At 73.0% G+C, this 57,671-nt stretch carries 44 protein-coding genes and 3 tRNA genes (2 of these 47 only partly in view); 26 read left to right on the forward strand and 21 right to left on the reverse strand.

All coding sequences use genetic code 11. The features are described 5' to 3' along the window. Positions 1–3,000 carry the 3' portion of an SAV_2336 N-terminal domain-related protein gene (locus AB0946_RS01560; RefSeq protein WP_366758629.1) on the forward strand. It extends 909 nt beyond the left edge of the window, so the window shows 3,000 of its 3,909 coding nt (coding positions 910–3,909); its start codon lies beyond the left edge, outside the window; it ends in the stop codon at positions 2,998–3,000. A 157-nt stretch (positions 3,001–3,157) separates the two neighbouring features. Next, complete coding sequence (locus AB0946_RS01565) at positions 3,158–4,195, forward strand: rod shape-determining protein (RefSeq protein ID WP_366758630.1); 1,038 nt, start codon at positions 3,158–3,160, stop codon at positions 4,193–4,195. A 19-nt stretch (positions 4,196–4,214) separates the two neighbouring features. Here AB0946_RS01565 and AB0946_RS01570 read toward each other — a convergent pair whose 3' ends face one another. From AB0946_RS01570 to AB0946_RS01580, 3 genes are all read right to left on the reverse strand, one after another. Then, on the reverse strand, positions 4,215–5,168 hold the full coding sequence (locus tag AB0946_RS01570; RefSeq protein ID WP_366758631.1) for an anti-sigma factor RsbA family regulatory protein: 954 nt from the start codon (positions 5,166–5,168) through the stop codon (positions 4,215–4,217). Beyond that, on the reverse strand, positions 5,165–5,461 hold the full coding sequence (locus AB0946_RS01575) for an STAS domain-containing protein (protein WP_366759120.1): 297 nt from the start codon (positions 5,459–5,461) through the stop codon (positions 5,165–5,167). The genes AB0946_RS01570 and AB0946_RS01575 overlap by 4 nt, the downstream gene beginning before the upstream one ends. Positions 5,462–5,990: 529 nt before the next feature. Beyond that, the gene (locus tag AB0946_RS01580) at positions 5,991–6,317 is read right to left on the reverse strand and encodes a hypothetical protein (protein ID WP_366758632.1); all 327 of its coding nucleotides are present in this window, start codon (positions 6,315–6,317) and stop codon (positions 5,991–5,993) included. A gap of 469 nt (positions 6,318–6,786) precedes the next feature. On the opposite strand from AB0946_RS01580, the gene AB0946_RS01585 reads away from it, so the two are divergent. From AB0946_RS01585 to AB0946_RS01595, 3 genes are all read left to right on the forward strand, one after another. Next, positions 6,787–9,204: a helicase C-terminal domain-containing protein gene (locus AB0946_RS01585; RefSeq protein WP_366758633.1), complete on the forward strand. Its 2,418-nt coding sequence runs from the start codon at positions 6,787–6,789 to the stop codon at positions 9,202–9,204. A 142-nt stretch (positions 9,205–9,346) separates the two neighbouring features. Continuing rightward, a complete protein-coding gene (locus AB0946_RS01590; protein ID WP_097222963.1) occupies positions 9,347–9,589 on the forward strand; it encodes a type II toxin-antitoxin system Phd/YefM family antitoxin in 243 nt (80 codons plus the stop codon). Then, complete coding sequence (locus AB0946_RS01595; protein WP_366758634.1) at positions 9,586–10,032, forward strand: PIN domain-containing protein; 447 nt, start codon at positions 9,586–9,588, stop codon at positions 10,030–10,032. The genes AB0946_RS01590 and AB0946_RS01595 overlap by 4 nt, the downstream gene beginning before the upstream one ends. 644 nt (positions 10,033–10,676) lie before the next feature. Here AB0946_RS01595 and AB0946_RS01600 read toward each other — a convergent pair. The 3 genes from AB0946_RS01600 to AB0946_RS01610 all read right to left on the reverse strand — a co-directional run bounded on the left by AB0946_RS01600 (position 10,677) and on the right by AB0946_RS01610 (position 11,080). Beyond that, positions 10,677–10,753: transfer RNA gene (locus AB0946_RS01600), tRNA-Ile, on the reverse strand. Between the two features lie 175 nt (positions 10,754–10,928). After that, positions 10,929–11,001 (reverse strand) — tRNA-Asn (locus AB0946_RS01605). A 6-nt stretch (positions 11,002–11,007) separates the two neighbouring features. Then, positions 11,008–11,080, reverse strand: a tRNA-Asn gene (locus AB0946_RS01610). Between the two features lie 158 nt (positions 11,081–11,238). Between AB0946_RS01610 and AB0946_RS01615 the strand changes: the two genes are divergently transcribed. The 4 genes from AB0946_RS01615 to AB0946_RS01630 all read left to right on the forward strand — a co-directional run bounded on the left by AB0946_RS01615 (position 11,239) and on the right by AB0946_RS01630 (position 16,785). After that, positions 11,239–11,544 carry a YtxH domain-containing protein gene (locus AB0946_RS01615; protein WP_366758635.1) on the forward strand — a complete coding sequence of 102 codons (306 nt, stop codon included), beginning with the start codon at positions 11,239–11,241 and terminating at the stop codon, positions 11,542–11,544. 34 nt (positions 11,545–11,578) lie between these two features. Beyond that, positions 11,579–13,018: an FGGY family carbohydrate kinase gene (locus AB0946_RS01620; RefSeq protein ID WP_366758636.1), complete on the forward strand. Its 1,440-nt coding sequence runs from the start codon at positions 11,579–11,581 to the stop codon at positions 13,016–13,018. A gap of 105 nt (positions 13,019–13,123) precedes the next feature. After that, a complete protein-coding gene (locus AB0946_RS01625; RefSeq protein WP_366758637.1) occupies positions 13,124–14,857 on the forward strand; it encodes an ABC transporter ATP-binding protein in 1,734 nt (577 codons plus the stop codon). Continuing rightward, entirely contained in the window at positions 14,857–16,785 is a 1,929-nt protein-coding gene (locus AB0946_RS01630) for an ABC transporter ATP-binding protein (RefSeq protein ID WP_366758638.1), read from the forward strand. The genes AB0946_RS01625 and AB0946_RS01630 overlap by 1 nt, the downstream gene beginning before the upstream one ends. An 83-nt stretch (positions 16,786–16,868) precedes the next feature. Here AB0946_RS01630 and AB0946_RS01635 read toward each other — a convergent pair whose 3' ends face one another. The 5 genes from AB0946_RS01635 to AB0946_RS01655 all read right to left on the reverse strand — a co-directional run bounded on the left by AB0946_RS01635 (position 16,869) and on the right by AB0946_RS01655 (position 23,695). Next, complete coding sequence (locus tag AB0946_RS01635) at positions 16,869–18,083, reverse strand: RNA polymerase sigma factor (protein WP_366758639.1); 1,215 nt, start codon at positions 18,081–18,083, stop codon at positions 16,869–16,871. Between the two features lie 160 nt (positions 18,084–18,243). Then, on the reverse strand, positions 18,244–20,148 hold the full coding sequence (dnaG, locus tag AB0946_RS01640; RefSeq protein ID WP_366758640.1) for a DNA primase: 1,905 nt from the start codon (positions 20,146–20,148) through the stop codon (positions 18,244–18,246). Positions 20,149–20,195: 47 nt separating this feature from the next. Next, positions 20,196–21,461 carry an FAD-dependent oxidoreductase gene (locus AB0946_RS01645; RefSeq protein ID WP_366758641.1) on the reverse strand — a complete coding sequence of 422 codons (1,266 nt, stop codon included), beginning with the start codon at positions 21,459–21,461 and terminating at the stop codon, positions 20,196–20,198. Between the two features lie 104 nt (positions 21,462–21,565). Then, positions 21,566–22,840: a deoxyguanosinetriphosphate triphosphohydrolase gene (locus tag AB0946_RS01650; protein WP_366758642.1), complete on the reverse strand. Its 1,275-nt coding sequence runs from the start codon at positions 22,838–22,840 to the stop codon at positions 21,566–21,568. Positions 22,841–22,909: 69 nt separating this feature from the next. Continuing rightward, the gene (locus AB0946_RS01655; protein WP_366758643.1) at positions 22,910–23,695 is read right to left on the reverse strand and encodes a CbiX/SirB N-terminal domain-containing protein; all 786 of its coding nucleotides are present in this window, start codon (positions 23,693–23,695) and stop codon (positions 22,910–22,912) included. 153 nt (positions 23,696–23,848) lie between these two features. Between AB0946_RS01655 and AB0946_RS01660 the strand changes: the two genes are divergently transcribed. The 3 genes from AB0946_RS01660 (at position 23,849) to AB0946_RS01670 (ending at position 27,793) form a co-directional block, all read left to right on the forward strand. Then, positions 23,849–24,529, forward strand: coding sequence for an ElyC/SanA/YdcF family protein (locus AB0946_RS01660; protein WP_366758644.1), 681 nt, complete (start codon positions 23,849–23,851; stop codon positions 24,527–24,529). A 103-nt stretch (positions 24,530–24,632) separates the two neighbouring features. Further along, positions 24,633–26,879: a molybdopterin oxidoreductase family protein gene (locus AB0946_RS01665; RefSeq protein WP_366758645.1), complete on the forward strand. Its 2,247-nt coding sequence runs from the start codon at positions 24,633–24,635 to the stop codon at positions 26,877–26,879. Positions 26,880–26,932: 53 nt separating this feature from the next. Continuing rightward, entirely contained in the window at positions 26,933–27,793 is an 861-nt protein-coding gene (locus AB0946_RS01670; RefSeq protein ID WP_366758646.1) for an arylamine N-acetyltransferase, read from the forward strand. 1 nt (position 27,794) lies between these two features. Here AB0946_RS01670 and AB0946_RS01675 read toward each other — a convergent pair whose 3' ends face one another. Further along, on the reverse strand, positions 27,795–28,223 hold the full coding sequence (locus tag AB0946_RS01675; RefSeq protein ID WP_366758648.1) for a gamma-glutamylcyclotransferase family protein: 429 nt from the start codon (positions 28,221–28,223) through the stop codon (positions 27,795–27,797). Positions 28,224–28,373: 150 nt separating this feature from the next. Here AB0946_RS01675 and AB0946_RS01680 point away from each other — a divergent pair, with 150 nt between their 5' ends. The 3 genes from AB0946_RS01680 to AB0946_RS01690 all read left to right on the forward strand — a co-directional run bounded on the left by AB0946_RS01680 (position 28,374) and on the right by AB0946_RS01690 (position 31,558). Then, positions 28,374–30,023: a M4 family metallopeptidase gene (locus AB0946_RS01680; RefSeq protein ID WP_366758649.1), complete on the forward strand. Its 1,650-nt coding sequence runs from the start codon at positions 28,374–28,376 to the stop codon at positions 30,021–30,023. Between the two features lie 236 nt (positions 30,024–30,259). Next, positions 30,260–30,769 (forward strand): hypothetical protein, encoded by a 510-nt coding sequence (locus AB0946_RS01685; protein WP_366758650.1) that lies wholly within the window; start codon positions 30,260–30,262, stop codon positions 30,767–30,769. Positions 30,770–30,892: 123 nt separating this feature from the next. Continuing rightward, positions 30,893–31,558: a class F sortase gene (locus tag AB0946_RS01690; protein ID WP_366758651.1), complete on the forward strand. Its 666-nt coding sequence runs from the start codon at positions 30,893–30,895 to the stop codon at positions 31,556–31,558. An 87-nt stretch (positions 31,559–31,645) separates the two neighbouring features. Here the strand turns inward: AB0946_RS01690 and AB0946_RS01695 are convergent, their stop codons facing one another. Continuing rightward, complete coding sequence (locus tag AB0946_RS01695; RefSeq protein WP_366758652.1) at positions 31,646–31,993, reverse strand: helix-turn-helix domain-containing protein; 348 nt, start codon at positions 31,991–31,993, stop codon at positions 31,646–31,648. A gap of 98 nt (positions 31,994–32,091) precedes the next feature. Here AB0946_RS01695 and AB0946_RS01700 point away from each other — a divergent pair, with 98 nt between their 5' ends. The 4 genes from AB0946_RS01700 (at position 32,092) to nirD (ending at position 37,326) form a co-directional block, all read left to right on the forward strand. Further along, positions 32,092–32,979, forward strand: coding sequence for an NAD(P)-binding domain-containing protein (locus AB0946_RS01700; RefSeq protein WP_366758653.1), 888 nt, complete (start codon positions 32,092–32,094; stop codon positions 32,977–32,979). A gap of 175 nt (positions 32,980–33,154) precedes the next feature. Next, positions 33,155–34,369: an FAD-dependent oxidoreductase gene (locus AB0946_RS01705; protein WP_366758654.1), complete on the forward strand. Its 1,215-nt coding sequence runs from the start codon at positions 33,155–33,157 to the stop codon at positions 34,367–34,369. Beyond that, complete coding sequence (nirB, locus tag AB0946_RS01710) at positions 34,370–36,979, forward strand: nitrite reductase large subunit NirB (RefSeq protein ID WP_366758655.1); 2,610 nt, start codon at positions 34,370–34,372, stop codon at positions 36,977–36,979. It begins immediately after the preceding gene. After that, entirely contained in the window at positions 36,976–37,326 is a 351-nt protein-coding gene (gene nirD / locus AB0946_RS01715; protein WP_366758656.1) for a nitrite reductase small subunit NirD, read from the forward strand. The genes nirB and nirD overlap by 4 nt, the downstream gene beginning before the upstream one ends. Positions 37,327–37,730: 404 nt before the next feature. On the opposite strand, the gene AB0946_RS01720 is transcribed toward nirD, so the two are convergent. Then, positions 37,731–38,714 carry an NADPH:quinone reductase gene (locus AB0946_RS01720; RefSeq protein WP_366758657.1) on the reverse strand — a complete coding sequence of 328 codons (984 nt, stop codon included), beginning with the start codon at positions 38,712–38,714 and terminating at the stop codon, positions 37,731–37,733. Between the two features lie 110 nt (positions 38,715–38,824). Here AB0946_RS01720 and AB0946_RS01725 point away from each other — a divergent pair, with 110 nt between their 5' ends. Together AB0946_RS01725 and AB0946_RS01730 are read left to right on the forward strand one after the other, a co-directional pair. Next, on the forward strand, positions 38,825–39,412 hold the full coding sequence (locus AB0946_RS01725) for a helix-turn-helix domain-containing protein (protein WP_366758658.1): 588 nt from the start codon (positions 38,825–38,827) through the stop codon (positions 39,410–39,412). Between the two features lie 113 nt (positions 39,413–39,525). Beyond that, entirely contained in the window at positions 39,526–40,293 is a 768-nt protein-coding gene (locus tag AB0946_RS01730; RefSeq protein ID WP_366758659.1) for a glucose 1-dehydrogenase, read from the forward strand. A gap of 12 nt (positions 40,294–40,305) precedes the next feature. Here AB0946_RS01730 and AB0946_RS01735 read toward each other — a convergent pair whose 3' ends face one another. The 5 genes from AB0946_RS01735 to AB0946_RS01755 all read right to left on the reverse strand — a co-directional run bounded on the left by AB0946_RS01735 (position 40,306) and on the right by AB0946_RS01755 (position 47,890). Then, entirely contained in the window at positions 40,306–41,139 is an 834-nt protein-coding gene (locus tag AB0946_RS01735; RefSeq protein ID WP_366758660.1) for a carbohydrate ABC transporter permease, read from the reverse strand. Further along, positions 41,132–42,034: a sugar ABC transporter permease gene (locus AB0946_RS01740; protein ID WP_366758661.1), complete on the reverse strand. Its 903-nt coding sequence runs from the start codon at positions 42,032–42,034 to the stop codon at positions 41,132–41,134. Before AB0946_RS01740 ends, AB0946_RS01735 begins: the two co-directional genes overlap by 8 nt. Beyond that, positions 42,031–43,278, reverse strand: coding sequence for a sugar ABC transporter substrate-binding protein (locus AB0946_RS01745; protein WP_366759121.1), 1,248 nt, complete (start codon positions 43,276–43,278; stop codon positions 42,031–42,033). Before AB0946_RS01745 ends, AB0946_RS01740 begins: the two co-directional genes overlap by 4 nt. A gap of 251 nt (positions 43,279–43,529) precedes the next feature. After that, positions 43,530–46,250 carry a pyruvate, phosphate dikinase gene (gene ppdK / locus AB0946_RS01750; RefSeq protein ID WP_366758662.1) on the reverse strand — a complete coding sequence of 907 codons (2,721 nt, stop codon included), beginning with the start codon at positions 46,248–46,250 and terminating at the stop codon, positions 43,530–43,532. Positions 46,251–46,669: 419 nt separating this feature from the next. Next, positions 46,670–47,890, reverse strand: a complete 1,221-nt coding sequence (locus AB0946_RS01755) for an ROK family protein (protein ID WP_366758663.1) — start codon at positions 47,888–47,890, stop codon at positions 46,670–46,672. A gap of 120 nt (positions 47,891–48,010) precedes the next feature. On the opposite strand from AB0946_RS01755, the gene AB0946_RS01760 reads away from it, so the two are divergent. From AB0946_RS01760 to AB0946_RS01775, 4 genes are all read left to right on the forward strand, one after another. Further along, positions 48,011–49,573: a hypothetical protein gene (locus AB0946_RS01760; protein ID WP_366758664.1), complete on the forward strand. Its 1,563-nt coding sequence runs from the start codon at positions 48,011–48,013 to the stop codon at positions 49,571–49,573. Continuing rightward, positions 49,570–51,507, forward strand: coding sequence for a glycogen debranching N-terminal domain-containing protein (locus AB0946_RS01765; RefSeq protein WP_366758665.1), 1,938 nt, complete (start codon positions 49,570–49,572; stop codon positions 51,505–51,507). The genes AB0946_RS01760 and AB0946_RS01765 overlap by 4 nt, the downstream gene beginning before the upstream one ends. 148 nt (positions 51,508–51,655) lie before the next feature. Beyond that, complete coding sequence (locus AB0946_RS01770) at positions 51,656–52,300, forward strand: dihydrofolate reductase family protein (RefSeq protein WP_366758666.1); 645 nt, start codon at positions 51,656–51,658, stop codon at positions 52,298–52,300. A 112-nt stretch (positions 52,301–52,412) separates the two neighbouring features. Beyond that, on the forward strand, positions 52,413–54,203 hold the full coding sequence (locus AB0946_RS01775) for a CDP-alcohol phosphatidyltransferase (RefSeq protein ID WP_366758667.1): 1,791 nt from the start codon (positions 52,413–52,415) through the stop codon (positions 54,201–54,203). 37 nt (positions 54,204–54,240) lie between these two features. Here AB0946_RS01775 and dusB read toward each other — a convergent pair whose 3' ends face one another. Beyond that, on the reverse strand, positions 54,241–55,371 hold the full coding sequence (gene dusB / locus AB0946_RS01780; RefSeq protein ID WP_366758668.1) for a tRNA dihydrouridine synthase DusB: 1,131 nt from the start codon (positions 55,369–55,371) through the stop codon (positions 54,241–54,243). 174 nt (positions 55,372–55,545) lie between these two features. Between dusB and AB0946_RS01785 the strand changes: the two genes are divergently transcribed. After that, positions 55,546–56,997: an MFS transporter gene (locus AB0946_RS01785; RefSeq protein WP_366758669.1), complete on the forward strand. Its 1,452-nt coding sequence runs from the start codon at positions 55,546–55,548 to the stop codon at positions 56,995–56,997. A gap of 45 nt (positions 56,998–57,042) precedes the next feature. On the opposite strand, the gene AB0946_RS01790 is transcribed toward AB0946_RS01785, so the two are convergent. Beyond that, positions 57,043–57,671 carry the 3' portion of a helix-turn-helix transcriptional regulator gene (locus tag AB0946_RS01790; protein ID WP_366758670.1) on the reverse strand. The gene runs 241 nt beyond the window's last position, so the window shows 629 of its 870 coding nt (coding positions 242–870); the start codon falls outside the window, past its right edge; the stop codon is at positions 57,043–57,045.

Consider the following 57,671-nt stretch of genomic DNA (forward strand, 5'->3'; position numbering starts at 1 on the left):
CCCGCCGCCCCCACGGCGACGCTCGCGTTCACCCCGTACGGGCCGCCCGAGCCCGCCGTGTCCGGCGGCGCGGTCCCGCTCCCCGTGCTGGAGCCGGAGCCACGATGGCTCGCGCACTGGGCCGGGCTGCTCGCGTCCCCGGGCGGCGGGGGATTCCCGGGCGCCGCCGCCCGGTTGGGGCGCCCGCTGCCGGCGGACGCCGAGGACCGTACGGACGTCGGGCTGCTGTCCGCCGAGGAACTGGTCCTGCGGTTCCGGGCGACCGCCTCCCCGGAGGCGGTCCGGCTGGCCGGCCATCTCGCGGTGGGCCGCCCCGACCTGCCGGTGATGCGCCTGGTCCAGGCCGCCGTCGAACCCGATCCGCGCCCCCGGCACCTGGCCGAGGTGATCGTCAGCGGGATGCTCACCACCGCCCCGGACGGCCCGCCCGGCTCCTACGCCTTCCGGGACGGCGTACGCGAGCTGCTGCTGCTCGGCCTGCCCCGCACCGACCGCCACCGCACCACCGGACTCCTCCGGAGCGTGGGCGAGTTCATCGACCGCAGGGCGGGCCGGGCACCGGGCGAGTTCCGGGCGTCGGTCCCGGCCGCGGGGGGTGCGGGGACGGCCGCGGAGGGCGATCCCTTCGCCACGGTCAGCGAGGACAGCGTCCGGCGGCTGACCGCGGACGGCGCCGGGAGGCTGTTCGCGGGGCGGTACCGGCTGCTGCGGCAGGCCGAGGACACGGGCGGCACGGGCTGGTTGGCGCGGGACACCCGGGACGGTGACACGCTCGTCGTGCTGCGCCGGTATCCGCCGGGACCCTCCCCCGCCGCCTTCCTGGACCTCGGCCGGCGCCTCGGCGAGGTGCGCCACCCCGGGATCGCACCGGTGCGGGACCACGGCGTCGCCGACGGATCCCCGTACCTGGTCCGGGAGTCCGTCGCCGGCCCGACCCTGCGCCGGCGCCTCCGGGACGCCCCGGACGGCCTGCCCGCCGAGGAGGTCCGCGCACTGCTCCCGCCGCTGGCCGAGGCGGTCCTCGCCCTGCACGAGCAGGACGGGCCGCGCGGCGTGCTGACCACGCGCTCGGTCGTGCTCACCGCCGGCGGGCCGGTGCTCACCTGTCTGGACTCCGCGCCGCTGGTCCACGGGGACCGGCAGGAGGCGCTCCGGGCGCTCGGGGGCATCGCGCGCGCCCTGTATCCCGACGCCTCCGACGCGCTCGGAACGGAGCTGGCCCCGGCCGTCGCCGCGCTCCTCTCCGGCAGCCCGGAGGAACAGCGACGCGGCGCCGGGCGGCTGCTGCGGCTGGGGCGGGGGCAGAGCGAGCCGGCCGGAGCGGCCGCCGGCCGGGCCGAGATCCACTTCACCGCCGACGGGCTCACCGGCCGCCCGGAAGCCCGCATCACGCTCGAGGCCACCGTGCACGAGATCCTCGCGCGCGGCTCCCTGGGCCCCCGGCGGTACGAGGCGGAGGTCCGCCCGGACGGCTACCTGGTGCGCACCGCGCCCGGCGCCTATCTCCTGCCGGTCCTCGTCGCCGTGCTGCGCGAACTCCCCCAGGCGCTCGCGCGGCTGACCGACCCGCCGCGGCTGCGGGTGACGTTCGGCCGGCCGCCCGTCCGGCCGCCGGAGGAAGCCGCGGACGTGGTGGTCGTCGTACCGCCCGCCCTGTACGACGACTTCGCCGCCAGCTCCGCCGCCCGGCGCGCGCAGCGGTTTTGGCCGCTGTTCCGCGACAGCGCCCCGGACAGCCCGCCGGCCGCCTGGTACTGCCCGCTCGGGCCGGGGTCCGCCGAACCCGGGGAACGGGATCTGGTGCGGGGCCCGTTCATCACGGCCGACCTGCGCGGGCTGGGCGTGCCCACACCGGGGCGCACGGCCGTCGTCCACACCCGGCCCGGCGGCCCCCTGGCGCTGCTCGACCCGATCCGCCCCTACGGCACGCGTCCGCCCCGCCCGGAGACGTACTACACGGTCGACCTCACCCCGCACGAGACCCGGGAGATCGTGTCCCTGCCGAGTTCCGGCAAGGGCGCGTTCACCGCCGCGGTGGAACTGTCCTGGCGGGTCGACGATCCGGTGGCGTTCGTCCGCGCCGAGGCCACCGGTGTCTCCGCGATCCTGCTGGAGCACCTGCGCGGCGCGGCGGCCCCCGTCACGCGCCGCTATCCGCCGCGCCGGGCGGGCGCGGCCCAGCGGGCGGTGAACGCCGCGGTGGACGACTGGCCGGTACCGGGACTGGCGGTGTCGTACGCCGTGCAGCTGGTCCCCGAGTGGGCGCCCGCGCCGGCCACGGAGCCACCGGTCCCGTCCCGGCGGCGGCTGGCGGCGCTGCTCTCGGGCGCCGAGACGGTGCTGGTCGGCTTCGACGGGCCCCTAGTCCGGCTGTTCCCGGGGCAGACGGCCCGGGAGGCCGTCCTCGACCTGCTGTCCGTCGTCTCCGACCACCGCGATCCGCCGGACGCGCTCACGGGCCGGCCGCTGCCCGTCGCGGGCGTCCCCGGCCGGGAGGCGTTCACGCACCCGCTGGACCTGCTGCGCGCCTTCGCCCACGACGGGCTCGGCCCGCTGCTGCGGGCGCGGCTCGACGAGCTGGAGCTGCGGGCCGTGCCGGACGCGCCCACGACCCACCGCTCCCTCGCGCTCGTGCGTGCCCTGCACCGGTCCGGCCGCCGGGTCTGTGTGGTGACGGACGTGTCCACCCAGGCCGTCCACCGCTGCCTGGAGCCCCACCGGCTGCCCCTCGCGGGCGTCCACGGCCGCCGTGCCGACCTCAGCCTGCTCACGCCGCACCCCGACTGTCTGCTGCGCGCCCTGGGCGCCGCCGGCACGCCGGCCCGTTCCTGCGTGCTGATCAGCTCCTCGGTCGCCGAGCTCACCGCCGCCCAGCAGCTCGGCCTCCGCTTCGTCGGCTACGCGCCCACCGCCGCCGGCCGGCGCCTCCTGCGCGAGGGCGGCAGCGAGGTCACGGTCTCCTCCCTCGAACCGCTGGAGGAGGCCCTTCGCGCCCGCTGACACGCCGACACTCCGCAGCGGCCGGGAAATACGCCCGTTCGGCGGCACCCCGCCCGGCGGCCCAGGAAAGGCGTCCGCTCCCGGGCGCGCGCAGGATTCCAGTGAGCCCGCCGGACAGGCGGGGAGCTCAAGGCCCGCGCACTCGGGAGGATCCGCCGTGACCGTCGACCTGGAGCGGCTGCGCCGCTGTCACTTCGCCGTCGACCTCGGGGCGGCCCGCACCCGGGTGTATGTGAAGGGCTCCGGTCTGGTCGTGGACCAGCCCTCGGTCGCCGCCGTGAACACCCGTACCGGCGCGCTGATCGCCGTGGGCGAGTTCGCGGAGAGGATGACGGGGCGCACCCCGGACTACATCAGGGTCGTACGGCCCATCGCCGGGGGCACGGTGGTGGACATCGAGATGGCCCAGCGGATGCTGCGGCACCTGCTCGGCGACAGGATGCGCCGGGCGCTGCGCCGCAAGCCCCGGCTGCGGGCGGCGGCCTGCGCCCCCTACGACGCCGACCCGCTGGCCCGGCGCGCCACGACGGAGACGCTGGTGGGGCTGGGGGCCAGGCGGGTGGAGCTGGTCGACACGCTGATCGCCGCCGCGGTGGGGTGCGGGCTGCCGGTGGAGCGGCCCGAGGCCACCATGGTGATGGTGTGCGGGGCGGCGGCGACCCAGGTCGCGGTGCTCTCGCTGGGCTCCATCGTCACCGCCGAGCGGATTCCGGTGGGCGGCGAGGCCGTGGACCACGCGATCGTGCAGCATCTGCGGCACGCGCACGCGCTCATGCTGCCCAGCCAGGCGGTACGGCCGCTGCAGGTGGCCCTGTCCGGCAACGGGCTGACGCCGCACGGTCCGGCGTCGACCGAGATCCACGGCCGGGACGTGGCGACGGGGCTGGCGCGCAGTGTGCGCGTGGACACCGCCGCCGTGCGCGACGCGATCCAGACGCCGCTGACGGCCGTCCTGGACGCCATCGGCAAGGTGCTGCGCGAGTGCCCGCCGGACCTGGTGGCCGACCTCGCCGACCGCGGGATCGTGATGGTCGGCGGTTCGGCGCTGCTGCCCGGGTTCGACCAGATGCTGCGGCGGGCCACCGGGATGCCGGTGCACATCGCCGAACGGCCGGACGTCTGCGCGGCCCAGGGCCTGGGCGCCATGCTGGAGGGCCGGATCGAACCGCTGGCCCTGGACCCGCTCGCCGCCTGAGCCCGCCCGGGGCGTGCCGTCAGCGGGGCAGGTAGGCGCGGATCGTCGTGCCCTCCGGGCCGGTGTGCGTGCGCACCAGGTCCGCCACCAGGTTGACCAGCAGCAGTCCGCGTCCGCCCCGCTGGTCGCGGGTGGCGGGGCGGCGGCCGGCCAGCGGGTCGGCGAGGCGGCCCTTGTCGCGGACCTCGCAGAGCACGTACCCGTCCTCGGGCCACACGGTGAGGGTGCCGGTGCCGCCGCCGTGGACGACGCTGTTCGTGGTCAGCTCGGCGGTGATCAGCGCCAGGTTCTCCAGGCCCAGACCGGTCAGGCCCAGCCGGGCGCCGTGATCGGTGGCCAGGTGCCGTACGGCGGACAGGGAGTCCTCGTCGAAGGAGAGGCGCAGCACGCCGGGGCCGGCGTCGGGGGCGGCCGGCAGCGGCTCGTTGTAGCGGGTGACCACGCCGTCGGGGTCGTAGGCCGTGCTGGCCCGTTCGGTGCCGGAGCCTTCCGGGATGACGACCGGGTGGGTGGCGTGCGCGTCGGCGAGCGCCCGCTCGTCCAGGCGCGCGGTGTCGTACGGGCACAGGATGGTGACCTCGCGGCCCGAGAACGCGGCGTTGATGAGCGCCTCGTGCTGGGCGCAGGCCGGGTACTCGGCCGGGCTGCGGTCCGCCCAGACCGGCTCGCCGATGATGTGGACCCGGCGGCCGGGCCGCTGGGCGTCGGCGAAGGCGCGCAGCACACCGGGGATGATCCGGCCGGGGTTGCGTCCGGCCTCCCGCATGTCCAGGAAGCGCACGGCGGCGCCGTCGGCGCCCAGCTCGTCCTTGATCAGCCGCAGGTTCTCGCCGGGGACGGCGACCGCGACCGGCTCGCCGGCCGTCAGCGCGGCCCGGACGAACGGCACGGTGCCGGCGATGTACTCCCGCGCGTCGGCGTAGAAGAGCGCGGGATGCACGAAGGGGTCCACGGGGCCGGTCGTGGCGGTCATGACGTCCGCACCTCGATCCCCGGCAGACCGGGCCACAGCAGGTCCAGTATCCGTGGCAGGGCGCCCGGGGGGCGGTCCAGCACCAGACGCCGGTGCCCGCTGAGGCCGCGGGCGGCGGCAGCAAGTGCGCCGGCGCCCGCGACGTCGACGAAGGTCAGTGCGGAAAGCTCCAAGTAAGACACGTCCTCGCCCTCGCGAACGGCCCGCTCCAGCGCGCGCTCCCAGATGCCGCGCGTGCGCAGGCTCACCTCCCCCGCCGCCCGGAAGCCGCTTCGTCCGGTCAACGGGGACACGTCGAGCCGCGGTGCCGCGGGCGCCGGCCTCGGCACGACGGCCGGCCGGGGCCGCGCCGGTTCAGCTGCGTTCACGCCGTCTCCCCGCCGCACGGTTCCATGAGTGCCCAGTATGCGCCTCGGCTCCCCTGAAAGGGGTGCGGGTCCGCGCGGAGGGCGAGGGTGCGCGTGCTCACGGGCGACCGCCGAGGCCGTACGCGCGGGTGGCGCCGGCGACCGGGGCGGTAGGGCGGTCAGTACGGCAGGATGCGCCCGGAGGGGGTCCTGCGGTCGATCTCCTGCCCGCGCGGCGCGGCGGGCCGCCGGCTGACACGTACCCGGATCCGACGGTCCATGACGCCCTCCTGCTGCCGACACCGCCCGGCTGCGCGCCGGTAGGAGGTCCGTGCCCAGGACATGAGCGGTTCAAGCCTGGACCGGCTCAAGTCTTCTCGCCGGCGCGGTGGTTGACGGTGGCCGGCCCGGGTTCCCGGCCCCCGCGTCGAGCGGAGGGCCCGGCGAGGACGCCGTGAGGTGACGGTCGTTCAGCTCAGCAGTACCTGTCCTCGGCCCGCGTGTACCCGTCCGAGTAGCCGTCGGCGTAACCACGCGCGTAAGAGCCGTTGTTCCTGGCGAAGTTGTTGCTGCCGCGGCTCTTCTCGCAGTCGTCCTTGGCGTCGGACCACCCGGCACGGAACCCGGCCTTGTAACCCTGCCGGTAGCTGTTGTCCCGCTGGAGCGTGGTGGTGACGCCGGCGTGCGTTCCGTTCGGCGACGCCGCCTGCGCCTGCTGGATGCCGACGGGGCCCAGGGCGAGAGTGGCGGCGACGAGGGTGGTACCGAGGACGGCGGACCGCTTGCAGTGGCTTGCACGCATGACCTGCCCCCTTTGACTTCTAGGTCACTTTCGGTCACTTTCCACCCTAATCACCCTGGTAACTCTCGCAACTGGCCGCACTCCAGTTGCACGGGGCCTCCGGGCCGTGCCCGAGTTCCGCCCGCCCGGGGCTCGTTGAGGGCAGCCCCCTCCGACGGGAGGGGGCTGTCGCTTTCTCGCAGCTGAAAACGTTCCTGCGCCGAAGCGCCTCGGTGGGGCGGGTGGGACTCGAACCCACGGCCGACGGATCATTGATCGTTACCGATCCCCCTCCGGCTTCTCCGTCTGCCACAGGGCGACGACTTAGTGTGAGGAGAGAGACCCGGTGCGGCTCTGTCCGTGAATCGCCGACGACGGCCCTGCGGTACCCGCCCGATGCGCCATGCTTGGACGCCCGTACGGCACAGCGCGCCTCGCCCGGCCTGTCGGCGCGAAGCGTGGCGTTTCCCTCGACGAGGTGCACTGCTCAGTGAAGTCCGGAAAGTCGACCCTCGCGGCATGGCTCCACCGCCTCGGCGCCGAAGACTTGGAGCAGGTACTCGCGGCACGGCCGGACGCCGTGTCCCCGCCGGAGCCGCGCTCGGTGAGCGAACTGGCCGAACGCCTGCAACGCCCGGGCTCGGTCGCGCTCGCGCTGCCTCGACTCACACTGCCCGCCCTGCAGGCAGCCGAGGCACTGGCGGCACTGAGTGCGCCGACGTCTCGGGAGGCCCTGACGGACCTGCTGGACGCGACGGTGGACGAGACCGCACGCGGCCTGGAAGCGGCGCTCCAGACGCTGTCCACGTATGCGCTGGTCTGGCCGGACGGCGAGGGAACACTGCGCATGGCCACGCCCCTGCGGCAGGCTTGGGACACGCCGCTCGGACTGGACCAGCCGCTGGCGACGCTGTTGAAGGACACGACCTCCGAGGAGTTGCGCCGCATGCTCACGGCTCTGGGCGTGCGGCCTCCCGGCACCAAGCCGCAGCGCCTCGCGTCGCTCGTGGAACACCACAGCGACCCGGCACGCGTCGCCGCGGTGGTCGCACGGGCACCGGCCGAGACCCGGAAACTACTGGAACGCAAGGCGGACCCCGCGTACCGACCGCAGGCATTCGTCCTCTTCGGGGGGCAGTCCACCCCTGATACGGGTGCTCACTGGGCGCTGGAGCGGGGACTGCTGGTCCAGGGTCGATACGGCTACGGCCCTGTACGGATGCCCGCCGAGGTGGCGCTCGCGCTGCGCGGGCCAGGCTGGCATGCTCCGTTCGACGCCACGCCACCCGTCACACCTCTGGTACCCGTCTCCCCGGCGGAGGTCGACAGTGAGGCGTCCGCCGCAGCCACGGCCTTCGCCGCCCACGCCGCCTCGGTCCTGTCGGTGTGTGCGACGACTCCACCCGCCCGGTTGAAGTCCGGCGGTGTCGGGACCCGCGAACTGGCCAGGATCGGCAAGGCGGCACGATGCGAGGAGCCCGTCGTACGCCTCACCCTTGAGACGGCGTACAAGGCCGGTCTCATGGCCCGTGACGGGGATCGGGTCGCGACGACGGACGCCTACGACACCTGGGCCGAGTCAGAGCCCGCAGAGCGACTTCCGGTCTTGCTGCACGCTTGGTGGGCACTTGGACTCACCCCCACGCAGGCCCGCGACAACGACGACAAGGCGCTGCCCGCCCTGGCCGCAACACCGTCCTGCGCCGGCTGCCTCCATGCCCGGAAGGGGCTGCTCACCGCCGCTTCCCTGCTCCCGGCCGGGCAGGGCGCGAAGAACGCAGCCGAGCTGGGTCCTCTTGGCCACTGGTCACGACCCCTCGCCGAGGCGCTGCCACAGGACGCGACGCCGTTCGCCACCGTGATCCGCGAGGCGGAGCTGCTCGGTATCCTCGCTCGCGGTGCGCTGTCCCCGATCGGCGCCGCCCTGCTGGCCGACAGCACCGAGGAACTGGCCGACGCCTGCCACCGCCTCCTTCCCACCGCCACCACTACGGCCCGCTTCGGCAGCGACCTGACCGCCGTCGTCACCGGCACACCCGCCGCACGGCTGGTCACGCTGCTGGACTCGGTCGCCGACCGGGAGACCAGCGGCACGGCCTCGCTGTGGCGGTTCAGCCCGGCGAGCCTCCGCCGCGCCCTGGACGCCGGCCATAGCCCGGACTCCATCGAGGCCGATTTGGCCGCCGTCGCCGCGGGCCCGCTGCCCCAGCCCCTGTCCTACCTGATCACGGACACGGCACGCAGCCACGGCCGGATCCGCATCGCCTCCGCCGCCTGCGTCATCCACGGCGAGGAACCCGCCCTCCTCTCCGAGATCGCCATCCACCGCAAACTCTCCGGACTGGGCCTGCGGCACCTTGCCCCGACCGTCCTCGTCAGCCGTACCCCGCTGGAGAAAACCCTCGCCGCACTGCGGAACGAGGGATACGCGCCGGTCGCGGAGACAACCGACGGAACCGTGCGCGTCGAACGACTCCGCAGCCCCCGGGCGACCGCGCCGGTACCACCTCCGCGCAGAGCGGTCAGCAGGCCCAGCACCTCATCCCGTACGACCGCCACCCCGAAGCAGGCCGAGCCGGCCGAGCTGGCCACCCGACTCGCGGGCGCCCCACTGGCCCATCCCGCCCCCGATCCCGGCAACAGCATCCCCTTCGCCACCGATACCGAAGAAATCATCGCCGGATACGCGCCCCACATCCCCCACGCCGATGTCCGTCAACTCGCCCACGCCGTGGACAGTGGAACGGCGGTCACCATCGAGTACGTCGCCACCACGGGCAGCCGCACGATCCGCACCGTCAGCGGCCTCGACCTCGACCCTCCGTATCTGTACGCCTGGTGTCATCTACGCGATGCGGAGCGGGTGTTCACCCTGTCGCGGATCCACGGGGTGATGCCCCCGGCATGACGCCCGGACAGTGGGCCAGGGCGTGCGAGGCGGCCGTACCCGCCCCGGAAGATCGTCGGCACTCGCATTCCGGCTGTTCCGCTGGGACACCGAATGAGCGGCACCGTCGTCGTCGACAGCCCGGGGTAGTAACATGTACTACATGGAGACCACTGCCCGCGAGTTCAACCAGAAGTCCTCGCAGATCCTTGCCGCCGCGGCCCGTGGCGAGACCGTCACGGTCACCAAGAACGGCACCCCGGTGGCTCGGGTCGTACCGATAAGCGACACCGACATCCCCCCGTACCCGACCGACCCCATGGGGGACCTCGACCTGCCCGACCTCGGCCTGCCCGATCTCACCGACGACGAGATCGAGGACACGCTCAAGGGGATGGGCGCGTGACCCTGGTCGCCATCGCCGACACCAACGGCCTGTACCGCCTGCTCGACCCGAACCTCACCGGACACCAGGAGCACAGGAAGGCACTGGCAGCGACCAGCCACCTGGTCATCTCCCCCCTTGTGTTGGCCGAGCTGGACTACCTGATCGCGACACGCGCCGGAGCACGCAAAGCCCTGGCGGCGGCCCGGTTCATCGAGCGCAACGTAGCGACGCGCCGATTCGAGGTGCCGCCTGTCAGCACGCACCTGAGTGCGGCGATCGCGGTCGCAGAAGGGTACGCCGACGCCGACGGCGGCAAAGGAATCGGACTGACCGACGCGATGAACGTCGCCCTGGCCGCCGCCTACCGCACCGACGCCCTGCTCACCACCGACCATCACTTCCGCATGGTCCGCCCCCTGACCGGCCATCCCGCCTTCCGGCTCCTACCCGACGACCTGTAGCCCGCACCGCTACGCGACACCCAGCATCAGCACGAGCCGACCACGTCGGTGCGGCGCGCTCCTGGCACGGTCGCTTCTGTCAGAGCGCGGCGAAGATCGCGCCCCCGCGCCACATCCGCGCCGCCCTCCACCTCGCCCGCCGCGGTGTGCGCCGGTCAGTGCCGTCCACAACATCCCATCGCCACCGCCCTGTTGCGCCGCCTGGGTGGCACCTGGCCTACGTGGCGCTTGAAAGCCAACGTGCCACTTCCGGGCTGCCACCCACCACCGCACATCGACTGCCGTCGGATGTCGGCATGGGGCACCGGCGTTACGGCTTCAGCTGCTGCGTTCGGTTCCGCGACCCTGGCCACGTGACGCGCCCCTTGCCCGGATCGCAGGGGCGGACACCTCGAGTTCGGACAACTTCCCCGACGATCCCGTTGCCCCTCGAACCGGCCACACCACCCTGCAGCCAGTTCCACACCCTCGCGTCCACTGTGCGTCCACTGAGTCGTGTCACTGCAGGTCAGAGCCCTGTCAGAAGCAGCTGGGCGATCCTCGACAGCTTCCGACAGCGCCCCTGAGCAGCGGATTCTCTCCGTTGGGCCGGAGTTCATGATCTCCCTGCCAAGAAGAGACGTTCCGCAGGCCAGAAGCCTGCGTGGTGGGGCGGGTGGGACTCGAACCCACGGCCGACGGATTATGAGTCCGCTGCTCTAACCGGCTGAGCTACCGCCCCATAGCGGCGTGTCGCGTACAAGTGTGCGCGCCGTCTGCCGCAGCATAGCCGCTCATACGATCTCCTGCCTCGGATGGTCGGCTTCCGCGCTGCCCATGACCGTGAGGACAGCGCCGCAGGCCGCGGCGGTTCCCGGGGACATGAAAAAGGACCCCGGAGGGGTCCTCGTTCAGCGCTCCCCCGACTGGACTCGAACCAGTAACCTGCCGGTTAACAGCCGGCTGCTCTGCCAATTGAGCTACGGAGGACCGAAGCTCCCCCGACTGGACTCGAACCAGTAACCTGCCGGTTAACAGCCGGCTGCTCTGCCAATTGAGCTACGGAGGATCGCCTCGTTTGCATCGAACGTACCTACCTGGGTATTCGCCAGGGGGCGGGCGCTCGCTGCGACACATACATTAGCGCAAGCAGGGGGGTGCTCCGCCAATCGGTATCCCCGGCGCCAGCGCGGTACCAGAAACCTACGCACGGGAAGGGTGGCAGCCATGCGCTACCGGCTCACATTCCTCGCCGGACTGGCCCTCGGTTACGTACTCGGCACGAGGGCCGGTCGCGAGCGCTACGAGCAGCTGAAGAAGTCGGCCCGCCGGATCGCGCAGAACCCCGCGGTGCGCAACACCGCCGAGACGGCGGCCCAGCAGGGCCGCGTCTACGCGGGCAAGGCCCTGCACACGGTCAGCGACAAGGTCGGCGACCGGGTCCCGGAGTCGGTGGCCCACCCCGTGCGCTCCCTGCGCGACCGCAACGGCGCCGGCAGGACCGAGGACGACTGGGGCACGAGCAACACGTGAGGGCCACTCCCCGGAATGCGGCAAAATTCTCCGCATGGGGATAGTCGCCGGCTTGGACAGCTCACCGGACTTCACACGCATCGTGGTCTGCGACACGGACACCGGTGCCGTACTACGGCAGGGGTACGCCCCGCACCCGGTCGAGGGCCGGCCCAGCGACATCGATCCGCAGGCCTGGCTGCTCTCACTCGGTGAGGCGGCCGGCGGCGGTCTGCTGGAGGGCGTGCAGGCCATCGGCGTGTCGGCCCAGCAGAACGCGGTGATCCCGCTCGACGCCCAGGGCAACACCGTGCGTCCCGCGATGGTCGGCGGCGACAAGCGCGCCCAGGTCGCGGCCGCCGACCTCGTGGACGCGCTCGGCGGCCGGGAGGCCTGGGCGCAGGCGGTCGGATCCGTCCCGCAGGCGGCCCAGCCGATCACCAAGCTGCGCTGGCTCGCGAAGAACGAGCCCGAGAACGCGCTGCGCACGGCCGTCCTGCTCCAGGCCCACGACTGGCTCGTGTGGCAGCTGCTCGGGCGGCCCGTGCGGCGGACCACCGACCGCGGCGGGGCCTCCGGCACCGGCTACTGGTCGGCGGCCACCGGCGCCTACCGGCCCGACCTGGTCGAGCTGGCCCTCGGTCACCAGGCGGTGCTGCCGGAGGTGATCGGCCCGTCCGACGCGGCCGGTACGACCCCGGAGGGTCTGCTGATCTCCGCCGGCACCGGGGAGACCATGGCCGCCGCGTTCGGGCTCGGCATCGGGCTGGGGGACGCGGTCGTGTCCCTCGGGGCGTCCGGCTCCGTGATGGCCGTGCACCCCGAGGCGCTCACCGACCAGTCCGGGATGATCACCTCCCTCGCCGACGCCACCGGCATGCACCTGCCGGTCGTCACCACCCTCAACGCCGTACGCGCCCTGCGCGGCGCCGCCGAGCTGCTCGGCCTGCCGGATCTGGAGAGCCTGTCCGAGCTGGCGATGAAGTCCACGCCGGGCGCGCACGGGCTGGTGCTGCTGCCGTACCTGGAGGGTGAGCGGACGCCGAACCTGCCGCACACCGCGGGAACCCTCGCGGGGCTGCGACGCGAGTCGATGAAGCCGGAGCACCTGGCGCGGGCCGCGTTCGAGGGCATGCTGTGCGGGCTGGCCGACGCGCTCGACGTGCTGCGCGGGCGGGGCGTGGACGTGCGCCGGATCTTCCTGCTCGGCCCGGCCGCCGAGCTGCCCGCCGTACAGGCATCGGCGCCCTCGCTGTTCGGCGCGCAGGTCGTCGTACCGCAGCCCGCGGACTACACGGCGATCGGCGCGGCCCGGCAGGCGGCCTGGGCGCTCGGTGTGTCGCAGGGCACACTCGACCCGCGCACCCCGCCGGCCTGGCAGGGCGCGGCGGCTCAGGTGCTGGAGCCCGGCGAGGAGCTGGCCGTGGGCCAGGCGGTGCGTCAGCAGTACACGGCCGTGCGGGAGCAGACCCATCCGGGGGCCTTCCGCTCGTGAGGACCGGCGGTGGATTAAACAGTTGAGGTAACGCCGGTGGAGTGTCCGACGATAGGGGCCAAGGGCAACCGACCAGCCCCTGTCGCCGACTCCGAGAGACGTAGCGTGCTCATACGACTTCTGCGGACCTATCTCAGGCCCTACAAGAAACCCATCGCCCTGCTGGTGGCGCTGCAGTTCCTGCAGACCTGCGCCACCCTCTACCTGCCCACCCTGAACGCGGACATCATCGACAACGGTGTCGTGAAGGGTGACACCGGTTACATCCTGTCCTTCGGCGCCCTGATGATCGGCATCTCGCTGGTGCAGGTGGTCTGCAACATCGGTGCCGTGTACTACGGCGCCCGGACCGCCTCCGCGCTCGGCAGGGATGTGCGCGGCGCCGTCTTCGACCGGGTCCAGTCGTTCTCCGCGCGTGAGGTGGGTCACTTCGGGGCGCCCTCGCTCATCACCCGTACGACGAACGACGTGCAGCAGGTCCAGATGCTGGTCCTGCTGTCGTTCACCCTGATGGTGTCGGCGCCCATCATGTGCGTGGGCGGCATCGTGCTGGCCCTCGGACTGGACGTGCCGCTGTCGGGGGTACTGGTCGCGGTGGTGCCGGTGCTCGGCGTCTCGGTGACGCTCATCGTGCGCCGGCTGCGCCCGCTGTTCCGCGCGATGCAGGTCCGGCTCGACACGGTGAACCGGGTGCTGCGCGAGCAGATCACCGGCAACCGGGTGATCCGCGCCTTCGTCCGGGACGAGTACGAGCAGGGCCGGTTCGGGGAGGCCAACGGCGAGCTGACCGGCATGCAGCTGGCCACCGGCCGGCTGCTGGCCCTGATGTTCCCGATCGTCATGACGGTGGTGAACCTGTCGTCCATCGCGGTGGTGTGGTTCGGCGCCCACCGGATCGACAGCGGCGGGATGGCCATCGGTGACCTCACCGCGTTCCTCGCCTATCTGATGCAGATCGTCATGTCCGTGATGATGGCCACCTTCATGTTCATGATGGTGCCGCGCGCGGAGGTGTGCGCCGAACGCATCCAGGACGTCCTCGGGACCGATTCGAGCGTCGTACCGCCGGCGGCCCCGGTCACCGAGCTGCGGGCGCACGGGCACCTGGAGATCCGGGGTGCGGGCTTCCGCTACCCGGGTGCCGAGGAGCCGGTGCTGAAGTCCATCGACCTGGTGGCCCGGCCGGGGCAGACGACCGCCGTGATCGGTTCCACCGGCAGCGGCAAGTCGACCCTGCTGGGCCTGGTCCCCCGGCTGTTCGACGCCACCGAGGGCGAGGTCCTGGTGGACGGCGTCGACGTCCGCGAGATCGAGCAGCACCTGCTCGCCCGGACGGTCGGGCTCGTGCCGCAGAAGCCGTACCTCTTCGCGGGCACCGTCGCGACCAACCTGCGGTACGGCAACCCGGACGCCACCGACGAGGAGCTGTGGCACGCGCTGGAGGTGGCCCAGGCCGCCGACTTCGTGCGGAAGCTGGAGGGCGGCCTGGACGCGCCGATCGCGCAAGGAGGCACCAACGTCTCCGGTGGCCAGCGGCAGCGGCTCGCCATCGCCCGCACGCTGGTGCAGCGCCCGGAGATCTACCTCTTCGACGACTCCTTCTCCGCGCTGGACTACGCCACGGACGCGGCCCTGCGCGCCGCGCTCGCCCGGGAGACCGCCGAGGCGACCGTCCTGATCGTCGCCCAGCGGGTGGCGACCATCCGGGACGCGGACCGGATCATCGTGCTGGACGAGGGCCGGGTGGTCGGTTCCGGCCGGCACGCCGAGCTGATGGCATCCAATGAGACCTACCGGGAGATCGTGCTCTCCCAGCTGACGGAAGCGGAGGCCGCCTGATGGCCGGGCCCATGGGACGCATGATGGCCGGGGGCGGCCCCGACCAGCGCTCGATGGACTTCAAGGGGTCGGGCAAACGGCTCGTCGCCCAGTTCAGACCGGAACGCCTCACGATCTACGGCCTGCTGCTGTGCGTGGTCGTCAGCGTGAGCCTGAGCGTGATCGGCCCGAAGATCCTCGGCCGGGCCACCGACCTGGTGTTCGCGGGCATCGTGGGCCGGCGCTTCCCGGCCGGCGCCACCAAGGAGCAGGTCCTGGACTCCCTGCGCGAGCGTGGCCAGGGCCGCATCGCGGACGTGCTCGGGGGCACCGACTTCACGCCCGGCAAGGGCATCGACTTCGACGCCGTCGGGCACGTCCTGCTGCTCGCGCTCGGTGTGTTCCTGGTCGCCGGCCTGCTGATGGCGGTCGCGACGCGGCTGGTCAACCGGGCCGTGAACCGCACGATGTACCGGCTGCGCAAGGACGTGCAGGCGAAGCTGTCGCGGCTGCCGCTGTCGTACTTCGACAAGCGCCAGCGCGGTGAGGTGCTGTCCCGGGCGACCAACGACATCGACAACATCGGGCAGACGCTCCAGCAGTCGATGGGCCAGCTGATCAACTCGGTGCTGACCATCGTCGGCGTGCTCGTGGTGATGTTCTGGGTGTCCTGGCTGCTGGCACTGGTGGCGCTGGTCACCGTACCGCTGTCGTTCGTGGTCGCCACCCGGGTCGGCAAGCGGTCGCAGCCGCACTTCGTGCAGCAGTGGCGCTCCACCGGCCAACTGAACGCGCACATCGAGGAGATGTACACCGGGCACACCCTGGTGAAGGTGTTCGGGCGGCAGGAGGAGTCGGCGCGGCAGTTCGCCGAGCAGAACGAGGCGCTGTACCAGGCCGCGTTCAAGGCGCAGTTCCACAGCGGTGTGATGCAGCCGCTGATGATGTTCGTGTCGAACCTGAACTACGTGCTGGTGGCGGTCGTCGGCGGTCTGCGGGTCGCGTCCGGCGCCCTGTCCATCGGCGACGTGCAGGCCTTCATCCAGTACTCGCGGCAGTTCTCGATGCCGCTGACGCAGGTCGCGTCGATGGCGAACCTGGTGCAGTCCGGTGTCGCCTCGGCCGAGCGGGTCTTCGAACTCCTGGACGCGGAGGAGCAGGAGGCGGATCCGGTGCCGGGCGAGCGGCCCGGGGAGCTGCGCGGGCGGGTGCGCCTGGAGCACGTGTCGTTCCGGTACGACCCCGAGAAGCCGCTGATCGAGGACCTGTCGCTCACGGTGGAACCGGGGCACACGGTGGCGATCGTCGGCCCGACCGGCGCGGGCAAGACCACGCTGGTCAACCTGCTGATGCGGTTCTACGACGTCACCGGTGGCCGGATCACCCTGGACGGGGTCGACATCCGGAGCATGACCCGGGACGAGCTGCGGGCCGGGATCGGCATGGTGCTCCAGGACACCTGGCTGTTCGGCGGCACCATCGCGGAGAACATCGCCTACGGCGCCTCCCGCGAGGTCACGCGCGGGGAGATCGAGGATGCGGCCCGGGCGGCCCACGCGGACCGCTTCATCCGCACCCTGCCCGACGGCTACGACACCGTGATCGACGACGAGGGCACGGGCGTCAGCGCCGGTGAGAAGCAGCTGATCACCATCGCGCGGGCGTTCCTGTCCGACCCGGTGATCCTGGTGCTGGACGAGGCGACGAGCTCCGTGGACACGCGGACGGAGGTGCTGATCCAGAAGGCGATGGCCAAGCTGGCGGCCGGCCGCACGTCGTTCGTGATCGCGCACCGGCTGTCGACCATCCGGGACGCGGACACCATCCTCGTGATGGAGAACGGCTCGATCGTCGAACAGGGCGCGCACGAGGAGCTGTTGGCGGCGGACGGGGCCTACGCCCGGCTGTACAAGGCGCAGTTCGCGCAGGCGGTGGCCGAGGTCGACTAGGGACTTTCGTCCGGATCAGGCCTGATCCAAACGAGAGGCCCTGGGCCCCGGCCACGGGGGGCCGCTGCGCGGCGGCGGCCCCCTCAGTCCAGGTAGCCCCGCAACTGGTCCGCGAACGCGTGGTCCCGGAGCTTGTTCAGCGTCTTGGACTCGATCTGCCGTATCCGTTCGCGGGTCACGCCGAAGATGCGGCCTATCTCCTCCAGGGTGCGCGGGCGGCCGTCGACCAGGCCGTACCGGAGCTGGACGACCTTCCGCTCGCGCTCCCCCAGCGTGGACAGCACCGCTTCCAGGTGCTCGCGCAGCAGCAGGAAGGCGGCGGACTCGACGGGGCTCGCCGCGTCGCCGTCCTCGATGAGGTCGCCGAGGGCGACGTCGTCCTCCTCGCCGACCGGGGCGTGCAGCGACACCGGCTCCTGGGCGAGCCGCAGCACCTCGCCGACCCGCTCGGGCGGCAGGTCCAGATGGGCGCCGACCTCCTCCGCCGTCGGCTCGTAGCCGCGCTCCTGGAGCATACGCCGCTGGACCCGCACCACCCGGTTGATCAGCTCCACGACGTGGACCGGCACCCGGATGGTGCGGGCCTGGTCGGCGAGCGCGCGCGACATGGCCTGCCGGATCCACCAGGTGGCGTAGGTGGAGAACTTGTAGCCGCGTGCGTAGTCGAACTTCTCCACGGCCCGGATGAGCCCGAGGTTGCCCTCCTGGACGAGGTCGAGCATGGTCAGGCCCCGGCCGACGTACCTCTTGGCCACGGACACGACGAGCCGCAGGTTCGCCTCGATGAGCCGGCGCTTGGCCATGCGGCCCATGACGACGAGCCGGTCCAGGTCCAGCGCGAGTGCGCTGTCCAGGTCGGGGGTGGTGCCGAGCTTCTCCTCCGCGAACAGGCCGGCCTCCACCCGGCGGGCCAGTTCCACCTCCTCGGCGGCGGTGAGCAGCGGGATGCGGCCGATCTCGCGCAGGTACTGGCGGAACAGGTCGGCGGAGGGCCCGCCGGATTCGACCCGGGCGACGGCCGGGACCTCGACGGGTTCCTCGGGTTCGTCCGCGAGCGCATCGGCGGGCGGCTCCGCCTCGGGATGCAGGCCGGCACGGCTCTGCGGGGGCACGGCCGCGAGGACGTCCGCCTCCGCGTCCGGGTCGTCAGCGGTGATGACGGTGGCGCTGGTGCTGCTGTCGGTCTGGGTGAGGGTCTGGGTCTGCACGGGGGCGACCTCCAGGATGATCGCTGCTGAAGGTGTGCGGCAGCGTGCGCTCCGAGGCTCGGGCACCGCCCCCAGTGTGGAGTACGACACAAGTCCGCCACGAGGGGCGTGCGGTGACTTTTTGCGTCCGGTCCGTCACCGGCCGGTCATCTGTCCCGCCGGACTATGCGACGGGCAACTGCGGGGCACTGGATGACGGAACAGCTCGGGTCGCTCACCGCACGGGCCGGCGCCATCGCCGCCCCCGGCGTCACAGCGCCTCCGCGCCCCGTTCGCGCAGTGCCTGGTCGTACTGCTGGAGGATCCAGAGTTCGTTCTGTACGGCGGCCAGCTGGGCCGGGTCGCCGGCGGTGGACAGGCGGGTCATCTGGGACTGGATGTCGCGGATGCGGCGTTCCACGGCACGGCGGCGGATCTGGACGAGGACCGTGCCGGCGTACGTCTCGTCCACCGTGCGGCGCAGGATCGGCTCGACCGCCAGTTCGGTCACCATCGCGCGCACGGTGTCGTCGGGCGCGGCCTCACGGACGCGGACCAGGTACTCCTGCGGGTCCGGGACGCCGTACTCGGCGCCGCCCGCCTCCGCGACGGCCTGCCGCACGGCGGCGTACGGCGGGGCGGTGAACTCGTCCACGCCGTAGGCGTCGAAGGCCGGGGAGACCAGTTCGGGGCGCTGGAGGGCGAGTTTGAGCAGTTCGCGTTCGGCGGCGAAGACCGGGTTGCGCAGGGTCAGGGCGGGCCCGGAGCGGGCGGGGCGCGGCGTCTGTGTCCACTGGTCGTCGGCCGGGCGGCGCCGGTCCTGCTGCTGGGGGCCCTTGCCGTCGCGGGCCCAGCGGGCCAGCTGGGCCACCCGGCGGACCACGAACTGGGTGTCGAGGATGCCGAGCATGCCGGCCAGCTCGACGGCGACCTCGTGCTGGGCGCCGCTGTTCTTGATCCGGGCGACGATCGGCGCGGCCTCGTCCAGCGCCGCCGCGCGGCCCGCCGGGGTGTCGAGGTCGTAGCGGCTCACGATCTGGCGGAGCGCGAACTCGAAGAGGGGCGTGCGCGGTTCGACGAGGTCGGCCACGGCCTCGTCGCCCTTGGCGAGGCGCAGTTCGCAGGGGTCCATGCCGTCCGGGGCGATGGCGATGTACGTCTCGGCGGCGAACTTCTGGTCGTCCTCGAAGGCGCGCAGGGCGGCCTTCTGCCCGGCCGCGTCACCGTCGAAGGTGAAGATCACCCGGGCCGAGCCGTTGTCCATCAGCAGCCGGCGCAGGATCTTGATGTGGTCGCCGCCGAAGGCCGTGCCGCAGGTCGCGATGGCCGTGGTCACACCGGCGAGGTGGCAGGCCATGACGTCGGTGTAGCCCTCGACCACCACCGCGCGGCTGCTCTTGGCGATCTCCTTCTTCGCCAGGTCGATGCCGTACAGCACCTGGCTCTTGCGGTAGATCGGGGTGTCGGGCGTGTTGAGGTACTTCGGGCCGGTGTCGGCCTCGTACAGCTTGCGGGCGCCGAAGCCGACGACGTCGCCGCCGATGTCCCGGATCGGCCACATCAGCCGGCCCCGGAACCGGTCGATGGGTCCCCGGCGGCCCTCCTGGGCGAGGCCGGAGAGGACCAGCTCCTTGTCGGTGAAGCCCTTGCCGCGCAGGTAGCGGGTCAGGTGGTCCCAGCCCTGGGGGCTGTAGCCGACACCGAAGTGGACGGCGGCGGCCTGGTCGAAGCCGCGCTCGGCGAGGAAGACCCGGCCGGTCTCGGCCTCGGGGCTGGTGGCGAGCTGCTCGGCGTACCACTGGGCGGCGATCTTGTGCGCCTCGACCAGGCGGATGCGCTCACCGCGCTGGTGGGCCGGGTTGTACCCGCCCTCCTCGTACCGCAGCGTGATGCCGGCCTGCGCGGCCAGCCGCTCCACCGCCTCCGAGAAGGAGAGGTGGTCCACCTTCATCACGAAGGTGATGGTGTCGCCGCCCTCCTGGCAGCCGAAGCAGTGGAAGAGTCCCTTGCTGGGGCTGACCTGGAAGGACGGCGACTTCTCGTCATGGAACGGGCACAGGCCCTTGAGGTTGCCGCCGCCCGCGTTGCGCAGCTGGAGGTACTCGGAGACCACGGCGTCGATCGGGACCGCGTCCCGTACCGCCTTCACGTCCTCGTCGTTGATCCGTCCTGCCACGCGTGAATTCTACGGGGGCGCGGTGACAGTCCCGGTGCTCGCGGAGGTCACGGGACGAGGCTGTCGAGGGGGACGTGCGGGTCGGAGAGCGCCTCGACGTTCACCTGGGCCCGGGAACGGATGAGCTTCTGGACGGGCTCTGTGACATCCCACACGTTCACGTTCATCCCGGCCAGCACGCGTCCCTCCTTCACCCAGAACGCGATGAACTCCCGCTTCCCGGCGTCGCCCCGGATCACCACCTCGTCGTACGACCCCGGCGGCGCCCATCCGCTGTACTCCATGCCCAGGTCGTACTGGTCGGTGAAGAAGTACGGCACCCGGTCGTAGACCGCCTCGTGGCCCAGCATCGCGCGTGCCGCCGCCGGGCCGCCGTTCAGCGCGTTCGCCCAGTGCTCGACGCGCAGCCGGGTGCCGAACAGGGCGAGCGGGAAGGACGCCACGTCGCCGGCCGCGTGGATGTCGGGGTCGGACGTGCGCAGCCGTTCGTCGACGGCGATGCCGCCGCCGTGCGCCCGGTCGGCGATCTCCAGGCCGGCCGCCTCGGCGAGGGCGACCCGGGGTGCCGCGCCGATCGCCGCGAGGACGGCGTGCGCCGGGTGCTCCTCGCCGTCGTCCGTGCGGGCCGCGAGGACCACGCCGTCCTGGCCGACGATCTCGGTGAGCCGCGCCCCGAAGTGGAAGCGGACGCCGTGCTCGCGGTGCAGCGCGGCGAAGACGTTGCCCAGCTCGGGGCCGAGCACGCCGTGCAGCGGGGTCGGCGCCGGTTCGATCACCGTGACCTCCGCGCCGTAGCCCCGGGCCGCCGCCGCCACCTCCAGGCCGATCCAGCCGGCGCCGGCGATCACCAGGTGCCCGTTGTCCCGGCCGAGGTGCTGAAGGACGCCCTTGAGGCGCTCGGCGTGCGCGAGGCGGCGCAGGTGGTGGACGCCCGCCAGATCGGTGCCGGGGATGTCCAGGCGGCGCGGTTCGGCGCCGGTGACCAGCAGCAGCTTGTCGTAGCGGACGATCGTGCCGTCGTCACCGAAGCGGACCGTCTTCGCCGTACGGTCGATCCGGTCCACGGTCTGGCCGAGGTGCAGCTCGACGTCGTTGCGCGCGTACCAGGACGGCTCGTGCACGAAGACGCTGTCCCGCTCCTCCTTGCCGAGCAGGTAGCCCTTGGACAGCGGCGGGCGCTCGTAGGGGTGGTCGCGTTCGTCGCAGATCAGTATCACCCGCCCGGTGAAGCCCTCCGCCCGGAGCGTCTCGGCCGCCTTGGCGCCGGCGAGACCGCCTCCCACGATGACGAATGTCTGGTCCGCGTCGACCACTTGATGCCTCCTCGTAAGGGTGCCGCCACATGCGAGCGTCCCGCACGCGGCGTGCTGCGGGAAGAGGGTGTGACCCGATCAGGCCATGGAGGGTCATGTTCCTCTCACATATGCCCCCTAAGTCTCGCGTGCAGCGAGAGCGCCGAGGCGTCGGTCAGGGAGGCGATCTGGTCCACGATCACCCGCTTGCGCGCCTTGTCGTCGTCCGCCGCGTCGAACAGCGCCCGGAACTGGGGGTCCAGGCCCTCGGGGGCGCGGGCGGTCAGCGCCTCGGCCAGCTCCGCGACGATGACCCGCTGGTCGGCGCGGAGCCGCTCCTGCTCCGCGCGCTGCATCACGAACCGGTCCGCGACCGCCTTGAGGACCGCGCACTCCATGCGGGTCCCCCGGGGTACGACGAGTTCGGCGTCGTAGCGGGTCAGCGGCCCGGTGCCCCAGGCGGCGCGGGTGGCGCCCTCGGCGGCCAGGCAGAACCGGCCGATGAGCTGACTGGTGGCGTCCTTCAGCCGGGCCTGGGCGACCGCCGTGCCGTCGTAGCCGTGCGGCCACCACTCCTCGTCCTGGAGGCGGTCGAGGGCGGCGGCGAGTTCGGCGGGGTCGGTGTCCACGGGGACGTACCGGCCGAGCGCGGCCTCGAACACCGCCCGGCGTTCCGGCTCGGCGTGCAGGCAGTCGGGGTCGATGTGGCCGGCGTGCAGGCCGTCCTCGACGTCGTGGACCGAGTAGGCGACGTCGTCCGACCAGTCCATGACCTGTGCCTCGAAGCAGGTGCGGGTGCCGGGGGCGTGCCGCCTCACCCAGTCGAACACCGGGCGGTCGTCCTCGTACACGCCGAACTTCCGTGACCCCGGGTCGGTGGGGTGACAGCCGCGCTGCCAGGGGTACTTGGTGGCGGCGTCGAGGGTGGCGCGGGTCAGGTTGAGGCCGACGGAGCCCTCGGGGGTGAACCGTTTGGGCTCGATGCGGGTGAGGAGCCTGAGGGACTGGGCGTTGCCCTCGAAGCCGCCGCAGTCGTCGGCGAACTCGTTGAGCGCGGTCTCGCCGTTGTGGCCGAAGGGCGGGTGACCGAGGTCGTGGGCGAGGCAGGCCGCCTCGACCAGGTCGGGGTCACAGCCGAGTGCCGCGCCCAGTTCCCGGCCGACCTGGGCGCATTCGAGGGAGTGGGTCAGGCGGGTGCGGGGGCTGGCGTCCCAGGCCTGGCTCCTGGTGCCCGGGGTCACCACCTGCGTCTTGCCGGCGAGACGCCGCAGGGCGGCGGAGTGCAGGATGCGGGCGCGGTCGCGCTGGAAGGCTGTGCGGCCCGGGCGTTTGTCGGGTTCGGGGGCCCATCGCTCGACTGACGTCGGGTCGTATTCCGTGGGGAGTCCGGTGCCTTCCATGGGTCGACAGTAAGCCCAATCGGGCGCCGGGTCGGGTTCCGCCGGCGGGCGCGGGCGCGGTGTGGTCTTTCAGGCGGCCGCCGTGGACCTTTCCGTCAGGCTCTCGTCGTAGCGGTGCAGGACCAGCCGCGCCATCGCGTCGTGGGCGCCCAGGGGGGCCGACGCGATCCAGGGGGCCTGGGCCGCGCACCGGGTCGCGAAGCGGCCCGGGGCCATGAAGGACGACGCGACCGCCACCTGGTGCCGGCCGCGTGCCGCCAGTGCGCGCAGAGCCGCGGGAACCGTCGGAGCCGCCGCCGACGCGTACGCGGGGAGCACCGGGACGCCCAGGCGGGCGGAGAGGAGCCGGGCCGTGTGCCGGGTGTCCGTGGCCGAGTCGGGGTCGCGGGAGCCGGCCGCGGCGAGGACGACCGCGGCCTCGCGGCGGGCGGTGCCGTCCAGGGCCGCGGGCCAGCCGGCCTGGAGGAGGCGGGCGTGCAGGGCCTCGGCGAGGAGCGGGTGGGGGCCGAGCGGGGCGGCCACGCGTGCGCGTACCGGTGCCTCCGCCGCCATCTCGGGGATGTCCCGCTTGACGTGGTAGCCCCTGCTGAGGAGGAGCGGGACGAGGACGGCCGGGGTGTCACCGAGGGCGGCGAGGGTGCCGGGGAGCAGGGGCTCGTTCAGCTCGATGTGGCCCAGGTGGACGGGGAGGCCGGGGCGCAGCGCGCGGACCCGGTCCATCAGGGCCCGTACGGTGGTGAGCGCCCGGGGGTTCCGGCTGCCGTGGGCCACCAGCACGAGGGCCGGCGGGGCCGGGCGGCGGCCGGGCGGGGCGAGGAGCCGGCTGCCGGTGCGGAGGGGGATGGACGCCGTCATGGAAACGATCCTGACCGGGAGACGTTGCGTGCCCGTTGCACGGCCGTCACCGGTGTTTTCCCCGGGTTCACGGCGTACGGATGCACGGTGTGAGGCGAACCGGGACGGCGCCTGTGGCGTCCTCCTTGGTCGGGAGCGAGCACAGGGGGCCGTATGAGGATGCGCCGACCGCGATGGCCGCGCACGCGGACCGGGCAGCGGCGGCTGGTGCAGGCCGTGATGGCCGGGTGTGTACTGGCGCTGCTGCCGTCGGCCTGGCTGTACGTGTCGACGGCGGACCGGCTGCGGACGACGGCGGACGTGCCGCGCACCGAGGTCGCGGTGGTGTTCGGGGCGGGGCTGTGGAAGCAGGGGCAGCCCTCGCCGTACCTCGCGCACCGGCTGGACGCGGCGGCCGCGCTGTACCGGGCGGGACGGATCGAGGTGGTGCTGGTCACCGGGGACAACAGCCGGGAGGACTACGACGAGCCCGACGCCATGCGCGCCTACCTCACGGAGCACGGGGTGCCGGACGCGCGGATCGTCGGCGACTACGCCGGGTTCGACACCTGGGACTCCTGTGTCCGGGCGAAGAAGATCTTCGGGGTGGACCGGGCGGTGCTGATCAGCCAGGGCTTCCACATCCGGCGGGCGGTGGCCCTGTGCGAGGCGGCGGGGGTCACCTCGTACGGGGTCGGGGTCGACGCCGTGCACGACGTGACCTGGTACTACGGCGGGACGCGCGAGGTGTTCGCGGCGGGCAAGGCGGTGCTGGACGCCGTCTTCCAGCCGGACCCGACGTTCCTGGGGCCCAGGGAGCCGGGGGTGGCGCGGGCGCTGGCCGCCGGCCGGTGACCGCGGCCTCACGGCCGGCCGGCCGGCGCGGGGAGGTCGCCGTGCCGGGCGTGTAACCGGAGGCGGCCCGGGGCCGTAACACGTACGACGCACGCTGGGCGGCATGGAGAACACCTCGACGCCCACCCACTGCCCGTACTGCGCCCTGCAGTGCGGGATGAACATCACGTCCCTGCCCCGGGGGGGCGTCGAGGTCACCGAGCGCGCCGACTTCCCGGTGAACCGGGGCGCGCTGTGCGGCAAGGGCCGTACGGCGGCCGAGGTGCTGTCGCCCGCGGTACGGCTGACCGTGCCGCTGGTGCGCGACGGCGGCCGGCTGGTGGAGGCGGACTGGCCCCAGGCGCTGGACCGGATCGCCGAGCGGCTCGGGGCGACGCGGGAGCGGTACGGCGCCGACGCGCTGGGGGTGTTCGGCGGGGGCGGGCTCACCAACGAGAAGGCGTACGCGCTCGGCAAGTTCGCCCGGGTGGTGCTGGGCACCTCGCAGATCGACTACAACGGCCGGTTCTGCATGTCGTCGGCGGCGGCGGCCGGTACGAAGGCGTTCGGCCTGGACCGGGGACTGCCGTTCCCGCTGGAGGACGTCCCGAGGACCGGGTGCGTGATCCTCGTCGGGTCCAACCTGGCCGAGACCATGCCGCCGTCGCTGCGGTTCTTCACGGAGCTGCGGGAGAACGGCGGCACGCTGATCGTCGTCGACCCGCGCCGTACGCGGACCGCCGAGCAGGCGGACCTGCACCTCGCGCCCCGGCCCGGGACCGATCTCGCCCTCGCGCTGGGGCTGCTGCACCTGGTGGTGGCCGAGGGGCGGACGGACGAGGAGTACATCCGGGAGCGGACCACCGGGTGGGAGGAGGCCCGGGCCGCGGCGATGGCGCACTGGCCGGAGTACGTGGAGCGGATCACCGGGGTGCCGGTGCCGCGACTGCGTGAGGCGGTGCGGATGTTCTGCGAGCCGGAGGCGGCGATGGTGCTCACCGCGCGCGGGCCGGAGCAGCAGTCCAAGGGCACGGACACGGTGGGCGCCTGGATCAACCTGTGCCTGGCGACCGGCCGCGCGGGCCGTCCCTTCTCCGGGTACGGCTGTCTGACCGGGCAGGGCAACGGGCAGGGCGGACGCGAACACGGCCAGAAGGCCGACCAGTTGCCCGGGTACCGCAAGCTGGACGACCCGGCGGCGCGGCGGCACGTGGCCGGGGTGTGGGGCGTGGACCCGGACGGCCTGCCGGGTCCCGGGCGCAGCGCGTACGAACTCCTCGACGCCCTCGGCACGGACGTCCGGGCGCTGCTGCTGATGGGGTCCAACCCGGTGGTGTCGGCCCCGCGCGCGGCCCACGTCGAGCGGCGCCTGCGCTCGCTGGACTTCCTCGCGGTGGCCGACGTCGTCCTGTCGGAGACGGCGGAGCTGGCGGACGTCGTGCTGCCGGTGACCCAGTGGGCGGAGGAGACGGGCACGACGACCAGCCTGGAGGGCCGGGTGCTGCTGCGCCGGCAGGCCGTCGCCGCCCCGCCCGGCGTCCGCAGCGACCTGTACGTCCTGCGTGAACTGGCCGCCCGCCTCGGCGTGGAGAAGGGCTTCCCGGCGGACCCGGAGGAGGTCTTCGAGGAACTCCGCCGCGCGAGCGCCGGCGGCCCGGCGGACTACTCCGGCATCACCTACCGCCGCCTGGCCGAGGAGAACGGCGTCTTCTGGCCGTGCCCGCAGGGTCCGGGTGGGACGGGGGGTACGGGGGCGGCCGACGGCGAGGACGCGGTCCTGGACGCGCTGCCGGACGACCCGGCGGCGGACCCCGGCGACACCGCCGACGTGCCGCCCGCCCCCTTCACGGCGGATGCCGGGACCACCGGGGACGCCGTTTCCGGCCCGGCCGTCGTGCACCCCGGCACCCCGCGCCTGTTCCTGGACCGTTTCGCCACCCCGGACGGCCGGGCCCGGTTCGTGCCCGTGGTGCACCGGGCCACGGCCGAGGAACCGGACGCCGAGTACCCGCTGCTGCTGACCACCGGGCGGGTGGTGTCGCAGTACCAGTCGGGGGCGCAGACCCGGCGGGTGGCGGAGCTGAACGCGGCGGCGCCCGGCCCGTTCGTGGAGCTGCACCCGCGGCTCGCGGCCCGGCTGGGGGCGGCCGACGGCGACCGGGTGGCGGTGGTGTCCCGGCGCGGCCGGGCCGTCGCGCCCGCGCGGATCACCGGTGCCATCCGGCCGGACACGGTCTTCATGCCCTTCCACTGGCCGGGCGAGGGCCGCGCCAACACGCTCACCAACCCGGCCCTGGACCCGACGTCCCGGATGCCGGAGTTCAAGTCGTGCGCGGTGCGGGTGGAGGTCCTGGGGCCGGCGGACCGGTGAGATCCGTCCGCCGGCCGAGGCACGAGGGGGTGACGTTCGCATAGGTTCGGGGTATGTCCGACACCGATTCGAGCGAGCGGAGCGAGGCGTACGACCTCGACGCCTACCTGGAGCGCATCGGCTGGAAGGGCGAACGGCGGGCCGATCCGGCCACCCTGCGCGGGGTGCACCTGGCGCACGCGCTGTCGCTGCCCTTCGAGAACCTGGACCCGGTGCGGGGCACGGCCCCCTCCCTCGCGCCCGCCGACCTGATGGCCAAGATGATCCACGGCCGGCGCGGCGGCTACTGCTACGAGCAGAACATCCTGCTCCGGCTGGCGCTGGAGGCGCTCGGTTTCCGGGTGGCCCTGCTGGCCGGCCGGGTCGTGGTGGGCGCCGAGACGCCGGAGAGCCGGCCCCGGACGCACGCGATGCTCCGGGTGGAGGTGCCCGGCGAGCCGCTGCCGTACCTCGCGGACGTCGGCTTCGGCGCGCCCGGCGCGCTGCTGCTGCCGGTGCCGCTGGTGACCGGCATCGAGTTCGAGGGCGCCGGCCGCCGGCACCGGCTGGTGCGGCTGCCGCACGACGGGCCGCTGGAGCTGTGGGAGCTGCAGGCCCACGACCCCCGCGGCGGACCGGGCGAAGGGGCGTGGGCGGGTCAGTACGCGTTCACCCAGGAGTTGTTCGCCGCGTCCGACCTGGAGGTCTTCAACTGGTTCGTCGGCACCCACCCCCGGTCCCCGTTCACCCGCCGCCCCTACCTCCAGCGGACCACCGCGGATCGTCATCTCGCCCTCGACGGCGCCCGGTTCACCGAGACGCGCGCCGACGGCACGGTGAGCGGGCGCACGCTGGCCGAGGAGGCGGAGGCGCGGCGCCTGGTGGAGGAGGAGTTCGGCATCGAGGTGCCCGAGGGGGTCACCCTGCTGTCCTGACTCAGCGGCGGGAGAACCAGTCGCCGTCCGTGATGCGGGTGCCGGTGGCGCGCAGCCGGGCGGCGACGCGCGGGGCGGCCAGGTAGACCCAGGCCCGGACGGTGCCGCCGGCCGTGCGTACGACGTCCCGGGCGAGGCGTTCGTAGAGGTTGCGGGGGCCGTCCGGCTCGTACTCCTCCAGCCGGTCGAGGGCGGTCAGCAGTTCCCCGTACGCCTCGGGGCGGGCGGTCACCAGTTCCCCGCGCACGGTGCCGCCGGGCTCCTCGACGGCGTAGGGGTAGCCGGGGCCGTCGTACAGCACGGCCCCGATGAGGCGCGCCGGTTCCTCGGCGAGGGTGCGGCCGCGCAGGTAGAGGTCGTGGTTGGCCTCGCCGGGGCGGAGGGTGCCGTAGACGAAGAAGGGCAGGGGGCGGGGGTCCTCGGCGATCACGGAAACGATTCTGGACCCTCCCCGGCTCCCCACACATCTCCCCGAAGATCCATGAACGCGCTATGGACATGACATGTCATGCCCTCTTAAATCTCGGTGACACGTCAGCGCCACCCCCACCCCCAGCCTGGCGCCTCCCCGAGGAGACAGATGAGCCGGATACGGCAGCACGTCCGAGGAACCCGCCGCACAGCCACCGCCGGTGTCGCCCTGACCACCGCGACCCTGCTGGCCGCCGCCCTCTCCCCCGCCGCCCACGCCGACGCCGGACCGACCCGGGCCACCGCGGTCGAGAACGCGGCCTCGGCCCTCCTGGCCCACGCGACGACCCTGGGCCTCAGCGCGCCCCAGGACACCAGCGTCCGGGACGTGGTCGTGGACAAGGACGGCACCCAGCACGTCCGCTACGACCGCACCTACCGTCAGCTCCCCGTCCTGGGCGGCGACTTCGTCGTCCACCTCGCCCCCGACGGCGCCTACCGCGGCGCCGACCGCGCCACCCGGCAGGCGATCTCCGTGCCCTCCGTCACCCCGCGGGTCTCCGGCCCCAAGGCCGCCGGCCTCGCGGTGAGCGCCCTGCGCGCGGCCCACCCCGGCACGACGCTGAAGCAGGCCAAGGCCAAGCCGGTGCTGGTGGTCGACGCCCTGCACGGCAGCCCGAAGCTGGCCTGGCGCACCGACGCGGCCGGCCTGGACTCGCTCGGCAACCCCGTCGCCCGCACCGTGCTGACCGACGCGCGCACCGGCGCGCAGATCGACGCCTGGGACAGCATCGAGACGGCCACCGGCGACGGCAAGGGCCTCTACAGCGGCACGGTTCCGCTGGAGACCACCCAGTCGGGGACCTCGTACCAGCTCAAGGACCCGACGCGGGGCAACACCTACACCGGTGACGCCGAGGGCAAGACCGACCTGTGCGTCTTCGGCATCTGCTTCAGCCGGGCCCCCGCGACCCTGTTCACGGACGCCGACAACCACTGGGGCTCGGGCACCACCGCGGACCGCGCCTCGGCCGCCGTCGACGCCCAGTACGGCACCAACGAGACCTGGGACTACTACAAGAACATCCACGGCCGCAACGGCATCGCGGGCGACGGCAAGGGCTCGTACAACCGCGTCCACTACGGCAGCAACTACAACAACGCCTTCTGGGACGACAGTTGCTTCTGCATGACGTACGGCGACGGTGACGGCACCACCTTCGGGCCGCTGGTCGCCCTCGACGTCGCCGGGCACGAGATGACGCACGGCGTGACGTCCAAGACCGCCGCGCTGACCTACTCGGGCGAGTCCGGCGGGCTGAACGAGGCCACCTCCGACATCCTCGGCACGATGGTGGAGTGGTACGCGAACAACTCCTCCGACACCGGTGACTACCTCATCGGCGAGAAGATCGTGAAGCCCGGCTTCGGCAAGGCGGCCCTGCGCTTCATGGACAAGCCGTCCAAGGACGGCAGTTCGGCCGACTACTGGAGCTCGTCGGTCGGGAACCTGGACGTCCACTACTCCTCGGGAGTCGCCAACCACTTCGCCTACCTGCTCGCCGAGGGCAGCGGCGCCAAGACCATCAACGGCGTCGGCTACGACTCGCCGACGTACAACGGCTCCACGGTCACCGGCATCGGCCGGGACAAGGTCGGCAAGATCTGGTACCGGGCGCTGACCGTCTACATGACCTCCTCGACCAACTACGCGGGCGCGCGCACGGCCACCCTCAACGCCGCCAAGGACCTCTACGGCGCGGGCAGCACCGAGTACAACGCGGTGGCCGCCGCCTGGAGCGCGGTCAACGTGAACTGAGCCCGCGCGGCCTCCCCCGGCGGGTGGGGGCCAATCGTGTGCTCTTCGTACCGGGCCCCTCACACGGCTCCGACCTGCCGGAACACGCTCCGGCTAGGCCGTGTGGGGGGCCTTTCGCGCCACCCGTTCACCGCATTCCCGGCACCGCCCCGGGAAGCGGATCCCCGCGACTGCGACTTACCTCGGTAGGGCAGGGGCGCACCCCTGGACGAGTCGGACAAGCCCTGGGGAGCACCATGCGACGCACTGCCCGTCTGCTGGCCGGTACCGCGCTCGCCGTGACCGCCGCGGCACCCGCCCACGCGGCCGGGACCGGCCGTCTGGACCTGTACCCGGCGACCGTGGCACCCGGCGGCCAGGTCACGGTGAACACGGCCGCGTGCGGGGACACGGGACCCGCGACCGGGGACGCGGGCGCGGTCGGTGCCGGCACGTTCCTGCTGGCGCCCACCGCGCACGAGGGCGAGGCGATCGGGCAGTTCCGGGTGCCGCCCGGCGCGCAGCCGGGGACCTACGAGATCGTCGCCCGGTGCGCCGAGGGCGACCGGCAGGTGGCGGGCGACCTGGTGGTGGCCCTGAGCGCGGTGCACCAGCAGGTGCTGCCGCGAGGAAGCGTGAAGACGGGGGTCGGCGGCGGACTCGGCCCCGACCCCGTGCAGACCGCGGCGGGCGTGGCGGCACTGGCCGTCGCCGCCGCGGGCGGTACCTGGCTCCTGCATCGCCGGGCGAGAGGCGACGGGATCTGACGGACACCCTCCGCTGTCCGTCCGCCGGTACCGCACATCCCGCCCCCTCCGGGTCCGACGCCCCTCGCGGCCCGGAGGGGGAAGGGGCCCTTCGGGGGCACGCCCCCGGGAGAGGGGATTGGCATGCGCAAGGCCGCCGGGAACCGCGGGACGGCTCGCGGCGCCAGGGCCGCCCGGCTCGGCGACACCGCCATAGCCGCCGTCACCGTCGTCGCCCTCGGCTCCGGCGTGTGGCTGCTGGGCGGCGGCACCGGCCCGCACACCCCACCGCAGCCGTCCGCCGCCGAGGGCCGCCCCGACCCGGGCGGTACGCGGGCCGGGGCGCCCGGCCTCGCGCCGTCCCCGCCCCTGCGCATCCGCATCCCCGCGATCCGGGTGAACGCGCCCCTCGTGGGCCTGGCCCTGACCCGCTCCGGCAGCCTGGACGCACCGCCCGCCAAGGAGAAGAACCTGGCCGGCTGGTACGAGGCCGGCACCACCCCCGGCGAGACGGGCACCGCGATCGTCGCCGGCCACGTCGACAACACCGAGGGCCCCGCCGTCTTCTACGACCTGGGCGCGCTGAAGCGGGGCGCCCGCATCGAGGTGGACCGCCGGGACGGCTCGGTGGCCGTGTTCACCGTGGACGCGGTGGAGGTGTACTCGGCCCACGACTTCCCCGACGAGAAGGTGTACGGCGCCGCCCCCCGCCCCGAACTCCGCGTCATCACCTGTGGCGGCGGCTACTCCAGGACCACCGGCTACCAGGGCAACGTGGTGGTGTTCGCCCATCTGACGGGCAGCCGCTGAGAGCCGGGGTCTTTTCGGGCGGGGCGCGGTGCCGGGGCCCGCGAGCCCGGCATGATCCGGACGGGAGACCCTGGACCCCTGGACGGCTCAGTGCGGCGCCGGTGCCCCGCCCAGGACGTGTCGCCTGCCCCAGTTGCCGAGCGGCTCCAGCGCCTCGTTCAGCTGCAGGCCGCTCCGGGTCAGCGTGTACTCGACGCGGGGCGGCACCTCGTCGTACTCCTCGCGGTGCACGACCCCGTCGGCCTCCAGTTCGCGCAGCTGCGCGGCGAGCACCTTCTCCGTGACGCCGGGCAGCCGCCGGCGCAGCTCACCGAAGCGGCACGTACCGCGTTCGCCCAGCACCCACAGGATCGACACCTTCCACTTGCCGTCGATGATGTCCATCGCCGCGTCGGTTCCGCACAGGTACGCCCCCGGCCGCCGTCCCACCGGCATGGTCCTCCCCCTTCCGACCCGCATGCTTTCCCGCTGGTAACCACCCACTCGGAAGTACGTACTTCTGCGCGGCGGCTCCACGGGCGAGCCTAGTCGCCATGACCGACACCTCCCTTTCCTCCGCGTCCCCCACTCCCCTGACCCTGCTCGGCACCGGTGCGATGGGCACCGCGCTCGGGCGGGCCTGGCTCGCCGCCGGGCACCCGCTGACCGTGTGGAACCGCACGCCCGGACGGACGGCCGCGCTGACCGCCGAGGGCGCGGTGGCGGCGGGGAGCGCGGCCGAGGCGGTGGCCGCGAACCGGCTCGTCGTGGCCTGTCTGCTGGACGACGCCTCGGTGGGCGCCGCCCTGGACTCCGCCGAGCTGGCCGGCCGGGACCTGGTGAACCTCACCACCGGCACCCCCGCCGACGCCCGGGAGCGCGCCGCCTGGGCGGAGAAGCGGGGCGCCCGGTTCCTGGACGGCGGGATCATGGCCGTACCGCCGATGATCGGCGCGCCCGGCGCCTTCGTCCTCTACAGCGGCGACCCGGAACTGTTCGAGGAGCACCGGGCCGCCCTCGCCGTCCCGGCCGCCACCGAGTACGTCGGGGCCGATCCCGCTCTCGCCGCGCTGCACGACGTGGCGCTGCTGAGCGCGATGTACGGCATGTTCGCCGGGGTCACCCACGCGTTCGCGCTGCTGCGCGGGACGCAGGTGGCGCCCGGGGACTTCGCCGCGCTGCTCGTGCCCTGGCTGAACGCGATGGCCGGCACGGCTAAGGAGACGGCCGGCCGGCTGACGTCCGGTGACTACACCACCGGGGTCGTCTCCCACCTGGGCATGCAGGTCGCCGGCAGCGGGACGCTGCTGCGCACGGCCGCGGAACAGGGCGTGAGCGCGGAACTGCTCACCCCCTTCCTGGACCTGATGCGCGAACGGGTGGCGGCGGGCCACGCCACGGAGGACACCACCGGCCTGGTGGACCTGCTGCGCACCCGCTGACCGCGTCCGGGCGCCAGCCGGGCCGGCCCCAGGCCCCCCGGCGGCCCCGCCTCACACCCCTGCCCGGCCCCGCGCGACCCCCTCACACCCCCCGCCCCGGTCCGCTGAGGGCAGCGTTCCTCCCGGGAAACAGACGTGATGCTGCCGGGTAACGTCGGGGACGCACGCTCGGGACATGACCTCGAATACGCGTGTGGTGGTGATCGGCGCCGGCCTCGCGGGCGTACGGCTCGCCCGGCGGCTCGGCGAGCTGGGCACGCCCGCGCTGCTCGTCGGCGAGGAGGAGCACGCGCCGTACAACCGGGTGCTGCTGGCCGAGGTGCTGGCCGGCCGGTACGCCCCGGAGGTGATCGCCCTCCCGCCGCCCGCCGGCCTGCTGCGCACCCGGGTCACCGGCATCGACCGGGCCGCCCGCGCCGTCACCTGCGCCGACGGCACGCGCATCGCGTACGACGCGCTGGTGCTGGCCACCGGCTCCAACCCGGTGCTGCCCCCGCTGCGCGGCCTGTTCACGCCCGGCCACCAACTGCCCGAGGGCGTCCACGCGTTCCGCACCATGGACGACTGCCTCGGCCTCGCCGAGGCCGTGCGGCCCGGCGTACGGACGGTCGTCATCGGCGGCGGGCTGCTCGGCGTCTCCGCGGCCCGCGCGCTCGCCGTGCGCGGCGCCCAGGTGGTGCTCGCCCAGCAGGCCGAGCGGCTCATGGAGCGCCAGCTCGACCCCGACGCCTCCCGGCTGGTGCTGCGGCACCTGACCGAGCTGGGCGTCGAGGTGCACACCGAGTGCCGGGTGCGGGACGTGCGCTGCGTCGCCGGCGCGGTCCGCTCGGTGGAGCTGGCCGACGGGTACGCGCTCGACGCCGACCTCGTGGTCCTCGCCTGCGGGGTACGGCCCCGCACCGGCCTCGCCGAGCAGGCGGGCCTCGCCGTCCGCAAGGGCGTCCTCGTGGACGACGAGCTGCGCACCTCCGACCCGCGCGTGCACGCCATCGGCGACTGCGCCCAGCACGACGGCACGGTCTACGGCCTGGCCGCCCCGGCCCTGGAACAGGCCGACGCGCTCGCCGAGCTGCTCGCGGGCGACGCCCGTGCCCGCTACACCGGCACCCGCTCGCTGACCCGGCTGACCCTCACGGGTCCCGACTCCCCCTTCGACCTCGCCGCGTTCGGCGAGACCGAGCCGCTCCCGGGTGACGACGTCGTACGGATCGCCGACGCCACCCGCGGCACCTACCGCAAGGTCGTCGTCCGCGACGACCGCCTGGTCGGCGGGGTCCTCGTCGGCGAACTCGGCACCGTCGGCGCGCTCGCCCGCGCCTGGGAGGGAGCGGAGCCGCTCCCCGACGACGGCCCCCTGCTCCACCTGCTCACCAACGATGGAGGCTCCTGAATGACCGCCACCCCGGGGGCCACCCCCACGATCGTGCTCGTCGGCCACGGCATGGTCGGCCAGCGCTTCCTCGAGGCGCTCGCCGAGCGCGGCCTGACCGCCACGCACCGCGTGGTCGTGCTGTGCGAGGAGCCGCGTCCGGCGTACGACCGCGTCCAGCTGACCTCGTATTTCTCCGGCAGGACGCCCGAGGACCTCTCCATGACCGACATGCGGTTCATCGAGGACCACGGCATCGAGCTGCACCTCGGCGACCCGGTACAGACGATCGACCGCGAGGCGCGCACGGTGACCGCCCGCTCGGGCCTGGCCGTGGACTACGACGTCCTCGTCCTGGCCACCGGCTCCTACCCGTTCGTGCCGCCGGTGCCGAACAAGGACGCCACGGGCTGCTTCGTGTACCGGACCATCGAGGACCTGCTGGCGATCGAGGAGTACGCGAGGACCCGGGCGGCCACGGGTGCCGTGGTCGGTGGCGGTCTGCTCGGCCTGGAGGCCGCCGGCGCGCTCAAGGGGCTCGGACTCGACACGCACGTCGTGGAGTTCGCGCCGCGCCTGATGCCGGTGCAGGTGGACGACGGGGGCGGCGCGGCGCTGCTGCGGACCATCCGGGACATGGGCCTGACCGTCCATATCGGTGTGGGCACCCAGGAGATCGTGACGGACGACTCCGGTGCCGTCACCGGCATGAAGCTCTCCGACGGCTCCGAACTCGCCACCGACATGGTGGTGTTCAGCGCCGGTGTCCGCCCCCGCGACCAGCTGGCCCGCGACGCGGGCCTGACGGTCGGCGAGCGCGGCGGCATCGCGGTGGACGAGCAGTGCCGGACCGTCTCCGACCCGCACGTGTTCGCGATCGGCGAGTGCGCGCTGGCCGCCGACGGCCGGGTCTACGGACTGGTGGCACCGGGCTACGAGCAGGCGGAGACGGCCGCCGCGACCATCGCGGCCGACGAGGCCTCCTTCACCGGCGCCGACCTGTCCACCAAGCTGAAGCTGCTCGGCGTCGACGTGGCCTCCTTCGGCGACGCGCACGGCACCACCGAGAACTGCCTGGACGTCGTCTACTCCGACTCCCGCGCCGGCCTGTACAAGAAGCTGGTCATCGGCGCCGACGGCACGCTGCTCGGCGGCATCCTGGTCGGTGACGCGGAGGCGTACGGCACCCTGCGCGCGCTCACCGGCTCGGTGCCGCCCGTCTCCCCCGAGTCGCTCGTGCTGCCCGCCGGGGCCGATCCGGGGGCACAGCTGGGCGCGGCCGCGCTGCCGGACGACGCGATCATCTGCTCCTGCAACAACGTCCGCAAGGGCACGATCCGCGAGGCGGTCACCGAGCACCGGTGCACCACGGTGCCCGAGGTGAAGAAGTGCACCAAGGCCGGCACCACCTGCGGCAGTTGCGTGAAGGTGCTGGGCCAGCTGGTCGACGCCGAGCTGGAGGCGTCCGGTGTCGAGGTCGACAAGGGCCTGTGCGGCTGCTTCGCCCAGACCCGCGAGGAGCTGTACGAGATCGTCCTGGCCCTGCGCATCACGTCGTACCAGGAGCTGCTGGACCGCCACGGCCGCGAGGGCGCCCGGGGCGGGGACGGCTGCGAGGTGTGCAAGCCCGCCGTCGGCTCGATCATCGCCTCCCTCGCCCCGGTGATCGGCGCGAGCGGCTACGTCCTGGACGGCGAGCAGGCCGCGCTCCAGGACACCAACGACCACTTCCTCGCCAACCTCCAGAAGAACGGCTCGTACTCGGTGGTGCCGCGCATCCCCGGCGGGGAGATCGCACCGGAGAAGCTGATCGTGATCGGCGAGATCGCCCGCGACTTCGGCCTCTACACGAAGATCACCGGCGGTCAGCGGATCGACATGTTCGGTGCCCGTGTCGAGCAGCTCCCGCTGATCTGGGCCCGGCTGGTGGACGCCGGCTTCGAGTCCGGCCACGCCTACGGCAAGTCGCTGCGCACGGTGAAGTCCTGCGTGGGCTCCACGTGGTGCCGCTACGGCGTGCAGGACTCGGTCCGGATGGCGATCGACCTGGAGCTGCGCTACCGGGGCCTCAGGTCCCCGCACAAGCTGAAGTCGGCGGTGTCAGGATGCGCCCGGGAGTGTGCGGAGGCCCAGTCCAAGGACTTCGGGGTGATCGCCACCTCGGGCGGCTGGAACCTGTACGTCGGCGGCAACGGCGGCGCCACCCCGCGCCACGCCGACCTGCTGGCGCAGGACCTGTCCGACGCGGAACTGGTCCGGCTGATCGACCGGTTCCTCATGTTCTACATCCGTACGGCCGACCGTCTGGAGCGCACCAGCACCTGGCTGGAGCGCATTCCGGGGGGCCTGGAACACGTACGGGACGTGGTGGTGCACGACTCGCTCGGCATCTGCGACGAGCTGGAGCAGCTGATGCGGGCGCACGTCGCGAACTACCGCGACGAGTGGGCGGAGACGGTCGACGACCCCGAGAAGCTGGCCCGGTTCGTGTCCTTCGTGAACGCCCCGGACACCCCGGACCCGGTCGTCTCCTTCGTCCCCGAGCGCGACCAGATCAAGCCCGACCTGCCGCTGCTGAGCATCGGCCTGCGGCCCGCCGACGACGTCCTGGAAGGAAGCGCCCAGCGATGACCCTGGCAGTTGAGACGACCGACCTGAAGGTCCAGCTCCAGCTGGCGGACGACTGGTTCACGGTCTGCGACCTGAGCCTGCTGGTCCCGGGCCGCGGAGTGGCGGCCCTGCTGCCGGACGGCCGCCAGGTGGCCCTCTTCCGCGACCGCGCGGACCGGCTGTACGCCGTCGACAACCGCGACCCCTTCACCGGCGCCGCCGTCCTCTCCCGCGGCCTGACCGGCACCCACCGGGGCCGCCCGTTCGTGGCGTCCCCGCTGCTGAAGCAGCGCTTCGACCTGGTCACCGGGGAGTGCCTGGACGACGAGTCGGTGCGGGTGACCGCGTACGAGGTGCGGGCGCTGTAGCGCCGGCGGAGACCGCGGGGCGCACGGACCGGGACGTCGGCCGCCGGGCCGGACCAGGTCAGGCCAGGTCCGTGCGCAGCACGAGCCGGCGGCCCCGCAGCGCGGCGGCGCCCAGCTCTCGCGGCGGCGAGTTCGACGGTCGTCGCGTGCGAGAGGCGCTGCGGGCGCTGTAGCGCCGGCGGAGACCGCGGGGCGCACGGACCGGGACGCCGGCCGCCGGGCCGGACCAGGTCAGGCCAGGTCCGTGCGCAGCACGAGCCGGCGGCCCCGCAGCGCGGCGGCGCCCAGCTCTCGCGGCGGCGAGTTCGACGGTCGTCGCGTGCGAGAGGCGCTGCGGACGCTGTAGCGCCGGCGGAGACCGCGGGGCGCACGGACCGGGACGCCGGCCGCCGGGCCGGACCAGGTCAGGCCAGGTCCGTGCGCAGCACGAGCCGGCGGCCCCGCAGCTCTCCCCTCTCCATCCGCGCGTGCGCCTCGGCGGCGGCGCCCAGCGGGAGCACCTCCACGCTCCGGGGCCGCAGCAGCCCCTGCCCGAGCAGGTCGTTGACGGCGCTCGCGGCGGCGGCGAGTTCGACGGTCGTCGCGTGCGAGATGACGAAGCCCACGACGGAGCCGCCGTTCATGTACAGCGGTCCGGCGGGCAGCACGGGCCGGGTCCCCGCGCCGGCGAGCAGCACCACCCGGCCACGGCGGGCGAGCAGACCGACCGAGGTCTCCAGGTCGTTGACGCCCGCCGTGTCCAGGTACACGTCGACACCGGCCGGCGCCGCCCGGCGGATCCTCCCGGTCAGCTCCGGGTCGCGGTAGTCGAACACCTCGGCCGCGCCGGACTCGGCGCAGTACGCGGCGTCCCGGGCGCCGGCCGTGGCGAGGACCCTGGCCCCCGCCCGCGCGGCGAACGTCACCAGGGCGCTGCCGACGTTGCCCGCGGCGCCCGCGACCAGCACGGTCTCGCCGAGGCGGAGGCGGCCGTGGACGAACAGGGCGAGGTACGCGGTGGCGGCCGGGTGCAGAGCGGCCACGGCGAGGAACGGGTCGACGCCGTCGGGCAGCGGGTAGAGCCGGTCGGCCGCCACCACCGCCTGCTCGGCGGCCGCGCCCTGCCGTCCCTCGTGCCCGAGGCTGTTGCACCACACGCGGTCACCGGCCCGGAAGCCGGTCGCACCGGGTCCGGTCTCCGCGACCGTCCCCACCAGGTCCCGGCCGATGACGAACGGGAAGTCCACGGCCGTACGGAAGACCCCCGACCGGACGAGGGCGTCCACCGGGTCCACGGCGGTGGCGAGCACGTCCACCAGGACGTCGGTCGGGCCGGGGCGGGGCGCGGGCAGCTCGCCGTACCGGATGACGTCCGGGGGACCGAGCTGCTCGATGTACGCGGCACGCATGGCCCTCCATGCTGCCACCGGGGGCCGGGACGCGCGCGGCGCCTTCGCGAGCACCTCCTCGGCCACCGCTTTTCTTGACCGCTCGGTTCAGACAGCCCTAGGCTTCCCCCATGGCCAGACCCAAGGAATTCGACCCCGACACGGCGCTCCAGTCGGCCCTGGAGCTGTTCTGGCGGCGCGGCTACGAGGCGACGTCGATGGCCGACCTGGTCGGGCACCTGGGCATCGGCAAGGCCAGCCTGTACGCCACCTTCGGCAGCAAGCACGAGCTGTACCTGCGGGCGCTGGACCGGTACGGGCAGACGCAGGACCCGGTGCTGACGCGGGAGCTGTCCCGGCCCGGCCCGGTGCTGCCGGCCGTGCGCGGGCTGGTCCGGCGGTTCGCCGCCGAGGCCGCCGCCGAGGCGACCCGGGAGCAGGGCTGCCTGGTCACCAACACGGCGGTCGAGCTGGCCCCGCACGACCGGGAGGCCGCCCGCCGGGTGGAGCGCAGCTGGGACACCGTCGAGACCCTGCTGCACTCCGCCCTCGTCCGCGCCCAGGCGCAGGGCGAGCTGGCCGGGCACCGCGACCCGCTGGCCCTCGCGCGCATGCTGCTGGTCCTGCTCCAGGGCCTGCGGGTGGTGGGCAAGGCCTCGACGGACCCGGCCAGGGTCCGGGACGCGGCGGAGCAGGCCCTGGCACTGCTGGACACCTGAGCAGGGCCACGAAGAACGCGCTTCCCGAACGCGCTCGTCGCGGCAGGCGCCTTCCTGAGGCGTGCTCTTCTCACTTCATACCGAACCGCTCGGTCTAGAAAAGGGAACCTCCTATGACGCACCGCTTCTCCGGCCGGACCGCCCTCGTCACCGGCGCCGGCTCCGGCATCGGCCGCGGGGTGGCCCTCGCCCTGGCCCGGGAGGGCGCCCGGGTCGTCGTCGCCGGCCGGCGCCGGGAACCGCTGGACGGGACCGTGGCACTGATCGAGGCCGAGGGCGGCAAGGGGCTCGCCGTCACCGCCGACGTCTCCCGCGCCGACGATCTGCGCGCCCTGGTGGACACCACCGTGGACCGGTTCGGCTCCCTGGACGTGGCCGTGAACAACGCCGGGGTGCTTCAGGGCCGGGGGCGGTCCGTGGGCGACCTGGCCGAGGAGGACTGGCGCCGGATGCTCGACATCAACGTCACCGGTGTCTTCCTCGCCCTCCAGGCCGAGATCGCGCGGATGCGCACCCAGCCGAACGGCGGCGCCATCGTGAACATCGCCTCCCGGATCGGCGTGCACAGCAGGCGGCCCGGCACCGGCGGCTACGCCGTCAGCAAGGCGGCCGTGTCCGTCCTCACGCGCGCCGCCGCCCTGGACCACATCGCCGACGGTGTGCGCGTCAACGCCGTCAGTCCCGGCCCCACCGCCACGGACATGTCGTTCCGGGACGGGGAGACCGAGGCCGGACGGGCCGCGCGCATGCGCGACGAGGTGCCGCTCGGCCGGGTCTCCACCGTCGCGGAGGTGGCCGCCGCCGTGCTGTACCTGGCCTCGGACGACGCGGCCTCGGTGGTCGGCGCCGACCTGGTGATCGACGGCGGCTCCACGGCCTGAACTCCGGCCGCGTCAGTCGATCCCGGACCGCTCCACCCCGGCCACGATCCACCGCTGGAAGCACAGGAACACCAGGAGCAGCGGCAGGATCGACACGGCCGCCGCGACGAACAGTTCGTGCAGCCGTACGACCTGGGCGGTGGTGAACGAGGACAGGGCCACCTGCACCGTCCAGGCGCTCTGGTCCTGCCCGATCACCAGCGGCCACAGGAAGGAGTTCCACGCGCCGAGGAACACGATCGTCCCGACCGCGGCGAACACCGGACGGGCGCCCGGCACGACGACGAGCCAGTACGTCCGCCAGTACCCGAGCCCGTCCACCTGTGCCGCGTCCTCCAGCTCCCGGGGGAAGCCGAGGAAGTACTGCCGGAACACGAAGCAGGCGAAGGCCGGGAACAGGGTCGGCACGATCAGTCCGCGCAGCGTGGAGACCCAGCCCAGCGACGACACCAGCACGAAGCTGGGCACGAAGGTGACGGCCGCCGGGATGAGCAGGGTGCCCAGGACGGCGTAGAAGACCTTGTTCGCGTGGCGGTAGGGGATGCGGGCGAGGCCGTACCCCGCGAGGGAGGCGAGGAGCAGGGTGCCGAGGGTGGTGGCGACGGCGATCAGCGCGGAGTTGAGCAGCGACCGGGCGAACGGCACGGACGGGTCGCCGAACAGTTCGCCGACGTTCCCCCAGCGCAGGTGGCGGGGGAAGAAGGTCCACTCGGGGGACGTGATGTCCTTCTCGTCGGCCAGCCCGTTGCGCACGAGCAGGTAGAAGGGGATCAGGAAGAGCAGGGCGAGCGCGATCAGCAGCACCAGCCGCAGCGCCCGCCCGGCCCGTACCAGGGCGTCATCCATCGCCGTCCGTCCTCCCCAGCCGCAGCCAGCGCGCCTGCCCCACCGTGACGACGGCGATGACCAGCGCGAGGATCACCGCGCCCGCGCTGCCGAGCCCGAGGTTCTGCCCCTGTCCGAGGGCGGTGTAGTAGAGGTAGACCAACGGCGGCCGGGCGTACGGCGGATAGCCCCGGGCGTCGGACAGCAGGTTGTAGAACTCGTCGAAGGCCTGGAAGGCGTTCACGACGAGCAGCAGCACCACCGCGGCCGAGGTGGCCCGCAGCTGGGGCAGGGTGATGTGCCGCAGCACCGTCCAGCCGGGCCGGGCCCCGTCCACCGCCGCCGCCTCGTACAACGCCGGGTCGATCCGCTGGAGCCCGGCGAGGAACAGGATCATGTAGAACCCGGCCTGGAGCCACAGCCGTACGGTCACGATGACCAGCCAGTACCAGGGCGGATCGGTGGTGGACAGCCAGGCGACGGGGTCGCCGCCGAACCATCCCAGCACGGTGTTGGCGAGCCCGAACCGCACCCCGTTGAACAGCGACATCTTCCAGATGAGCGCGGCCACGACGTAACTGCACGCGGCCGGCAGGAAGAACACGGACCGGAAGAAGGCCCGGGCGGCCCTGAGGCGGTTGACCATCAGGGCGAGCGAGAGGGAGAAGACGTAGGTGACGGGCACGATGAAGGCCGTGAAGACGACGAAGGTCTTCAGGCTGTCCACGAACGCCCGGTCCCGCAGCATGGCCGTGTAGTTGTCCAGCCCGACGAAGCGCGTCGGCGTGACCGTGTTGTGCGCGTCGAAGAAGCTGAGCGCCACGCTCCACAGCAGCGGGACGTACGTGAACAGCGCGAGCCCGAGCGCGAAGGGCCCGACGAACACCCAGAACCAGAGCGCCCGGCGCCGCCTCACGACGTCTTCTTCACACGGTCGAGTTCGGCCGACACCTTCCGTACGACGGCCCGCAGTTCCCGCTCCGGACCGGCCCCGTCCCTGATGATCCGGCTGAGCGCGTCCTGGTAGGCGGTCTGGCTGGCCGGGGTCCACAGCAGCGGCTGGGCGTAGCCGTGGTCGGTGGTGAAGCGGACGGCGTCGGCGGCGGGACCGTCCTTGAGCGCGGTGGCCTTCTCGGCGAGGGAGATCCGGGCGGGGATGTGGAACCCGTAGGAGAGCGCGAAGTCCTCCTGGTGGTCGGTGCGTTCGACCCAGAGCCACTTCACGTACTCCTTGGCCGTCTCCTTGTGCCGGCTGCGGGCGCTGACGGCGGCGCCGTACGCCCCGACGGGCACGGAGGGCCGCCCGTGGCTTCCGTCCCGCGGGAAGGGCAGCACCCCGAAATCGTCACCGAGTTCCTTGCGGACCTGCGGCAGCGCCCACAGCCCGGTCCACTGCATCGCGGTCAGCCCCTGTACGAAGGCGGACGGATCCGACCAGTCGCTGGGCGCGCCGAGGAGCAGGGACTTGTCGGCGTACAGCCGGTGCAGCTTGCCGAGGGTGCGGGCGGCGGCGGGGTCGTCGAAGCCGGGCTTGCCGTCGTCGCCGACGAACCGGAACCCGGCCGCGTACAGGGGGGTCCCGCCGAGCACGCCCGCTCCGCCGTCGTTCCCGAGGAAGAGCCCCTTCACCTTGCCGGTGGTGAGCCGGTGCGCGGCGTCGACCAGGGCGTCCAGGGTGGCGGGCGGCTCGACACCGGCGTCCTCCAGCAGGCTCTTGCGGTAGTAGAGCATCTGCATGTCGATGACCTGCGGAATGCCGTAGACCCTGCCGTCGTGGGTCTTCGGCGCGAGCACGGCCGGATTGAAGTCGTCCTTCACCTCCTGCACCAGGTCGGTGAGGTCGAGCACCTGCCCGCCCCGGATCTGGTCGAGGGTGGGCCCGTTGACCTCGAAGACGTCGGGCCCGGAGTCGGTGAGCAGTGCGGCGGCGGTCTGCTGGTCGTAGTTCCCCGGCCGCCACTGCACCGAGACACGCGCCCCGCGGAAGCCGGCGGCGTAGCGCCGTACGGCCCGCTCGGTGCCGGGCTCGCCGTACTGGTGGTACCACTGCGTCAGCTGCGGCCCCGAACCTCCGCCGCCGCGGCCGGTGTTGGAGCCACAGGCCGTGAGCACTCCGGCGCCCACCCCTGCGGCCAGCAGATCCCTGCGGCTGATCGTCATCGTGTGCCCCCTGACGTCCGTCATCGATGCACGGCCCAACGATCAACCATGCGCCCCGATTACGAAAGACGAGTTGCGGCCGTGTGTCACCGCTCCCGGCAGAGGTCCCACGGCCGGCCTCCGGCCGTCCACCACCGCGCAGAGGGGCGGCACCCCCCGCACTGGGGTGCCGCCCCTCCTCTTTCGTGCGCCGGGGCCGCCGCCGATCGGTGAGGGTCGGGGACCGACGGCGGCTCCGGGGACCGGGTGGGTCAGCGGTGGTCGCTGCCCGCCGACTGGGTGGCCGCGCGGCCCGCCTCCAGCCGGGCGACCGGGATGCGGAACGGGGAGCAGGAGACGTAGTCCAGGCCGGCCTCGTGGAAGAAGTGGACCGACTCCGGGTCACCGCCGTGCTCGCCGCAGACGCCGAGCTTGAGGTCGGGGCGGGTGCGACGGCCCGCTTCGGCGGCCGCCTTCACCAGGGAGCCGACGCCGTCCTTGTCGATCGTCTCGAACGGGCTGACGCCGAAGATGCCCTTCTCCAGGTACGCCGTGAAGAAGGAGGCCTCCACGTCGTCCCGGCTGAAGCCCCACACCGTCTGCGTCAGGTCGTTGGTGCCGAAGGAGAAGAACTCCGCCGCCTCGGCGATCTGGCCGGCCGTGAGGGCCGCCCGCGGCAGCTCGATCATCGTGCCGATCGCCAGCTTCAGCCGCGTACCGGTCGCCGCCTCGACCTCGGCGACCACCTGGTCCGCCTCCTCGCGGACGATCTCCAGCTCCTGGACCGTACCGACGAGCGGGATCATGATCTCCGCGCGCGGGTCGCCCTTGGCCGCCTTCCGCTCGGCCGCCGCTTCCGCGATGGCCCGCACCTGCATGGTGAACAGGCCGGGGATGACCAGGCCCAGGCGCACGCCGCGCAGGCCCAGCATCGGGTTCTGCTCGTGCAGCCGGTGCACGGCCTGGAGCAGGCGCAGCTCGTTCTCGTGCGGCTCCTGGCGGGACTCCGCGAGGGCCACGCGGACGGAGAGTTCCGTGATGTCGGGGAGGAACTCGTGCAGCGGCGGGTCCAGGAGGCGGATGGTCACCGGGAGGCCGTCCATCGCCTCGAAGAGTTCGACGAAGTCCTTCTTCTGCAAGGGCAGCAGGGCCTTCAGGGACTCCTCGCGCTCCTCCTCCGTGTCGGCGAGGATGAGGCGTTCGACCAGCTCACGGCGGTCGCCGAGGAACATGTGCTCCGTGCGGCACAGGCCGATGCCCTGGGCGCCGAAGCGGCGGGCCCGCAGCGCGTCCTCGGCGTTGTCCGCGTTGGCGCGCACCCGCAGACGGCGCTTGCGGTCGGCGAAGGCCATCATGCGGTGGACCGCCTCGACCAGCTCGTCGGCGTCGTCGGCGCCCGGGTGCATGCGGCCCTCGAAGTACTCCACCACCGGGGAGGGCACGACCGGGACCTCGCCCAGGTACACCTTGCCGGACGAGCCGTCGATGGAGATCAGGTCGCCCTCCTCCACGACGTGTCCGCCGGGCACGGTCATCCGCCGGCGCTTGGTGTCGACTTCCAGCTCCTCCGCGCCGCAGACACAGGTCTTGCCCATGCCGCGGGCGACGACGGCCGCGTGGGAGGTCTTGCCGCCGCGGGAGGTGAGGATGCCCTCGGCCGCGATCATGCCGTCCAGGTCGTCGGGGTTGGTCTCCCGGCGGACCAGGATCACCTTCTCGCCCGAACGGGACCACTTCACCGCGGTGTACGAGTCGAAGACCGCCTTGCCGACCGCTGCGCCCGGCGAGGCCGCGATGCCCCGGGCGACCTGCTCGACCTTCGCCTGCTCGTCGAAGCGCGGGAACATCAGCTGGGCGAGCTGGGCCCCGGTGACGCGCTGGAGCGCCTCCGTCTCGTCGATGAGGCCCTGGTCCACCAGCTGGGTGGCGATGCGGAAGGCCGCGCCCGCCGTGCGCTTGCCGACGCGCGTCTGGAGCATCCAGAGCTGGCCGCGCTCGATGGTGAACTCGATGTCGCAGAGATCCTTGTAGTGGTTCTCCAGGGTCTCCATGATCTGCATGAGCTGGTCGTACGACTTCTTGTCGATCCGCTCCAGCTCGGCGAGCGGCACGGTGTTGCGGATGCCCGCGACCACGTCCTCGCCCTGGGCGTTCTGCAGGTAGTCGCCGTAGACGCCCTGGTGGCCGGAGGCGGGGTCGCGGGTGAAGGCGACACCGGTGCCGGAGTCGGGGCCGAGGTTGCCGAAGACCATCGAGCAGACGTTGACGGCCGTGCCCAGGTCGTGCGGGATGCGTTCCTGGCGCCGGTACAGCTTGGCGCGGTCGCCGTTCCAGGAGTCGAAGACCGCCTTGATGGCGAGGTCCATCTGCTCGCGCGGGTCCTGCGGGAAGTCCCGGCCCGCCTCCTTCTTGACGATCTTCTTGAAGGTGGTGACCAGCTTCTTCAGGTCCGCGGCCTCCAGGTCGGTGTCGACCGCGACCTTCTTGGCGGCCTTCGCCTTGTCGAGGGCCTCCTCGAAGAGGTCGCCGTCGACGCCGAGGACGGTCTTGCCGAACATCTGGATGAGGCGGCGGTAGGAGTCCCAGGCGAACCGCTCGTCGCCGGCCTGGGCCGCCAGGCCCTGCACCGACGTGTCGGACAGGCCGATGTTCAGGACCGTGTCCATCATCCCGGGCATGGAGAACTTCGCGCCGGAGCGGACGGAGACGAGCAGCGGGTCGTCGGCCTGGCCGAGCTTCTTGCCCATCTTCGCTTCGAGGGCCGCGAGGTGCGCACTCACCTCGTCACGGAGTGCCGCGGGCTCCTCGCCGCTCTCCAGGTAGACCTTGCAGGCCTCCGTGGTGATCGTGAAGCCGGGAGGGACCGGCAGACCCAGGTTGGTCATCTCGGCGAGATTGGCACCCTTGCCGCCGAGCAGGTCCTTGAGGTCCTTGTTGCCCTCGGTGAAGTCGTAAACGAACTTCGCTGCCTGGGGTTCTTTGTTTTCCGACACGGGTCTCGACTCCTTGAGGCCACGGTGGCTGCCCTGATGGCGAGGAACATACCCAGATCGAAGGTGCCTGGGTACGTCCACTTGCGCGTCATGCGCCTGTAACCACCCGTCCGCCAGTGGATCGAAAGTCAAGGCTTGGCAAGCGAAGCCAGCCGTATGTTTTCACCTCTTGAAGACAGCAGTGCCCACAGGTGCAGTTTTATGCTCATCTGAGCGGGTCGCGGCACGACTGATTTCGATCGATGAACGATCAAGGGGTGGCACGCAGTGCCACCCCTTGAGGAAGTGCAGCCGTGCTTGATCCGCTCATCTGAGCGCAACCCTTATCAAGGGTGGCGAGAATCACGCTGCCACAGACTGCCTCGTTCCACCATGCGGACCGCCCGGCGGACACCGGCCAGGAGCGGCGAACAGCCCTGTCACACACCCATCTCCGACAGCCGCTGCTCCACCCGGTCCGGCGCGTACAGGTGCTCCACCACCAGCGCGCCGGCACCGATCAGCCCGGCCCGGTCGCCGAGCCGCGAGGTGACGACGTCCAGGTGGCCCGTGGAACGGGGCAGCGCCCGCTGGTACAGCAGCTCGCGCACCCCGGTCAGGAAGGGGGTCCCGGCCAGGTCGCCCGCGATCATCAGCACACCCGGGTTGAGCAGGGTCACGACCGTCGCCAGCACGTCCCCGACCTCCCGCCCGGCCTCCCGGGCCAGCGCGGCGGCCTCCGGGTGCCCGGCGGCCAGCAGATCCCGCACGTCCGAGCCGGAGGCGGCCGGCACCCCCGCGGCGGCCAGCCGGCGGGCCACGGCACCGCCGCTCGCCACCGCCGCGAGACAGCCGTACGAGCCGCACCGGCACAGCGCGTCGGCGCCCACCCGGATGTGCCCGATGTCGCCCGCGCCGCCGTCGACGCCCCGGTAGAGCGAACCGTCCACCACCACCCCGGCACCGATGCCCGTCGACACCTTGACCAGCACGAAGGCCCTGCAGTCGGGGTGTCCGGTGCGCTGTTCGCCGTACGCCATGAGATTGGCGTCGTTGTCCACCAGGACCGGGACCGCCGGGGCGCCGGTGCGGTCGGTGAGGGCGCGGGAGAGCCGGCCCGGTATGTCGTAGCCGTCCCAGCCCGGCATCATCGGCGGCTGGACCACCCGGCCGGTCTCGCTGTCCACCGGGCCCGGCACCGCCAGCCCGATGCCGCACACCTCCCCGGCGCCCCGCTCCGCCTTGGCCAGCAGCTCGGCGAACCAGTGGCCCAGCTCGCCCAGGACCGCGTCGGGGCCGTCCTCGACCACCAGCGTGCCGGCCTGCTCGGCGAGGATCTCACCGGTCAGGGTGAGGACGGCCGCGCGGGCGTGCCGGGTGTCCAGGTCGGCGACGAGGACCACGGCGTGGGAGTCGTCGAACTCCAGGGTGATGGAGGGGCGTCCGCCGAGCGGCGAGTCGACCGGGCCGCCGGCGCCCTCGCGCAGCCAGCCCGCCCGGAACAGCCGGTCCAGGCGCTGGCCGACGGTGGCCCGGGACAGTCCGGTCGCCCGCTGGAGCGCACCGCGCGTCACGGCCCGCCCGCTGCGCACCAGTTCGAGCAGATCGCCGGCACCCGCCTGGCCCCCGCTCTTGCCGGCCCTTCCCGGACGTCCGGTCATGCGCACCCCCTTGTGCTTCTCAAGTTTGCCTTACATATTGAGTTTTGCGTGTTAAATAGGCGTAACCCTACGGTGGCCGGGGCGGAACCGCGTCGGCCGGACGTCTTCGGGGAGCCCCGAGTGGATCGCACCGCCCAGCTCACTGCCCGTTCCACCCCGTACGAGACGGCATACGATCCACCGGCCACGGCCGCCACCCCGGTCACGGCGTCCCTGCCCGCGAGGGCCGCCGGGGTGCTGGAGGCGAACTGGACCGGCGCGTCGACGGTGCCCTCCCGCGCCCTCTACCCGCACCAGTGGTCCTGGGACTCGGCGTTCGTCGCCATCGGGCTGCGGCACGTCTCGCCGCGGCGGGCCCAGACGGAACTGGAGACGCTGCTCGCGGCCCAGTGGGCCGACGGCCGCGTCCCGCACATCGTGTTCAACCCCTCCGTACCGCTCGACGCGTACTTCCCGAGCCCCGACTTCTGGCGCTCCTCCACCGCGGGGCGCACGGCGGGCGCCCCGCGCACGCTACAGACCTCCGGCATCGTGCAGCCACCGGTGCACGCGCTGGCGGCCTGGCTGGTGCACCGCGCCGATCCCCGGCTGTCCCGGGCCCGCGGCTTCCTGGCCCGCGTCCACCCGCGACTGGCCGCCTGGCACCGGTACCTGCTGCACCGCCGGGACCTCGGCGGCGCCGGGCTGGTCTCCGTGGTCCACCCCTGGGAGCAGGGCATGGACAACAGCCCCTGCTGGGACGCCCCGCTGGCCCGGATCACCCCGGCCCCGGCCCGCTCCTTCCGCCGCGCCGACCTCGAGCACGGCGCGGCCGGGGACCGGCCGACGGATCTGGACTACGGGCGGTACGTGCGGCTGGCCGCGGACTACCGGGACGCCGGGTACGCGGACGGGGGCGGCGAGTTCGCCGTGGAGGACCCGGCGTTCAACGCCCTCCTCATCGCCTCCGAGCTCGCGCTGGCCCGGATCGCCGAGGAACTGGGGGCGCCCGGCTCCGCCCGCAGGACCCGCGCGCACCGGCTGACGGCGACGCTGGTGGAGCGGCTGTGGGACGCGGACGCGGGAATGTTCCTGTGCCGGGACCTGCGGGCCGAGGACGCCGCACCCGGGCGGGGCGCCTGCGGTACCGGACCCGCACCCCTCCCCTCCCACGGGCTGGGCGGCCCGGGGCGATCCCGCCTCCTCCCCGAGCGCGCCGTCTGCGGTCTGGTGCCGTTGATCCTGCCCGGGCTCCCCCGCGACATCGCCGCCACCCTCGTCCGCACCCTGCGCGGGCCGCACTTCTCGGTCGGTGACCGCACCCGGCTCGTGCCCAGTTACGACCTGCTCGGCGCGGCCTTCGACCCGCACCGCTACTGGCGCGGACCGGCCTGGTTCAACACGGGCTGGCTGCTGGAGCGGGGCCTGCGCACGCACGGTGAGACGGCGGCGGCCGAGGCACTGCGCCGGGCGGTGCTGGACCTCGCCGGCGCCTCCGACTTCGCGGAGTACGTCGACCCGTACACCGGCGCGCCCTGCGGAGCCACCGGCTTCAGCTGGACGGCGGCCCTCGCACTCGACCTGTGCCACCGGCCGGCCGCGCACCACGAGCGTCAACATCTGGACAAGAGCGGACAAAGAGTCGTACCCCCCACGGACACCGGAACGTTCGACAGGAGTGACAGAGGAGGGGACCGGGGATGACGGACCGGCATCATCTGCTCGTGCACGGCGCCACCTTCGCCGCCGTGGGCGACCGTGGCGACATCAGCGGGGTGCGGGGCGGCAGCTCCCCGGACGGGTTGTTCGTCCGGGACGCCCGGCACCTCAGCCGCTGGCAGCTCACCCTCGACGGCGCGGTGCCCGAGGTGCTCACACCGGTCACGGACGGGGACGAGGCCCGCTGTGTGCTGGTCCCGCGCGGCGGCCGGCAGGAGCCTCCGGCGTACACCCTCTTCCGTGAACAGGCCGTCGGGGACAGCTCGTTCGTGGAGTCCGTGAAGGTCACCAGCAACCGCCCGGTGCCCACCACGGTACGGCTCGCGCTCACCGTCGACGCCGACTTCACCGACCAGTTCGAGCTCCGCTCCGACCACCGCACCTACGCCAAGCCCGGCGCCCTGCGCTCCCGCGACGTCCTGCCCGACGGGATCGAGTTCACCTACCGCCGCGCCGAGTGGCGGTCCTGTACGACCATCACGGCCGACCCGGCCCCCGACGCCGTGGAGGAGACCGGCACCGGCGCCCGCCGCCTGGTGTGGACCCTCGACCTGGCACCCCACGGCACGACCGAGCTGCTGCTGCGGGTGATCGCCCGCCCGTACGGCGAGAAGCGCGCCCTGCGCGTGCCCCGCGACCCCGCCGCCGTACGCGAACACCTCCTCGCGGAGGAAGCCCGCTTCATGGAGGGCGTGGCCTTCCCGACCGGCTGGCCGGAACTGGCCGCCGCCTGCGCCCGGGGCCTCGCCGACCTGGCGGCGCTCCAGGTCCCGGCCACCGGGCCGGACGGCGAGGACCTGCGCGTACCGGCGGCAGGCGCCCCCTGGTTCCTCACCCTGCTCGGCCGCGACGCGCTCCTCACCTCCCTGTTCGTCCTGCCGTACCACCCCCGGTCCGCCGCCGCCACGCTCCTCGCCCTGGCCGCCACCCAGGCCACCGGCACCGGCCCGTCCCCGGTCGCCCAGCCCGGCAAGATCGTGCACGAGGTACGCCACGGTGAGCTGGCCCACTTCGGCCAGGTGCCGTTCGGCCGCTACTACGGCTCGGTCGACGCCACCCCGCTCTTCCTGATCCTGCTCGGCGCGTACGTCGAGCGGACGGGCGACACGGAGCCGGCCCGGCGCCTGGAGCCGCACGCCCGGGCCGCCGTCGGCTGGATGCTCGACCACGGTGGCCTGACCTCGCGCGGTTACCTCGTCTACCGCGCCGACGAGGGCGGCCTCGCCAACCAGAACTGGAAGGACTCCCCCGGCGCGATCTGCTGTGCCGACGGCACCCGGCCCACCGGCGCGGTGATGGCGGCGGGCGCCCAGGGCTACGCGTACGACGCGCTGCGCCGCACGGCCGGGGTGGCGCGGACGGTGTGGGGGGACGAGACGTACGCCGCGCTGCTGGAACAGGCGGCGGCCGACCTCCGGGACCGGTTCCAGCGGGACTTCTGGATGCGCGAGCGGTCCTTCCCGGCGCTGGCCCTGGACGGGCGGGGCCGGCAGATCGACGCGCTGGCGTCCGACGCCGGGCACCTGCTGTGGTCGGGGCTGCTGGACAAGGAGTACGGCGAGGTGGTGGGCCGGCGGCTGCTGGAGCCCGACTTCTTCTCGGGCTGGGGCGTCCGCACACTGGCCTCCGGCCAGGCCGCGTACCACCCGCTGTCCCACCACCGGGGGTCCGTCTGGCCCCATGACAACGCGCTGATCGCCCTGGGCCTGGCGCGGTACGGGCTGCACGACGAGGCCCGCACGGTCGCCCATGCCCTGATCGACGCGGCGACGGCGGGCGGGCACCGGTTGCCGGAGGTGCTGGCCGGGTACGGGCGCGCTCCGCACGGTTCGCCGGTGCCGTATCCGCACGCGTGCGGGCGGGGGGCCAGATCCGCCGCCGCGCCGCTCGCCCTGCTGACGGCGGTGGGGGGCGCCTAGGGCCTGTCGTTCGCGGCGCCGGACACCGGGCGGCGGCCTCCTCGGAAAAAAGTCGCGGGCCGCTGTCGATCCGGCCGCGTCCCGTTCGACGTCATGGTGTGCGGCGCCCCGCCGCGCGATGACGCGACAGGATCCGAGGAGGACAGACGTGGATCAGCTGCTGAGAGTGATGAACTTCAACGTCTCGAGTGAGGGAATCGGTGCCGGTGAGCACCAGAGTCTCGAGCGGCCGTTCGGTCTCGACCATCCCGAGAGGCTGTTCGCCTGGGCCGGAGCCACGGCGAGCTGGCCCATGCGCACGGAACCCGGCGGCAGCCGTGGCCTCGACGACTACTTCACGCGGGACTTCGCACGCGACATCGGTGCCGAGATCATGGGCCGCAACAAGTTCGGCCCCCAGCGTGGGCCCTGGCAGGACCACGAGTGGCGCGGCTGGTGGGGGGAGGAGCCCCCGTTCCGCACTCCGGTGTTCGTCATGACCCACCACGAACGTCCGTCCTTCACGCTCTCCGACACCACGTTCCACTTCGTCGGCGGCGACCCGGCCACGGTCCTCGCACGTGCGAAGGAGGCGGCGCGGGGCCGGGACGTCCGACTCGGCGGCGGGGTCACCACCATCCGGCAGTTCCTCGACGCCGGCCTCGTCGACACCCTGCATGTGGCGGTCTCGCCGGTGAAGCTCGGGTCCGGACTGCGTCTTTGGGAGTCTCCCGACGAGCTGCTCGACCGGTTCCACCTGGAGGTCGTGCCCAGCCCGAGCGGTGTGACGCACCACCTGTTCTGGCGAAGGTGAGGCGAGGGCCACTCATGTCCAGGCCGCGATGTGGTCGTACCGCCGGCCGTGTTGACCAGGTGTTTGCCCGGCTGCCCTGAACGGTGCTTCCCCGCGGGCCGTACGGGAGGGCATGAGCGCGCTCCAGCCTGCCTCTGCCGCTGCCTCTGCCGATTCCTCCGCCGAGGGCGTGGCCGAAGAGGTCACCGAACCCGCCGCCCGCACGTTCCGCCGTCCCTGGGCCGCCTGGTCGGCCTGGCGCGGGCGCTGGCGGGAGGGGCATCCGGAGGCCGCGCGGGCCCTGTCCGTCACCGTCACCGTGCTCGCCGCCGCGCTGGTCGTCGCCGCACTGGTGATGCCGAACACGGTCGTCCGGCTGGGGCCCGCGAAGTTCCTCCGCATACCCGCCGAGGCCGTCATCGGGGCGGCCGTGCTGCTCGCGCTGCCGCGGCGGCCCCGGGTGGTGCTGGCGGCGGTGTCCGGGGTGCTGCTCGGGGCCATGACCGTGCTCAACGCGCTGGACATGGGGTTCGGCCAGTACCTCGGCCGAAACTTCAACGTCGTACTGGACTGGGGTCTGTTCGGGGACGCGGAGTCGTACCTGGAGGACTCCCTCGGCCGGACGGCCACCCTCGCCGCCGTGGCCGGACTGATCGTGGCCGTCCTGCTGCTCTTCGTGCTGCTGGCCCTGGCGATGGTCCGGCTGGGCAACCTCCTCGCCCGGCACCCCGGCACCGCGACCCGCGGCACCCTGGTCGCCGGGGTCGTCTGGATCACCTGTTCCTCGCTCGGGCTCCAGGTGGCGGGCGTGCCGATCGCCTCGTCCCGCACCGCGAACGCGCTGAAGGTCCAGGCCCGCCGGGTCTCCGACACGCTGAAGGACGAGGCGGAGTTCCGGAAGGTGGCCCGGGTCGACGCGTTCGGGAACACGCCGGGCAGCCAGCTGGTCCCCGACCTGCGCGGCAAGGACGTGATCTTCACCTTCATCGAGAGCTACGGCCGCAGCGCGATCGAGGACCCGATCATGGCGCCCGGCGTGGACCGGACCCTCGACGTGCGCACCAAGGCGCTGGCCAGGGCGGGCTTCCACGCCAAGAGCGGCTGGCTGACCTCGGCGACGTACGGGGGCAGCAGCTGGCTCGGCCACTCCACCACCATGTCGGGCCTGTGGATCAGCAATCAGCAGCGCTACCGCACGGTGATGGCCAGTGACCACCTCAGCCTGACGGAGGCGTTCCGCAAGACCGGCGCGTTCGACACGGTGGGGGTCATGCCGGGGGTGCAGAAGGGGTGGCCGGAGCAGAAGTGGTACGGCCTGGACAAGGTCTACAACGCCTTCCAACTGGGTTACCGGGGGCCGAAGTTCAGCTGGTCGACCATGCCCGACCAGTACGCCCTCCAGCAGTACCAGGAGCGGGTGCACAGCAAGCCGCCGGCCGCCGGCAAGGCACGGATGTCCCTGCTCATCCTGACGTCGAGTCACCAGCCCTGGGCGCCCATCCCCAAGAGGGTCGGCTGGGACCGGCTCGGCGACGGCTCGGTCTTCAAGGGCATCCAGGCGGCGGGGAACAAGCCGGCCGACGTCATCGCCGACACCACCAGGTCCCGCGAGGAGTACGGCAAGTCGGTCCAGTACTCGGTGACCGCGCTGACCGAGTGGCTGGAGCGGTACGGCACCGAGGACACCGTGCTGGTCTTCCTCGGCGACCACCAGCCCATCGCCCGGGTCAGCGGCAACCACGCCAGCCGTGACGTGCCGGTGTCGATCGTCGCCAAGGACCCCAGGATGCTGGACAAGATCGCCGACTGGAACTGGACGGACGGGCTCCGCCCCGCCCACGACGCCCCGGTGTGGAAGATGAGCTCCTTCCGCGACCGCTTCCTGACGGCCTACGGCTCAACGCCCCACCCGAAGAACGGCTGACGGGACCCGGGGGCCAGGGGCGCAGCCCCGGGGGCGCTCACCCACCCGACGTGTCGAGCTCCGCGTCCTCGGTGATCCCGGAGCAGTCGTACGGGTCCTTCAGCCACCCGTCCGGCAACACCACCCGGTTGTTGCCGGACGTACGGCCCCGAGGCCCCTCCGCACCGACCGGCCACGCCTGGTCCAGGTCCAGCTCGTCCAGCCCCGCCCGCAGTTCCTGGAGCGACGACGTGATCGCGAGCCGCTTGCGCATCTCGGACCCGACCGCGAACCCCTTCAGGTACCAGGCGACGTGCTTGCGGAAGTCGACCACGCCCTTGGACTCGTCCCCGAGCCACTCCCCGAGCAGGGTCGCGTGCCGCACCATGACGTCGGCGACCTCCCGCAGCGTGGGCCGCAGGAAGTCGTCCCGCCCCTCGAACGCGGCGACCAGGTCCGCGAAGAGCCAGGGCCGCCCCAGGCACCCGCGCCCCACGACCACGCCGTCGCACCCGGTCTCCCGCACCATCCGCAGCGCGTCCTCGGCCGACCAGATGTCACCGTTGCCGAGCACGGGGATCTCCGGCACGTGCTCCTTCAGCCGCGCGATGGCGTCCCAGTCGGCGGTGCCGCCGTAGTGCTGGGCGGCGGTGCGGCCGTGCAGGGCGATGGCCGTCACGCCCTCCTCGACGGCGATGCGGCCGGCGTCGAGGTAGGTGATGTGGTCGTCGTCGATGCCCTTGCGCATCTTCATGGTCACCGGCAGGTCACCGGCCCCGGACACCGCCTCCCGCAGGATCGCCCGCAGCAGGTTCCGCTTGTACGGCAGCGCGGACCCGCCGCCCTTGCGCGTCACCTTCGGCACCGGGCAGCCGAAGTTCAGGTCGATGTGGTCGGCCAGGCCCTCTTCCGCGATCATGCGGACGGCCTTGCCGACGGTCGCGGGGTCGACGCCGTACAGCTGGATCGAGCGCGGCTGCTCGCTCGGGTCGAACCTGATCAGCTGCATGGTCTTCTCGTTGCGCTCGACCAGCGCCCGAGTGGTGATCATCTCGCTGACGAAGAGCCCCTTGCCGCCGCTGAACTCCCTGCACAGGGTACGGAAGGGCGCATTGGTGATCCCCGCCATGGGTGCGAGCACGACGGGCGGTGTCACGGCGTGCGGGCCGATGGAGAGCGGGTGGGTCATCGTCAGGACTCCGGACGGATCTACGGCACGGGACGGACAGGGGAACGCTGGGCAAGGACCCATTGTCCCTCACCCGCCGGGCGGCTCGTCCGCCGGAGCCACCGGCCGACGCCCGGAGACCATGTACGAGTCATTAGTTAGACGCACTATTGAGTTCGGCGTACGATGAGACCCATGCCAGAGCTGAGCCCTCGCCGACGCCTGCTCGTGCTCCTGATCTGCTGCATGAGCCTGCTGATCGTGAGTCTCGACAACACCGCGCTGAACGTGGCCCTCCCCTCCATGCAGCGCGACCTGCACGCCACCACCTCCGGCCTGCAGTGGACGATCGACGCCTACACACTGGTCCTGGCCTCGCTGCTGATGCTGGCGGGCTCCACGGCCGACCGGATCGGCCGCAAACGCGTCTTCATGGCGGGCCTGGTGGTGTTCACCGCCGGCTCCGCGCTGTGCTCCCTCGCCCCCAACCTGGAACTGCTGATCGTGTTCCGCATGGTCCAGGCGGTGGGCGGCTCGATGCTCAACCCGGTCGCCATGTCGATCATCACCAACACCTTCACCGACGCCCGGGAACGCGCCCGGGCGATCGGGGTGTGGGGCGCGGTGGTCGGCATCTCCATGGCGGCGGGCCCGCTGGTCGGCGGGCTGCTGGTGCAGTCGGTGAGCTGGCGGTCCATCTTCTGGGTCAACCTCCCGGTCGGCCTCGCGGCCCTGCTGCTCACCCTCCGCTTCGTCCCGGAGTCCCGCGCGCCCAAGGCCCGCCGTCCCGACCCGGTCGGGCAGCTGCTGGTGATCGCCCTGTTCGGCTCGCTGACGTACGCGATCATCGAGGCGCCGGAGTCGGGCGCCGGCCCGGTGGCGCCGTTCGCCGTGGTCGCCGTGGCCGCGCTGCTGGCCCTCCTGTGGTACGAGCCCCGCCGCGACGAACCCCTCATCGACCTGCGCTTCTTCCGTTCGGCCCCGTTCAGCGGCGCCACCGTGATCGCGATCAGCGCGTTCGCGGCCCTCGGCGGCTTCCTGTTCCTGTCCACCCTGTACCTGCAGAACGTGCGCGGCCTGGACGCCCTGCACGCGGGCCTGTGGATGCTCCCGATGGCCCTGCCGACGTTCCTGTGCGCCCCGCTGTCCGGCCGCCTGGTGGGCAGCCGCGGCCCACGCCTGCCGCTGCTGGTGGCGGGTGCGGCGATGACCGCGAGCGGTGTGCTGTTCGCCGCGTTCGAGGCGGAGACCTCCGATACCACCCTCCTGATCGGCTACGTCCTGTTCGGCATCGGCTTCGGCTTCGTGAACGCGCCGATCACCAACACGGCCGTCTCCGGCATGCCGCGCACCCAGGCCGGTGTCGCCGCAGCCGTCGCCTCCACCAGCCGGCAGCTGGGCCAGACGCTCGGCGTCGCGGTCATCGGCGCCGTCCTGGCCTCCGGCATCGGCTCGTCCCCGTACCGGCAGGTGTTCGTCTCGGCGGCCCGCCCCGGCTGGTGGATCCTCACCGCCTGCGGCCTGGCCGTCCTGACCCTCGGCTTCCTGACCAGCGGCCACTGGGCCCGCCGCACCGCCGACCGCACGGCGGAGAGCCTGCGGTCACCGGAGGTACGCCAGGTCGTGGAAACCGCGAAGCGGACGTAGCGGCGGGGGCCCGGCGGGCCGCCGTTCAGGAAGCCGGGCGGCGCGTCAGCCTGCGCAGGCGATCTCGTGCAGCTTCTCCAGCCGCTGCCGGGTCTCCTCGTTCCTCGGTGTGTACGTGACCATCCGGGCGCCCACCTCGGGGGCGAGCCACAGGTCCGTGTGCTCCAGGCTGAGGAGGCCCACGTGGGGGTTGAGGAACTCCTTGGACTTGGAGCGGGTGTCGACCACCTCGTAGCGCCGCCAGTTCTCGCGGAAGGCGGGTGACTCGTCCAGCCGCTTCAGGAGCACCTTCCAGGCGGGCTCGCCGAGATGGCCGGCGAGGGCGGCGCGCAGCCGGGCGGCCATCAGACGCTGGGTCTTCTCCAGGTGGACGACCGCCGCCTGCCACTCCTTGTTGGTGTGGACGAGGAGCATGCAGTTGCGGTCCTCGGGCGGGACCGCGTCCAGGTCGCCCAGGAGGCGGGCGTAGGTGCGGTTGTAGGCGAGGATGTCGTACCGGCTGTTCTGGATGCAGGCCGGGATCGGCTCCAGCCCGGTCAACATGGCGCGCAGCGCGGGGGTGACGCTCGGGCAGTTCGCCGCCGGGGTCGGGTCCGTCGCGCCGGCCAGCTGGAAGAGGTGGGCGCGTTCGCTGGCGTCCAGGCGCAGGGCGCGCGCGAGGGCGTCGAGGACCT

The sequence above is a fragment of the Streptomyces sp. NPDC046870 genome (assembly GCF_040704595.1).
Taxonomy (GTDB): Bacteria; Actinomycetota; Actinomycetes; order Streptomycetales; family Streptomycetaceae; genus Streptomyces; species Streptomyces argyrophylli.

Bases quoted from the DNA above. Each gene is read 5' to 3' on its own strand.
- AB0946_RS01570 (WP_366758631.1), bottom strand. From the start codon at position 5,168: ATGACCGCCACGACCGGCCCCGTGGACCCCTTCGTGCATCCCGCGCTC.
- AB0946_RS01580 (WP_366758632.1), bottom strand. From the start codon at position 6,317: ATGCGTGCAAGCCACTGCAAGCGGTCCGCCGTCCTCGGTACCACCCTC.
- AB0946_RS01590 (WP_097222963.1), top strand. From the start codon at position 9,347: ATGGAGACCACTGCCCGCGAGTTCAACCAGAAGTCCTCGCAGATCCTT.
- AB0946_RS01615 (WP_366758635.1), top strand. From the start codon at position 11,239: ATGCGCTACCGGCTCACATTCCTCGCCGGACTGGCCCTCGGTTACGTA.
- AB0946_RS01620 (WP_366758636.1), top strand. From the start codon at position 11,579: ATGGGGATAGTCGCCGGCTTGGACAGCTCACCGGACTTCACACGCATC.
- AB0946_RS01630 (WP_366758638.1), top strand. From the start codon at position 14,857: ATGGCCGGGCCCATGGGACGCATGATGGCCGGGGGCGGCCCCGACCAG.
- AB0946_RS01650 (WP_366758642.1), bottom strand. From the start codon at position 22,840: ATGGAAGGCACCGGACTCCCCACGGAATACGACCCGACGTCAGTCGAG.
- AB0946_RS01655 (WP_366758643.1), bottom strand. From the start codon at position 23,695: ATGACGGCGTCCATCCCCCTCCGCACCGGCAGCCGGCTCCTCGCCCCG.
- AB0946_RS01660 (WP_366758644.1), top strand. From the start codon at position 23,849: ATGAGGATGCGCCGACCGCGATGGCCGCGCACGCGGACCGGGCAGCGG.
- AB0946_RS01665 (WP_366758645.1), top strand. From the start codon at position 24,633: ATGGAGAACACCTCGACGCCCACCCACTGCCCGTACTGCGCCCTGCAG.
- AB0946_RS01670 (WP_366758646.1), top strand. From the start codon at position 26,933: ATGTCCGACACCGATTCGAGCGAGCGGAGCGAGGCGTACGACCTCGAC.
- AB0946_RS01680 (WP_366758649.1), top strand. From the start codon at position 28,374: ATGAGCCGGATACGGCAGCACGTCCGAGGAACCCGCCGCACAGCCACC.
- AB0946_RS01685 (WP_366758650.1), top strand. From the start codon at position 30,260: ATGCGACGCACTGCCCGTCTGCTGGCCGGTACCGCGCTCGCCGTGACC.
- AB0946_RS01690 (WP_366758651.1), top strand. From the start codon at position 30,893: ATGCGCAAGGCCGCCGGGAACCGCGGGACGGCTCGCGGCGCCAGGGCC.
- AB0946_RS01695 (WP_366758652.1), bottom strand. From the start codon at position 31,993: ATGCCGGTGGGACGGCGGCCGGGGGCGTACCTGTGCGGAACCGACGCG.
- AB0946_RS01700 (WP_366758653.1), top strand. From the start codon at position 32,092: ATGACCGACACCTCCCTTTCCTCCGCGTCCCCCACTCCCCTGACCCTG.
- AB0946_RS01705 (WP_366758654.1), top strand. From the start codon at position 33,155: ATGACCTCGAATACGCGTGTGGTGGTGATCGGCGCCGGCCTCGCGGGC.
- nirB (WP_366758655.1), top strand. From the start codon at position 34,370: ATGACCGCCACCCCGGGGGCCACCCCCACGATCGTGCTCGTCGGCCAC.
- nirD (WP_366758656.1), top strand. From the start codon at position 36,976: ATGACCCTGGCAGTTGAGACGACCGACCTGAAGGTCCAGCTCCAGCTG.
- AB0946_RS01720 (WP_366758657.1), bottom strand. From the start codon at position 38,714: ATGCGTGCCGCGTACATCGAGCAGCTCGGTCCCCCGGACGTCATCCGG.
- AB0946_RS01725 (WP_366758658.1), top strand. From the start codon at position 38,825: ATGGCCAGACCCAAGGAATTCGACCCCGACACGGCGCTCCAGTCGGCC.
- AB0946_RS01730 (WP_366758659.1), top strand. From the start codon at position 39,526: ATGACGCACCGCTTCTCCGGCCGGACCGCCCTCGTCACCGGCGCCGGC.
- AB0946_RS01735 (WP_366758660.1), bottom strand. From the start codon at position 41,139: ATGGATGACGCCCTGGTACGGGCCGGGCGGGCGCTGCGGCTGGTGCTG.
- AB0946_RS01745 (WP_366759121.1), bottom strand. From the start codon at position 43,278: ATGACGATCAGCCGCAGGGATCTGCTGGCCGCAGGGGTGGGCGCCGGA.
- AB0946_RS01755 (WP_366758663.1), bottom strand. From the start codon at position 47,890: ATGACCGGACGTCCGGGAAGGGCCGGCAAGAGCGGGGGCCAGGCGGGT.
- AB0946_RS01765 (WP_366758665.1), top strand. From the start codon at position 49,570: ATGACGGACCGGCATCATCTGCTCGTGCACGGCGCCACCTTCGCCGCC.
- AB0946_RS01775 (WP_366758667.1), top strand. From the start codon at position 52,413: ATGAGCGCGCTCCAGCCTGCCTCTGCCGCTGCCTCTGCCGATTCCTCC.
- dusB (WP_366758668.1), bottom strand. From the start codon at position 55,371: ATGACCCACCCGCTCTCCATCGGCCCGCACGCCGTGACACCGCCCGTC.
- AB0946_RS01785 (WP_366758669.1), top strand. From the start codon at position 55,546: ATGCCAGAGCTGAGCCCTCGCCGACGCCTGCTCGTGCTCCTGATCTGC.